This is a genomic window from Flagellimonas sp. L-11 (assembly GCF_056857735.1).
In genome coordinates, this window is sequence record NZ_JBSXNR010000041.1 from 1 (window position 1) to 57,671 (window position 57,671).

General features: G+C 41.8%; 41 protein-coding genes and 2 pseudogenes (1 of these 43 running past the window's edge). 22 read left to right on the plus strand and 21 right to left on the minus strand.

Features of this window, described 5'->3' with window-relative positions; all coding sequences use genetic code 11:
- Positions 1-297, minus strand: a pseudogene (locus AC13CC_RS06195) (hypothetical protein); the annotation flags it as partial.
- Positions 298-509: 212 nt separating this feature from the next.
- Here AC13CC_RS06195 and AC13CC_RS06200 point away from each other — a divergent pair.
- Entirely contained in the window at positions 510-1,196 is a 687-nt protein-coding gene (locus AC13CC_RS06200; protein ID WP_326277505.1) for a response regulator transcription factor, read from the plus strand.
- On the plus strand, positions 1,196-2,299 hold the full coding sequence (locus AC13CC_RS06205; RefSeq protein ID WP_482877319.1) for a sensor histidine kinase: 1,104 nt from the start codon (positions 1,196-1,198) through the stop codon (positions 2,297-2,299). Before AC13CC_RS06200 ends, AC13CC_RS06205 begins: the two co-directional genes overlap by 1 nt.
- Positions 2,300-2,382: 83 nt before the next feature.
- Here the strand turns inward: AC13CC_RS06205 and AC13CC_RS06210 are convergent.
- Positions 2,383-3,315: pseudogene (locus AC13CC_RS06210) on the minus strand (glycosyltransferase); the annotation flags it as partial.
- An 85-nt stretch (positions 3,316-3,400) separates the two neighbouring features.
- Between AC13CC_RS06210 and trmB the strand changes: the two are divergent.
- Genes trmB through AC13CC_RS06225 form a run of 3 tightly spaced genes read left to right on the plus strand, consistent with a single transcriptional unit; the run spans position 3,401 to position 5,033 of the window.
- Complete coding sequence (gene trmB / locus AC13CC_RS06215; RefSeq protein ID WP_326277506.1) at positions 3,401-4,069, plus strand: tRNA (guanosine(46)-N7)-methyltransferase TrmB; 669 nt, start codon at positions 3,401-3,403, stop codon at positions 4,067-4,069.
- Positions 4,070-4,072: 3 nt separating this feature from the next.
- Positions 4,073-4,708, plus strand: a complete 636-nt coding sequence (locus AC13CC_RS06220; protein WP_293165656.1) for a LysE family transporter — start codon at positions 4,073-4,075, stop codon at positions 4,706-4,708.
- A gap of 1 nt (position 4,709) precedes the next feature.
- Positions 4,710-5,033 carry an MGMT family protein gene (locus AC13CC_RS06225; RefSeq protein WP_326277507.1) on the plus strand — a complete coding sequence of 108 codons (324 nt, stop codon included), beginning with the start codon at positions 4,710-4,712 and terminating at the stop codon, positions 5,031-5,033.
- Here the strand turns inward: AC13CC_RS06225 and AC13CC_RS06230 are convergent.
- Complete coding sequence (locus tag AC13CC_RS06230; protein WP_326277508.1) at positions 5,030-6,598, minus strand: amidase; 1,569 nt, start codon at positions 6,596-6,598, stop codon at positions 5,030-5,032. The two genes, AC13CC_RS06225 and AC13CC_RS06230, sit on opposite strands and share 4 nt — an antisense overlap.
- A gap of 323 nt (positions 6,599-6,921) precedes the next feature.
- On the opposite strand from AC13CC_RS06230, the gene AC13CC_RS06235 reads away from it, so the two are divergent.
- The 4 genes from AC13CC_RS06235 (at position 6,922) to AC13CC_RS06250 (ending at position 9,817) form a co-directional block, all read left to right on the plus strand.
- On the plus strand, positions 6,922-8,061 hold the full coding sequence (locus tag AC13CC_RS06235) for an Mrp/NBP35 family ATP-binding protein (RefSeq protein ID WP_326277509.1): 1,140 nt from the start codon (positions 6,922-6,924) through the stop codon (positions 8,059-8,061).
- A gap of 11 nt (positions 8,062-8,072) precedes the next feature.
- A complete protein-coding gene (locus tag AC13CC_RS06240; protein WP_041801799.1) occupies positions 8,073-8,309 on the plus strand; it encodes a NifU family protein in 237 nt (78 codons plus the stop codon).
- Positions 8,310-8,371: 62 nt separating this feature from the next.
- Positions 8,372-9,430, plus strand: a complete 1,059-nt coding sequence (locus tag AC13CC_RS06245) for an NAD(P)/FAD-dependent oxidoreductase (RefSeq protein ID WP_482877322.1) — start codon at positions 8,372-8,374, stop codon at positions 9,428-9,430.
- Between the two features lie 54 nt (positions 9,431-9,484).
- On the plus strand, positions 9,485-9,817 hold the full coding sequence (locus AC13CC_RS06250; protein ID WP_293165646.1) for a 2Fe-2S iron-sulfur cluster-binding family protein: 333 nt from the start codon (positions 9,485-9,487) through the stop codon (positions 9,815-9,817).
- Here AC13CC_RS06250 and AC13CC_RS06255 read toward each other — a convergent pair.
- On the minus strand, positions 9,814-11,550 hold the full coding sequence (locus AC13CC_RS06255) for an ABC transporter ATP-binding protein (protein WP_482877324.1): 1,737 nt from the start codon (positions 11,548-11,550) through the stop codon (positions 9,814-9,816). The two genes, AC13CC_RS06250 and AC13CC_RS06255, sit on opposite strands and share 4 nt — an antisense overlap.
- Before the next feature lie 119 nt (positions 11,551-11,669).
- Here AC13CC_RS06255 and AC13CC_RS06260 point away from each other — a divergent pair, with 119 nt between their 5' ends.
- Both AC13CC_RS06260 and AC13CC_RS06265 read left to right on the plus strand, forming a co-directional pair.
- Positions 11,670-12,707 (plus strand): TPM domain-containing protein, encoded by a 1,038-nt coding sequence (locus AC13CC_RS06260; RefSeq protein WP_482877326.1) that lies wholly within the window; start codon positions 11,670-11,672, stop codon positions 12,705-12,707.
- 51 nt (positions 12,708-12,758) lie between these two features.
- Positions 12,759-14,927: an acylase gene (locus AC13CC_RS06265; RefSeq protein WP_482877328.1), complete on the plus strand. Its 2,169-nt coding sequence runs from the start codon at positions 12,759-12,761 to the stop codon at positions 14,925-14,927.
- Between the two features lie 7 nt (positions 14,928-14,934).
- Here AC13CC_RS06265 and AC13CC_RS06270 read toward each other — a convergent pair whose 3' ends face one another.
- The 4 genes from AC13CC_RS06270 to AC13CC_RS06285 all read right to left on the minus strand — a co-directional run bounded on the left by AC13CC_RS06270 (position 14,935) and on the right by AC13CC_RS06285 (position 18,967).
- Entirely contained in the window at positions 14,935-15,597 is a 663-nt protein-coding gene (locus tag AC13CC_RS06270; RefSeq protein ID WP_326277515.1) for a hypothetical protein, read from the minus strand.
- Between the two features lie 75 nt (positions 15,598-15,672).
- Positions 15,673-16,815, minus strand: coding sequence for an acyltransferase family protein (locus AC13CC_RS06275; protein WP_482877330.1), 1,143 nt, complete (start codon positions 16,813-16,815; stop codon positions 15,673-15,675).
- Positions 16,816-16,904: 89 nt separating this feature from the next.
- Complete coding sequence (locus tag AC13CC_RS06280; protein ID WP_482877331.1) at positions 16,905-18,068, minus strand: helix-turn-helix domain-containing protein; 1,164 nt, start codon at positions 18,066-18,068, stop codon at positions 16,905-16,907.
- Between the two features lie 2 nt (positions 18,069-18,070).
- A complete protein-coding gene (locus tag AC13CC_RS06285) occupies positions 18,071-18,967 on the minus strand; it encodes a metallophosphoesterase (protein WP_326277519.1) in 897 nt (298 codons plus the stop codon).
- Between the two features lie 117 nt (positions 18,968-19,084).
- Here AC13CC_RS06285 and AC13CC_RS06290 point away from each other — a divergent pair, with 117 nt between their 5' ends.
- Positions 19,085-21,460, plus strand: a complete 2,376-nt coding sequence (locus AC13CC_RS06290) for a GAF domain-containing protein (protein WP_482877333.1) — start codon at positions 19,085-19,087, stop codon at positions 21,458-21,460.
- Between the two features lie 3 nt (positions 21,461-21,463).
- Here AC13CC_RS06290 and AC13CC_RS06295 read toward each other — a convergent pair whose 3' ends face one another.
- Complete coding sequence (locus tag AC13CC_RS06295) at positions 21,464-22,657, minus strand: Pycsar system effector family protein (protein ID WP_326277522.1); 1,194 nt, start codon at positions 22,655-22,657, stop codon at positions 21,464-21,466.
- A gap of 54 nt (positions 22,658-22,711) precedes the next feature.
- Between AC13CC_RS06295 and AC13CC_RS06300 the strand changes: the two genes are divergently transcribed.
- Complete coding sequence (locus AC13CC_RS06300) at positions 22,712-26,425, plus strand: metallophosphoesterase (RefSeq protein WP_482877335.1); 3,714 nt, start codon at positions 22,712-22,714, stop codon at positions 26,423-26,425.
- On the opposite strand, the gene AC13CC_RS06305 is transcribed toward AC13CC_RS06300, so the two are convergent.
- From AC13CC_RS06305 to AC13CC_RS06340, 8 genes are all read right to left on the minus strand, one after another.
- Positions 26,422-27,216 carry a hypothetical protein gene (locus AC13CC_RS06305; RefSeq protein ID WP_326277524.1) on the minus strand — a complete coding sequence of 265 codons (795 nt, stop codon included), beginning with the start codon at positions 27,214-27,216 and terminating at the stop codon, positions 26,422-26,424. The genes AC13CC_RS06300 and AC13CC_RS06305 overlap by 4 nt on opposite strands.
- Positions 27,217-27,271: 55 nt before the next feature.
- Positions 27,272-28,171, minus strand: coding sequence for a GyrI-like domain-containing protein (locus AC13CC_RS06310; RefSeq protein WP_482877337.1), 900 nt, complete (start codon positions 28,169-28,171; stop codon positions 27,272-27,274).
- Between the two features lie 22 nt (positions 28,172-28,193).
- Entirely contained in the window at positions 28,194-29,525 is a 1,332-nt protein-coding gene (locus tag AC13CC_RS06315) for a vanadium-dependent haloperoxidase (protein ID WP_482877338.1), read from the minus strand.
- A 10-nt stretch (positions 29,526-29,535) separates the two neighbouring features.
- Positions 29,536-32,775: an FG-GAP-like repeat-containing protein gene (locus tag AC13CC_RS06320; protein WP_482877340.1), complete on the minus strand. Its 3,240-nt coding sequence runs from the start codon at positions 32,773-32,775 to the stop codon at positions 29,536-29,538.
- On the minus strand, positions 32,768-36,115 hold the full coding sequence (locus AC13CC_RS06325; protein WP_482877342.1) for a VCBS repeat-containing protein: 3,348 nt from the start codon (positions 36,113-36,115) through the stop codon (positions 32,768-32,770). Before AC13CC_RS06325 ends, AC13CC_RS06320 begins: the two co-directional genes overlap by 8 nt.
- Entirely contained in the window at positions 36,112-39,417 is a 3,306-nt protein-coding gene (locus AC13CC_RS06330; RefSeq protein ID WP_482877343.1) for a VCBS repeat-containing protein, read from the minus strand. The genes AC13CC_RS06325 and AC13CC_RS06330 overlap by 4 nt, the downstream gene beginning before the upstream one ends.
- Before the next feature lie 166 nt (positions 39,418-39,583).
- Positions 39,584-41,104: a RagB/SusD family nutrient uptake outer membrane protein gene (locus AC13CC_RS06335; RefSeq protein ID WP_482877345.1), complete on the minus strand. Its 1,521-nt coding sequence runs from the start codon at positions 41,102-41,104 to the stop codon at positions 39,584-39,586.
- Positions 41,105-41,116: 12 nt separating this feature from the next.
- Complete coding sequence (locus AC13CC_RS06340; protein WP_326277533.1) at positions 41,117-44,203, minus strand: SusC/RagA family TonB-linked outer membrane protein; 3,087 nt, start codon at positions 44,201-44,203, stop codon at positions 41,117-41,119.
- A gap of 357 nt (positions 44,204-44,560) precedes the next feature.
- On the opposite strand from AC13CC_RS06340, the gene AC13CC_RS06345 reads away from it, so the two are divergent.
- The 4 genes from AC13CC_RS06345 to AC13CC_RS06360 are packed head-to-tail and all read left to right on the plus strand — an operon-like array spanning position 44,561 to position 49,541.
- Positions 44,561-45,580, plus strand: a complete 1,020-nt coding sequence (locus AC13CC_RS06345) for a LacI family DNA-binding transcriptional regulator (RefSeq protein ID WP_326277534.1) — start codon at positions 44,561-44,563, stop codon at positions 45,578-45,580.
- A gap of 23 nt (positions 45,581-45,603) precedes the next feature.
- A complete protein-coding gene (locus AC13CC_RS06350) occupies positions 45,604-47,475 on the plus strand; it encodes an alpha-amylase family glycosyl hydrolase (protein ID WP_482877346.1) in 1,872 nt (623 codons plus the stop codon).
- Between the two features lie 48 nt (positions 47,476-47,523).
- On the plus strand, positions 47,524-48,276 hold the full coding sequence (locus AC13CC_RS06355) for a glycerophosphodiester phosphodiesterase (protein ID WP_482877348.1): 753 nt from the start codon (positions 47,524-47,526) through the stop codon (positions 48,274-48,276).
- The gene (locus AC13CC_RS06360) at positions 48,276-49,541 is read left to right on the plus strand and encodes a BaiN/RdsA family NAD(P)/FAD-dependent oxidoreductase (RefSeq protein ID WP_482877350.1); all 1,266 of its coding nucleotides are present in this window, start codon (positions 48,276-48,278) and stop codon (positions 49,539-49,541) included. The genes AC13CC_RS06355 and AC13CC_RS06360 overlap by 1 nt, the downstream gene beginning before the upstream one ends.
- 5 nt (positions 49,542-49,546) lie before the next feature.
- Here the strand turns inward: AC13CC_RS06360 and AC13CC_RS06365 are convergent, their stop codons facing one another.
- Both AC13CC_RS06365 and glpK read right to left on the minus strand, forming a co-directional pair.
- Complete coding sequence (locus AC13CC_RS06365) at positions 49,547-50,275, minus strand: MIP/aquaporin family protein (RefSeq protein ID WP_326277539.1); 729 nt, start codon at positions 50,273-50,275, stop codon at positions 49,547-49,549.
- 35 nt (positions 50,276-50,310) lie between these two features.
- Positions 50,311-51,807, minus strand: coding sequence for a glycerol kinase GlpK (glpK, locus tag AC13CC_RS06370; protein WP_326277541.1), 1,497 nt, complete (start codon positions 51,805-51,807; stop codon positions 50,311-50,313).
- Between the two features lie 60 nt (positions 51,808-51,867).
- Here glpK and AC13CC_RS06375 point away from each other — a divergent pair, with 60 nt between their 5' ends.
- Positions 51,868-52,407: a DUF1697 domain-containing protein gene (locus tag AC13CC_RS06375; protein ID WP_482877352.1), complete on the plus strand. Its 540-nt coding sequence runs from the start codon at positions 51,868-51,870 to the stop codon at positions 52,405-52,407.
- Here AC13CC_RS06375 and AC13CC_RS06380 read toward each other — a convergent pair.
- On the minus strand, positions 52,404-52,880 hold the full coding sequence (locus AC13CC_RS06380; protein WP_482877354.1) for a TspO/MBR family protein: 477 nt from the start codon (positions 52,878-52,880) through the stop codon (positions 52,404-52,406). The two genes, AC13CC_RS06375 and AC13CC_RS06380, sit on opposite strands and share 4 nt — an antisense overlap.
- 94 nt (positions 52,881-52,974) lie before the next feature.
- Between AC13CC_RS06380 and AC13CC_RS06385 the strand changes: the two genes are divergently transcribed.
- The 4 genes from AC13CC_RS06385 (at position 52,975) to AC13CC_RS06400 (ending at position 56,958) form a co-directional block, all read left to right on the plus strand.
- Entirely contained in the window at positions 52,975-54,060 is a 1,086-nt protein-coding gene (locus tag AC13CC_RS06385) for a diphosphomevalonate decarboxylase (RefSeq protein WP_482877357.1), read from the plus strand.
- A 140-nt stretch (positions 54,061-54,200) separates the two neighbouring features.
- Entirely contained in the window at positions 54,201-55,139 is a 939-nt protein-coding gene (locus AC13CC_RS06390; RefSeq protein WP_482877359.1) for a mevalonate kinase family protein, read from the plus strand.
- Between the two features lie 10 nt (positions 55,140-55,149).
- Positions 55,150-56,055 (plus strand): geranylgeranylglycerol-phosphate geranylgeranyltransferase, encoded by a 906-nt coding sequence (locus AC13CC_RS06395; RefSeq protein ID WP_482877361.1) that lies wholly within the window; start codon positions 55,150-55,152, stop codon positions 56,053-56,055.
- 60 nt (positions 56,056-56,115) lie between these two features.
- The gene (locus AC13CC_RS06400; RefSeq protein ID WP_326277550.1) at positions 56,116-56,958 is read left to right on the plus strand and encodes a pseudouridine synthase; all 843 of its coding nucleotides are present in this window, start codon (positions 56,116-56,118) and stop codon (positions 56,956-56,958) included.
- 78 nt (positions 56,959-57,036) lie between these two features.
- Here AC13CC_RS06400 and AC13CC_RS06405 read toward each other — a convergent pair whose 3' ends face one another.
- Positions 57,037-57,671, minus strand: the 3' portion of a protein-coding gene (locus AC13CC_RS06405) for a DUF5916 domain-containing protein (protein ID WP_326277551.1). Its footprint extends 1,555 nt past the window's final position; only the last 635 of its 2,190 coding nucleotides appear in the window; the start codon falls outside the window, past its right edge — the gene reads right to left on this strand; its stop codon occupies positions 57,037-57,039.

Below are 57,671 nucleotides of genomic sequence, written 5' to 3' on the forward strand. Positions count from 1 at the left end.
GCCTTGGTCCACTACAAGGGCCGAAGCAAGTGTTTCCTGTCCTTGCTCACCTTTTACGATGGTACCTGCCTCAATGGTAAGGGTGACACCCTCGCCCACCACTACTTTACCGTCCAATATGTATACGTTTTCGGCTGTCCATGTTTCATCCTCAGTAAGAACACCTGTTTTGGTTATCTCCTCACCAGATGGTTCTGGCTCCGGTTCCGGCTCTGGTATAGCACCGTTATCATCGCCACTGCACGCTGCTATAAAAAGCAGGGCAATCGCTATTAAAGGGGAAATAAATTTTTTCATAATTCTTTGTTTTGTCATTTAATAAGTAGAATGTGATCCTTATGTTGAACGATGCAAAGAAAGGCTGGGGTTGTAAAAGCCGTGTTAGTTGTGTGTTAAGTGTTTTTGTTGTTAGTGTTACAATAATGTTACTAGATTAAATGAACGTTAAGCGTTTATCCCGTAAGTGTATTATCTTTACATTTGGGCGATTAATACAGAAATACCATCCCATGAAAAACAAGGACATTAAGATTCTACTGGTTGACGATGAACCTGATATTCTGGAAATTATAAGCTATAACCTTTCAGCGGAGGGGTATGAGGTCTATACCGCCAAAAATGGTGTGGAAGGCGTTGCCAAGGCAAAAAAGAAGAGCCCCCACCTGATTATTATGGATGTGATGATGCCAGAAATGGACGGTATTGAAGCATGCGAGGTTATCCGTAACACACCCGGACTGGATCACACGATAATTACTTTCTTAACCGCACGTGGAGAAGATTACTCCCAAGTAGCAGGTTTTGATGCTGGAGCGGACGATTACATCACAAAACCGATAAAACCAAAGGTTTTGGTAAGCAAGGTTAAAGCCTTGCTGAGAAGGTTGAAAGATGATAAAAAAGAAGTAGAGGATATTGTCAAGGTTGGTGACATCGTAATTAACAGGGAAGAATATAAAATTGTGAACGATGGAGAAGAAATGGTGCTTCCCAGAAAGGAATTTGAACTTTTGTCTTTGCTGACATCCAAACCGAACAAAGTATTTAAACGCGAAGTAATTTTGGACAAAGTTTGGGGCAATGAAGTTGTTGTTGGCGGTCGAACCATCGATGTTCACATTAGAAAACTGCGCGAAAAAATCGGTGACCACCACTTTAAAACCGTTAAGGGCGTGGGGTATAAGTTTGTGCTCTAATGGCCATTAAACTAAAGAAATCATACAAATTTGCCCTAAGATCTTCTTTGGTTATTACCGTTTTGATCTCTGCTGTCTTCGTAGGGTTTCATTTGGATGCGGATTACATGAACTGGCCGCATACCATTCTTTTTGCACTAATTTGTTTTGCAATTTGTTTTGCTATCATCCAGATTCGGGTGGAGCGTTTTATATACAGACGTATCAAGAGAATTTACGATGATGTGTCCCTTTTGGAATCCTCATCCTTCTCTTCCAAACCCGTAACCACGGATATGAGAACTTTGGTTCAGGAAATTGAAAGGTTCGCCGAAGGAAAGAAAATAGAAATAGACACCCTTAAAATTCGTGAGGAGTACCGAAAGGATTTTTTGGGCAACGTGTCCCACGAATTAAAAACACCGCTTTTTACCGTTCAAGGCTATATTTTAACGCTTTTGGACGGTGCCATGAAGGATAAGAAACTTCGAAAAAAATACCTGCAACGTGCCAATAAAGGCGTAGAACGCTTAATTTATATTGTAAAGGACCTCGATTTGATTACCAAGCTGGAAGCAGGTGAGTTAAAGTTGGAACGAGAGGATTTTGATATTATTGAGCTTATTGAAAACACCTTTGATCTATTGGAGATGAAAGCGGCCAAAAAAGAAATCTCCCTCACTTTTGATATGGAGTATACCGAGCCTATTTACGTGAATGGGGACAAGGAAAAAATACAACAGGTAATCAGCAATCTTCTGGTCAATTCCATCAAATACGGTCTGCCAAAAGGAACCACGGAAGTAAGTGTGGAAAATCTTATTAAAAACAAGGTAATCGTTCGAGTAACGGACAATGGAGGTGGAATCCCAAAACAGCACATTCCACGACTTTTTGAACGCTTTTACCGCGTGGATCAAAGTGGAAGCCGAAACGAAGGCGGTTCAGGTCTTGGACTCTCCATTGTAAAACATATTGTGGAGGCCCACGGCGAAAAAATCTATGTGGAAAGCGAAGTTGACGTAGGTTCAGAGTTCTCCTTTACCCTTGAAAAAGCTGCTGTTCCACCAGTTTCGGAGAAAATCTCGAACATGGAAGAAAAATCCACAACGGATTCAAATTGAGCCAATCCTTTAAAATCATCAATTCGGAATAAATCACCTAAGGAAAAACCCTCTTGTTTACTAAAAGGAACAAGCCCTTGTTTCTGCATTCTTTTGGCTAAATATTCTTGCTCGTATTGGCCAGGGGTTGGAATAAAAAAGGCCTTCTTCTCCAATTTTGCCAGGTCCATAACAGTGGTGTAACCCGATCTGCACAGCACTTTTTCACTTCGATTCAGGGCATTTTCCAGTTCATCGGACTTCATAAAATTGTAATGGAGGATCTTTCCTTTCGATGTCTGTATTTCTTCTTGAACCTGATTTTCTTCAATTTTGCCCTTAACAAAAAGAATGTTGCCTTCGAACCCCTGTAATTCATCCAGTAGTTTTTCTTCCAGCAAGGTGCGTTGCGGTTCAGGACCGGAGAGTAGAACCATCAAATCGTTCGTGATGGGGAGTTTCTTTTTCTCAAATCGGCTCAAAGGACCTAAATAGACAACGTTTAACTTGGATTTTTTTAGATGCCCCAACTTTCCCGTCAAGTTGGGTTTTTTCTCCACATCGGGAACCCAGCAGGCATCAAACTTTTTTATTATTTTTTGATGCGCTTTGGAGCTCATCCAAGTGGTGTTTCCGGAAAGCACGTTTAGTTGATGAGTTATGAACACGCAGGGAACCTTTTTGTAGTATGCTCCCAGTCGGTTATCGGAAATAATTCCTTCCAAACCATGTTCTTTAACCAAGCGTTTCACGGCTTTTTTTTCCTTGGCAATGGCTTTGAGCACTTTGGGCGAATCCCAAATCATTTTAATTTTGAAATTCTTCCCTTTCTCAGCATAGGAAATTTTATAGGAAGGTAATTCAAAAGCGGGTAATTCTGGAAACTCCTTTTTTAGCAAGGATAAGGCCACGCCGTCCGAGGCAATGTAAGGTAGGTAACCGTGATCTAATAATTCGCGAATAATGGGTATGCACCTAGTAGCATGTCCCAGTCCCCAATTCAACGGGGCGACCAGAATACGTTTGGAAGAATTCATATCAACAAAAAAACAAAATGCGAATTGCTTTTAGATTTCCTTAGTTTTGCCAAATCATTAACTTTTTGCTCAATTTAATACGAACGTGGGAAGTAAGAACAAACTCAAAAGGTTCAAGGAAAACGAAACATTTGCCAATGTGGTACAGCCCACGCGGGAGGAAGTTTTGGCCGGATTCAAGTACAAGGGCAATTGGGCATCCTTTTTTGGCAACAACAATCCAATTGTGTTGGAACTGGGCTGTGGCAAGGGTGAATATACCGTTGGCCTCGCTCAAATGAACGCGGACAGAAACCATATTGGCATAGATATCAAAGGAGCACGATTTTGGAGAGGGGCCAAGACCGCCTTGGAGCAAGAATTGAACAATGTGGCCTTTTTACGGACACAAATTGAATTGGTGGACCATCTTTTTGACGAAGGGGAGGTCAGTGAGATCTGGATTACATTTCCCGACCCGCAGATCAAGTACAAACGCACCAAACATCGCATGACGAATCCCGTTTTTTTGGAGCGTTACAAAAAAATCCTGGAGCCCAAGGGAATAATCAATCTAAAGACCGATAGCGAGTACATGCATGGGTACACCCTTGGGCTTTTGCAAGGCTTGGGACACGAAATTATATATGCCAATCACGATGTATATAAAAACGAAGGAGCGCCTCCCGAAGTATTCAAAATCCAAACTTTCTACGAAAATCAGTATCTTGAAAAAGGAAAACCAATTACATATATCCAATTTAGGATCAACTAACCAATGACCCACGTACTCATACTTTTTTTTGCCACATTTTCGGCAGCCTTTATGGCTACTGTGCCACCGGGATTGCTCAATATGAATGCCGCCAAGGTTAGTGTGGAAAAAGGAAAATTGAACGGCGTTATTTTTAGTTTGGGTGTTTCCAGTACTATCATGGTGCAGGCTTATATTGCTGTGTATATCTCTAAATTTTTGTACCGTAATCCAGCGGTGATAGATGTACTGTTTAAGATTGCTGTGGCCGTATTCGCCTTTTTTGCTGTTTACTTTTTTGTGATTGCAAAGCGTAACAGAGCAAAGACACAAGCCATTAAAGAGGTCAACCTGAGTAAAAAGAACAGTTTTTTCAAGGGAGTTTTGTTGGCTGCCCTTAATTTGTTGACCATTCCGTATTACAGTGGTTTAAATGCCATGTGGAACGAAGCGGGTTGGATAAAGTTTGAAGCCAAGGACATTACCACTTTTGTGGTCGCCGCAGGAGCTGGTACTTTTTCTGTTCTGTACCTCTACACCTTTTATTTTGATAAGATGGAGACCAAGACCAATCGTTTTTCCAAGAACTCCAACTATATTTTAAGCGCTTTGATGCTTTTGCTGCTCGTGATTACCTTGATTCGTATAATGTACCGCTAACATGGAAGAAAAAAACTTCTTTGACAAAGTCTACGAAGTGGCCAAACAGATTCCCTACGGCAGGGTAACCTCTTACGGAGCCATTGCAAAATATTTAGGAGCAGCCCGAAGCGCCCGAATGGTCGGTTGGGCCATGAACAATTCCTTGACAAAAGATGTACCTGCGCATCGCGTGGTAAATCGCGTAGGGGTGTTAACGGGCAAACATCATTTTGACGGAAGCAACATTATGCAGCAACTTCTCGAAAACGAGGGAATCCCGGTAAAGGAAAATCAAATCGTAGACTTTCAAAAATACTTCTGGGATCCAGCCTTGGAGCTTTAATCAATATAACCCGGGGGATGCAATTCGTCAAACGATGTGGCATCCTGAAATGCTTTTGCCAGCAATAAAATACTCGCTTCATCGTACAAATTGCCCACAAAAGTCATGCTCGTAGGGTGGTTCTCGTCATCCAGACCCGTTGGAACAGCAATTACGGGATGCCCTGTTAGGTTTGTGGCCAAAAGTTGGTCGTTTCCAAATGTGGGTGAAATCAACACATCGTAATCCTTCATCAAATCTTGCACTTTTTGGATAAGCACCTGTCGTTGTCGATTCGCTTGAATATATTCCACGGCGGGAATAAATCTGCTTTGCCGCAAGGAATTCGCACGGGAACGCTGGTCTTGCTCCACCATCACATCAACCCCGCCCGAACGGACAAGTTCATCAAAGAAAGCACCTGCTTCAGCTCTTAAAATAATATCAAATCCACGATAAGGAACATCTTCGGGCATTTCCACAGCTGTAGGCTCAATACCCATTTCCTTAAGGGATTTGAGCGCATTCCTCAGATTGTCTCCAGACTCCGTGGTATCTTTCTCAATGTCTTCTTTAAGATAAGCAACCCTCAAGCTTTTGATATCCTTGTTCCAATCAACCCCAAAAGGAAGGTCAACGGTGGTCAGATCATTTTTATCTTTCCCTTGAATGGCATCAAACACAATGGCGCAATCCTCGGCATTTCTTCCCAAGGGCCCCACTTTGTCCATGGACCAGCTTAAGCTCATAATTCCGTGGCGACTAACTCTACCGTAGGTTGGTCGTAGACCGGTAACTCCGTTTCGGGTACTTGGAGAAGTAATGGAACCCAAAGTTTCAGTCCCCAAAGCAAAAGGAACGAGGCCTGCCGATGTTGCAGAACCCGATCCAGCCGAAGAACCACCGGCACCTTGGGTAGTGTCCCAGGGATTTTTGGTTTTACCATCGAACCAAACATCGCCACGGGCCAAGGCCCCCGATACCAGTTTAGTCACTAAAATGGCCCCGGCATCCTCCAGTTTCTTCACTACGGTTGCCGTTTCATTTATGATTTGGTCTTTGTACGGAGCAGCTCCCCAGGTGGTGGGGTATCCGGGGACCGCCATCAAATCTTTGGTGCCGTATGGGATTCCATGTAAAATACCACGATACTTTCCGTTTTTGATTTCCTCGTCGGCTCGCTTGGCCTGTGCCAAGGCTAAACTATCCGTAATGGTAATGCTGCATTGAAGGGCAGGTTGATATTTTTTCAATCGATCCAAGAAAAATTTTGTCAGCTCTGTGGCCGTTATTTTTTGATTTTTGATCAACGAAGCCAATTGCGGAATGGTGTAAAAGGCCAATAAATTGTATGGTTCAGGGATTTCTACATTATCCGGTATGCTCCACTCGGTTCCATTTTGTTGCTCTGGCATGGTAAAGCCAAAAGGAGTGGGGTCAAAACGGATAGCAGGGAAAACATCATTGCCCAAAGGGTATTTTCTTAACGAATCAAACCCACTTCGGTTTCTTTTCAAATAAGGGTAGAGGGTGTCACGATATTTAGTTTCAAAATGAAGCCCGATCAATTTTTCCGACTTTTTCACATCCCGTTTGGTAAAGGAGCCTTTATTAGTGGAACAAGAGAGCCATATTAGGGTAAAAAACAATAAAATTAGTTGGGGGATTCTGGTTTTTGGCAGCATGTTGGTCGATAGTTTCAAATAGCAGCTTCTAAACTACAGTTTTTCAAAAAAACCAACACGATAATCCATCGGTTTTGTGTCTGTCGGGGCTATTTATTCAGATCCCCATAACTCCAAGATGTGATTTTTTTGAAATTCAGCAATACAACTTCTTAATCTAACACCAACACCGTATCTTTGTAGTTTAGAATCAGTTCAAACAGCTGATGACAAAATTTTGATAGATGAAGTTGAAAAAAACAGACATTCTCAAAGCGTTGGAAAAGATATCTGCACCAGGTGAAGGCCAAAATTTGGTCGAGAGCGGTTCGGTAACCAATGTCCAAGTATTCGGTGATGAGGTTGAAGTGGATGTTACGATCAAAAATCCAAGTCTTCAAGCAAAAAAGAAGACAGAGGTTGAAATATTGAAGTGTATTCACAGAGAAGTATACGAGAAAGCAAAAATAAAAATCAACCTAAAAGTTGATGCTCCGGCAAAACCCAAGGTAAATCAAATAAAAGGAAAACCGATTCCCGGAATTCAAAATATTATAGCCGTTGCATCTGGTAAAGGGGGCGTAGGCAAATCCACCGTAACCGCAAACCTAGCGGTAACCTTGGCCAAAATGGGCTTTAAAGTTGGCCTATTGGATACGGATATCTATGGGCCGTCCATGCCCATTATGTTCGATGTAGCCACGGAAAAACCATTGTCCATTAATGTGAATGGAAAAGCCAAAATGAAGCCCATCGAAAACTACGGCGTAAAATTGCTTTCCATTGGATTTTTCACCCAGCCCAACCAAGCGGTCATTTGGAGGGGCCCCATGGCTGCAAAAGCATTGAATCAAATGATTTTTGATGCGCATTGGGGTGAGCTGGACTTTCTTTTGCTGGATTTGCCACCAGGAACAGGTGATATTCATTTAAGCATTATGCAATCCTTGCCCGTAACGGGCGCCGTAGTGGTAAGTACGCCACAAGAGATAGCCTTGGCCGACGCTAGAAAAGGGGTGGCCATGTTCCAACAGGAGGCGATTAATGTCCCTGTTTTGGGAATCGTGGAGAATATGGCGTATTTTACACCTGCGGAGCTACCCGATAACAAGTATTATATTTTTGGTGAGAACGGGGCAAAAAATCTATCGGAAGACCTTGAGGTTCCATTTTTAGGACAAATTCCATTGGTACAGAGCATCAGGGAAGCAGGTGATGTTGGAAGACCAGCCGCCTTGCAGACAGCTACTCCAACAGAAGAAGCTTTTGAAGAGCTTACGAAAAATGTGGTTCAGGAGTTGGTGAGAAGGAATACAGACCTTCCCCCGACAGAAGCAATAAAAATTACAACAATGGCAGGTTGTTCCGCTGTTAAAAAGAAGTGACCATGACAACAATGACATCAGAAGAAACAAGGAGTAATGTAGAAAAGGCATTGGAGGAGATACGTCCGTTTTTACAGAGCGATGGTGGAGATATTACGTTGATTTCCATTGAAGACAATACCGTAAAAGTGCGTTTGGAAGGCAACTGTATTGGTTGCACCGTGAACCAAATGACACTAAAGAGTGGCGTGGAAATGACCATTAAAAAGTACGCGCCACAAATTGAAGAGGTAATCAATATTTCCTAACTGATTAAAATCATAAATCATTTTTTGGGTAAGCGTTAAGTTGCGTGCCAAATTTTTAGTCTATGATCAAAACCGATATTTTGATAATTGGAGCGGGACCTACGGGTCTTTTTGCTGTTTTTGAAGCAGGTCTTTTACAACTCAAATGTCATTTAATAGATGCATTGCCACAAGCTGGTGGACAATGTTCCGAGATATATCCTAAAAAACCCATTTACGACATTCCTGGATTCCCCGAAGTACTGGCGGGCGATTTGGTGGATAATCTAATGGAACAAATCAAACCGTTCCAGCCGGGCTTTACCTTGGGAGAGCGGGCAGAGACCATTGAAAAACTGGATGACGGCTCCTTTATAGTAACAACAAACAAAGGAACCAAGCATCATGCACCAATTGTTGCCATAGCTGGTGGGCTTGGCAGTTTTGAGCCAAGAAAACCGTTGTTGGAAAACTTGGAGAAATATGAGGACAATGGGGTGGCCTACATGATCAAAGAGCCTGAAATATACCGAGGCAAAAAAGTGTTGATTGCTGGTGGAGGCGATTCCGCTTTAGATTGGTCCATCTTTTTGGCGGATGTTGCCAAAGAAGTAACCTTGGTACACCGTAGAAATGAATTTAGAGGGGCTTTGGATTCTGTTGAAAAAGTACAACAACTCAAAAATGAGGGAAAAATCAATTTGATGACCCCCGCCGAGGTAGTTGCCCTAAAAGGGAAAGATTACCTGGAGAAAGTGACCGTAAAAAACACATCTACCTCCGAAGAAACCGATGTGGAGATTGATAATTTTATCCCGTTGTTCGGATTGTCTCCGAAGTTGGGTCCAATTTCCAACTGGGGATTGGAGATAGAAAAAAATGCCATCAAGGTGAATAATTCTTTGGATTACCAGACCAACATTCCCGGTATTTATGCCATTGGTGATGTCAACACCTATCCAGGCAAACTAAAACTGATCCTGTGCGGTTTCCATGAAGCTACATTGATGTGCCAAAGTGCCTATCAAAAGATATATCCAGATAAGAAATACGTAATGAAATATACCACCGTTGGCGGCGTTACAGGATTTGACGGAAGTAAAAAAGAAGCACCAAAAGCAGTAGTTAAGGCAATAGATTGATTATTAAGTGAAACTGTCCCCTTGAGGACTTTAGGAAGTATCTCTAGAAAGATTATGAGCGATATCAAGTTAAAGATTATAGACCGAGACGGCGAACTACATGAGGTAGACGCCCCGACCGATATGAATATGAACCTGATGGAGGTAGTGCGTTCCTATGAACTTGCCCCGGAGGGAACCATTGGGATTTGTGGTGGTATGGCCATGTGCGCTTCTTGCCAATGCTACGTAAAATCCGATCATCAATTACCCGAAAAGTCGGATGATGAAGAAGCCATGCTGGCCGAAGCCTTTTTTGTAAAGGACAACAGCCGTTTGGGTTGCCAAATCCATATTACCGAGGATTTGGATGGCCTTGAGGTGGAGTTGGCACCGGAAGAGGCTTAAATTCTCGCTTGGTAAGTAAACAGGTTGTAATACCTTCCTTCGGAAGCAATCAGCTTTTCGTGGGTACCCTGCTCCAGAATATGGCCGTTTTCAATCACTAAAATCTGGTCAGCCTTGCGAATGGTGCTCAATCGGTGGGCTATCACAAAAGTGGTTCTGCCCTTGGTAAGTTCTCCCAAACTTTTTTGGATAAGCGCCTCGGATTCCGTGTCCAAACTTGAGGTGGCCTCGTCCAAAATCAAAATCTTCGGATTTGCCAAAATAGCTCTTGCAATGGCAATACGCTGACGCTGACCTCCCGAAAGTTTAACGCCGCGTTCCCCTATCAAGGTATCCAAACCTTTGTCAAAACGGTCGGTAAATTCATTTACGTAGGCTGCCTTTACGGCTTCGAGCAATTTCTCCTCACTGGCATCGGGTCGTGGAAAAAGTATGTTTTCGCGAATGGTACCCTCAAACAAGAAGTCATCTTGCAGCACCACGCCTAAATGTTGTCTAAAACTGTTCAAATTCACTTTGGAAAGGTCGTGCCCATCAATGGTAATGGTTCCAGAATCAGGGTTTAAAAAACTGGCGGCCAAGCCTGCTATGGTTGACTTTCCCGAACCTGAACTCCCCACCAGAGCGATAACCTGTCCAGGCGCCACATCAAAACTAATGTTGTGCAGTACTTGCTTGTCTTCCTCATAGGAAAAAGAAACATCGGAGAAAGACATGCTCCCAACTACTTCGTCCAATAAAATGGTACGGTTTTCCTCGTCCGATTCTTCGTTTAAATTCATTAATTCTTCGGTACGGTCCAGACCGGCCAAAGCTTCCGTTAATTGACTGCCCACGCTGCTCATTTGCACAATCGGGGCAATCATAAGGCCCAACAACACGGTAAACTCCACAAACTCCCCCACAGTTAGGGTGCCTTGAATAATTTTGTATCCGCCAAAACCCATAACGCTTGTGGTCGCAACCCCTAGCAAAAAGGTGGAAGAACTCGTCATAAAAGCGGTAGTGGTGAGGCTCTTTTTTACATTTTCATATAAGCGTTCTACACCAACTTCAAAGACTTCTTCTTCCTGCTTTTCGGCATTAAACCCTTTTATAACACGTATGCCTCCCAAAGTCTCCGTCAATCTACCTTTTACCTCGGCATTTATTTTGCCCCGATTCCTAAAAATGGGTCGAATTATCTTAAAGGCCTTTAATGCAATTATGGCGAATATGGTAAGGGGTATAAAGGTGAAAAGTGTCATAAAAACGCTGATATCCATAAGCAAAGTCAAGGAAACTACGGCTGTGATGATACCGCCTACCAATTGCACCAAACCTGTACCGATTAAATTCCGGACTCCCTCAACATCCGACATAATTCGGGAAACCAAGGCTCCCGACTTGGCATTGTCGAAAAAGCGCACGGGAAGGGCAAGCACTTTTTTTTGGACCTGTGCCCTAAGTTCAGAAATTAAATATTGGGCCTGTACGCTTAAAATCTTGGTCAATAAGTAGGAAGTGACCGACTGTACAAGGATGGCCAGCATTACTCCAGCGACCAAATATTTGAGCATATCCAGGTCTTTGTTTACGATGACATCATCAATAAGGTATTTGGAAGCAATAGGTGCAGCAAAACTGGCAGCTTTGCTAATGGCAATCAGAAATAGGCCCAAAAAAACGAGTTTACGTTTTGGCCAAATAATGGTTTTAAAAGCGGTGAGGATGCTTACTTTTTTTTCTGACATAACAATTTTTCAAAAGAAGTTGCAAGTTACGGCAATTTAAGAGGACACCTAATTGAAGTGCTTCTGTACTTGGCAAGATTACAAATGCTATATTTAAATGCTCAAATTTTGAAAGGATTATGCTAAAAGCGAAATTGTTCGGTCTTTTGTTTTTGATTTTCTCCATGTGCTTTGCTCAAAAGGAGTACCCAAAATTGACTGAAATTGTTACGGACAATGCCAGGATATTTTCCCAGCCGCAACTTGAGGCGCTTCGAACCAAACTTTATCAATTTGAGTCGGAGACTACCAATCAATTGGTGGTTTTGACGATAGATGAGTTGGGTAACGAAACCATTGAACAATACGCCCTTGAGGTCTTTAACCAAAATAAATTGGGGCAGGAGGGGAAGGACAATGGTATTCTGATTCTTTTCTCAAAACTGGATAGGGAAGTCCGCATTGAGGTCGGGTACGGTTTGGAGCCTTATATAACAGATGCTGTCGCTTCTCGGATTATCCGAAATACCATGATTCCCAGATTTAAGGAAGAAAATTACTTCAGCGGATTGGATGGTGCCACGGACCAAATCATTGAATTTTTGAACAATCCAGGAGCCTTGGAAGAGTTTAAAAAGGAGATTGAGGAAGAAAACGAAATGCCATGGTGGATGTTGGTGGTAATAGGCTTGTTTTTATTGATGTTTATTGCAGCGGGAGGATTTGTTCTTTATAAGGGCTATTCCACTCTTATTGAGATCATACGTGGGATGTTTATAGGAAAGTTAGCGGTAGTTAAAGGTATATTAATGGCCGCTTTTATGATGCTTCCCCTAATTTTTGGATTGGTTTTTATAGGAATGCCACTATTTTTTATGGCACTATTGCTTGGTTTTGATGACTTGTTTAGCGGATTGGTCAAAGATTTTTCTTGGGTGCTCTTTATTTTTGCCGCTTTTGTTTGTCTAACCATCATATTGGTCGCAATAAAAATCAGAAAAAAAGGCAATGAGGATTTTAAACTATCATTTTTTAAATCCGACAAAGACTATATGAGCAAGACCTTTTCGTCCTCAGGGAGCCATTCCTTCGGTTCCAGATCCGGTGGTAGTTCGTCCAGCAGTTTTTCCGGTGGCGGGGGAAGTTCTGGTGGTGGCGGAGCCAGCGGAAGTTGGTAATTGTTTTGTAATTAACGTATTTTCACAAAACTAACTAAACCAATCCCCGTGATGAGAATTACAATCCTTGCCCTACTTTTATTGTTTTTATCCTGTTCCGAACAACCTCAATCCGAAGTTGAAGAATGGGAAGCACAAGCTGAAAACATAACGATTATCCGAGATGATTTCGGAGTGCCGCACATTTATGGAAAAACCGATGCCGATGCTGTTTTTGGATTGTTGTATGCTCAATGTGAAGATGATTTTAACCGGGTTGAGCAAAATTATATCTGGGCCACAGGTCGTTTGGCCGAAGTTGAAGGAGAAGATGCCTTGTACAGTGATTTACGTGCAAAACTGTTTATGACAGAAGAAGAGGCCAAGGCCAATTATGAAAAAAGCCCCGAATGGTTAAAGGAGCTTTGTAATGCCTTTGCGGATGGCATCAATTATTACCTACATACTCACCCCGAGGTTAAACCCAAACTGCTGACCCGTTTTGAACCTTGGATGCCAATGTATTTTAGCGAAGGTTCCATAGGAGGGGATATTGAGCGTATTTCCACGCGAAAAATCAAGAGTTTTTACGAAAGCGGGATGGAATTGCCCGAAAAGGAAGCCCTTCAACTCAAGAAAGAAGAGGAAATGGCCGAACCACAAGGCTCCAATGGAATTGCCATTTCAGGGGATTTGACCGAATCGGGCAATGCCATGCTTTTGATCAATCCGCATACCTCATTTTATTTTAGGGGCGAGGTGCATGTGGTGAGCGAAGAAGGGTTGAATGCCTACGGCGCTGTCACCTGGGGTCAGTTTTTTGTGTACCAAGGCTTCAACGAAAAAACGGGGTGGATGCACACATCAACCTATACCGATGTAATGGACGAGTTCAAAGAGACCATTGTAAAAAATGATGGGAAGCTGTTTTATCAATATGGAGAGGAATTACGCCCCGTGGATTCCAGCAAAGTAACCTTGAAGTACAAAGATGGCGAAAGTATAAAAGAAAAGACATTCCCCATGTACCGAACGCATCATGGTCCGATAACGCATCAAGTGGGCGATCAATGGACCGCATCGGCGATGATGTGGGAACCCGTAAAGGCATTGGAGCAATCCTACATCCGAACCAAGCAGGATGATTATGATGGTTTTAGGGAGATGATGGATATCCGAACCAACTCCTCCAACAATACCGTGTATGCCGATGCTGAAGGAAATATTGCCTATTTCCACGGAAATTTTGTACCAAAACGAGACACTATATTTGATTATACCCAACCGGTGGATGGGAGCAACCCCACAACGGATTGGCAAGGATTGCATACCGTAGATGAAAATATTTTGGTGCTGAACCCAGCAAATGGTTGGATTCAAAATTGTAACTCCACTCCTTTTACTTCGGCCCTTGAGTTCAGTCCAAAGCGAGAAGACTATCCAAAATACATGTCCAGAGACCAAGAAAACTTTAGAGGTATCCACGCCGTTAAATTGTTGACCGGAAGTAGGGGTTACACCTTGGACAGCCTTATTGAAATGGCCCATGACCCCTATTTACCCGCTTTTGAGGCATTGATTCCCGGGTTAGTGAGAGCGTATGATGCAAATCCAACCCCAGAATTAGAAGAAGCCATTGAAGCTTTACGGAACTGGGATTATACAACATCCAAAGATTCCATCGCCATGACTTTGGCCCATTATTATGGAACCTTATGTTATTCAAAAGCAGAAAGGCCGGAAGGTATGTATTCCATGCAATGGGTGGCATATTGGGGTGATGAATGGGACAATCAGAAAAAAATAAATTTTCTAAAGGAAACATTGGATAGATTGGAAACCGATTTCGGAACATGGAAAATGCCTTGGGGCGAAGTAAACCGATACCAACGTTTAAATGGGGATATTCGCCAAGCTTTTGATGATGCCAAACCAAGTATTCCAATCGGTTTTGCCAGTGGCCGTTGGGGTGCACTCGCGGCTTACGGTGCACGATACGATAACAATACCAAAAAGATTTACGGTACCCGTGGCAACAGTTTTGTGGCCGTGGTGGAATTTGGTGATAAAGTAAAGGCAAAGACCATGCTGGCAGGTGGACAAAGCGGAGACCCTGAATCACCACACTTTAATGATCAGGCACAACGCTACGCCGATATGGAATTTAAAGATGCTGCGTATTACAAAGCGGATGTGCTAAAACGTGCGAAAGTGGCGTATTCACCTGGCGAGGACTATTGAGGGAGTTTTAGTTGTTCTTTTCTATGTCGCTATCTTCTTCCTTAACAATAACTAGGCTGGCCTTTGAGCCTGTGGAAAGGTTCCAGCGGTTGTTGTGGATAACCACGCCTTTATCATCTGTCACCACTACTTGTGCAGTGTTTGGACCTGAAGAACCTTGGTTGAGGGCTTCAAACTCTACGCGGTTGAATCCTTCCACTAAATCAAGGTTAATTCCTTTAAAGGAACCTGATAAAAGCATATTGTATTCTACCGCTTCTCCGTTTACATAAATTTTGATACGGTCGCCATCCACGTACTCGTGGTCCCTGGCAACGATGCCCACAAATTTTGCGGTGGTTTTGAAGTCTCCCAAATATTGATCGCCAAAATGTTCGTTGGCACCTTTTTCCCTTTTTTCCATCACTTTGGGGTCGATTACCATATCGTGACCCGCTTGTAAAAGTTCCCTGTCCGGCAACATTTTAACACCGGGCTTTTCGTTTTTGGAGGTTAGGTTTTCATCCAGTACCGAAGGCATACGAAGTAAAGTACCTTGGTTGCTTGCTTTTACATCTAGTTTGTTATTGTCGCCAATCTTCAATGGTCGCGTGGTGGGCAAGTCACCCTGTGCGAACATGGGCAAGGTGAAAAGAATGATTCCCAATAAAACAAAAACTCTCTTTTTCATGGTAACAAAGGCAATAATCCAAATATAAATTTAGCAAATACCTTGCCATCAGCATTATAAATTGAAGTTAAATCGTTAATCTGCAGGCTTTCTTTTGCTCCTTCCTTTTAAACCAAATAGCGGATGCAACAAAGGAACCCTTAAAATAACGAGATCGTAGATGAGCCAACTGATGCCAAATGTCCCAACCACCAATACACATGTTTTAGGTACCAATCCCCAATCCAAATTCCTCAAATAATAGGCAATGCCAACAGTAATGGTCTGGTGCAAAATATAGAAGGGATAAACGGCCCTGTTTGCATAGGCGATTCCTTTGCTGGGCTTGTTCAGGTATTTGGCAGCATAGGCGAAAAGCACCAGTATCCAAGACCATATATTCACCACTTTTAAAAGGGCTTCCGTAAAATGGATTACGTAACCATCTTCAAAAAACAACCAGATAATTACCTGACTAGAAAACCCGATTACCCCCAAAGTCAGCGCTTTTTTCTTTACTTTGGCCAATATTTGCCAAAAAACATCACCTGTGCCTATTAGAACAAAGCCATAAAAGAACAGGATTATACTAAATATGAAGTTGAACCAATCATCTACCAGGGCATGAGTAATCGGGAAAAAGGGTTCCACCAAGGATTCAACAAGATAAAGTGGTATAACAAATAGATAAATGCCCCATGGTTTTTGAATCAAATGTTTGACCCATTCAATAAAACGGGTTTTATGTTTTCTTAGATAAACGAAAAGGGGTGTCAAAACCCACGAAAAGACCAAGAGGTAAGGCAAAAACCATAGGTGGTGCCAGCTCAAATTACCTTCGGGGTAGACGCCATCAAAAGCAACGGTGGTAAAATATTCCCAGTAAGAGCCTGAAAACGTCCCCTCCACCAGCCGTTCAAAATATACTTGTGGCGGCACAATCAAAATCATACCTACAACTAAGGGAATTCCCAAACGGAGAAAACGTTCCCACACAAATTTGCCCATGCTTCTTTTACCCAAAGCGTAGTAGGTTCCCATGCCGGATATCACAAAAAGTATGGGCAAGCGCCATTGGTTCAAGAACAACATGGGCCAGCGAAGCCAATCGTATATTTCGTTGTTTTTTATATGCCAGCCCCACGGTACAAAAAACATTCCTACGTGGTAAAAAATAAGAAGCCCGAATACAATGACCCGCAGCCAATCCAAATCGTAACGCCTAATGGTAGTTTTCATCCTAAAATTTTTTCCAAAGATGAAAAGTGCCGATAAAACAAAGTAGTTTTTTGGTTCGGGAAACGTCCAGAATTGCAATTATGGAGAAATTACACTCCTTTTTGCTTCATAAATGCGGAAGGCGATTGTCCAGCATGCTTTTTAAAAGCATTGTAAAAGGCGGATTTGGATTTGAACCCTACGGATTGCCCAATGGCCTCCACCGTAAGCTGTTTAAATGCATCATCCAATAATCTTTGTTGGGCCAATGCAATTCTTTTTTGGTTGATGTAGTCGTTGAAGTTGCTTCCTGTTTCGGAATTGATCAATTTGGAAACGATATTGCTGTTGGTGTCCAGTTCCTCAGCTACTTTTTTTAAACTTATATTTTGATGGGCATAGTAGTGGGCTTCGGATATAAAACTTTCAATGGTTTCAAATTTGATGGAATTGTTGGCGAGGGTCTCATATTTATCGGCAATCCAAGATTTTTCAAAAAAGCGGGATTCCGACAGCATAAAAAAGGAAGTGATAAAAATGGTGACCGTCTGCACGATACCAATAAAATGATCACCGCCATCGTCCTCGTAGTTTAGAAAAATGAAAAGGAAGGTCAGCATCAGCACCATAAAAAAAGCAACTGTGTTCCTGGAAAAAATATACTTGTCCACTTTTATGTTTTTGGGTGACGTCCACCCCCGTTTTCTAGTTTTTATCACCAATAAAAGGGACAGCACCAAGTAAAATGCAAAACTGAAAAGCACCAACCACCTAAACTGGTCTTTGATGAAGTGGTAGGAATAATTCATGTTTCCAGGAATGTCCACAAAGCCCAGATCTCGGTGGTAAGCGCCCAAATAGGCGTTAAGCTTTACCTGAATGGGACCCAAATAATAGTTGACCTGTGAAACGGCATACAGTACGGGCAAAACAAAATGGGGCCAATGCTTTTTTAGGGTGATGGGCTTTCGTTCCAATAAAGTATACAGGAAAAAATAAAGGGTCGGAGTAATAAGGAGCACCAAAAATTCGGTGGAATCATTCAGGTGGATTATATGTTTGATGAGGCCGGTGTAACAGAGGTAGACATCCAAAAAGACCAGACATTGTATCAAAAGCGACCAACCAAACGAATTGATGGCCGATTTCCATTTAGACCTCAAAAAAATAACTAGGGCCAAGAAAAAGCCTTGAACAATGCCCAAAAGCATAATGTGCGACGCAAGGTCGTGCCTAATGGGAATTTGATCAAGTATGGTGTTAAGGTTTTCCATGTTCAATGGAAGATGTAGTCCGATAGTTTTTCCGGTCCTTCCAATAAAACCCGTACAATTTGAAGAGTTCCATCGGGTTTGGTGTCAATGTGCCATTTAATCAGGGAGATTTCACCCTTTTCAATCTCTAAGCCCGTGATGCTCCTCGGGTGAACACAGCTACCATCGTTAAAAAAGGGAATTTGGCCCGGTTCCGGAAACCGTGGCCTATGCGTATGTCCCGCAAGGGTGATGAGCAGGTTTTTCTTCAAAATCCATCGTTTTATGCGCTTTTCAATACGAATTAGCTCTTTGTAGTTTTTGGCAGGGCTGGTAGGGTCTGCAATGCCCACGACTTGGAGCGGCTTCCATAAAACCCGAACCAAAAATCGACCAATACGCCAGCACACATAGTTCCACCAATCTGCTTGGTGGCCATGGACGCAAAAAATTTCTTGACCGGTATCCGAATGCTTTAAAATAAGGGCTTCATGGTATGTAATGTCTTCAAAAAGCTCTTTGTCCGAGCCATCAATAGGCTCAAAATAATGCGAAAGATGTTCGGCCACATAATCAGGGTCCCGATACACCATATCGTGGTTGCCCCATAGCATGTGGAGTCGTTTCTCCAAATGGAATCTTCGCAAAAGTTGGTACACATTTTTGTGCGCTTCAATGATCGAGTCAAAACTTATATTTTCCCAAAGTTCGTCACCATCGCCCAGTTCAATGTAATGAAAGCCTTCACGGTAGTAATGGTTCAGTGCGTGGAAGTAAATGTTCCGGTTATTGGCAAAATCGTCTGCAAAACTGTTGTCCCCGCGATGACAATCACTAAAGAAAATGAATTTGGAACCCTCATCGAACGAAACGGTCTTCGCGTTTTTATAGGCTCGGTCTAATCGGGTAGAAGAGGACATGAAAAAGTTTTTGTTAAATATCCTTAAAAATGACGATTTGTCCATAAAGATATCCATTAATGGCCCCGCATTTTTACTTTTTGTAACTTTGATGTCTAAACCTCGACTAACAAGGGTATGAAGCACAACCTCAATTCGGAAAGCCCTCTGGTTCAACTTGTAAGTTTCAATAAGTTGTTGGAACATTACGATGAGCAATTGGAAAGCTCCAATCCGCATATTGCCGAAAGGGCAAAATATGTGCTGGATACTCAGGCGCCCTTCCCAGAGTTGAGGGATGGTTTTACCGATTTGTCCTTATTGGATAAATACAAGGATGTTATCCGAATTATTTTGGAAGATTCTTTTTCTCCGATTTTGACAAAAAATGAAATTAAAACCGCATCTACTCCTTTTGAGAACTTGGTGTTCAATTCATCCGAGCGTTTTCGCCAAATATTGAAGGATGCCGGGGAGGATTTTGACCTTGAAATAACCAATATTCCCAGGGAGTTCGATTACATTATGAGATGTGCTGTAATCCTCCAGTTTTATTACGGTTTTAAATTGGACTTTAAACGTCCTTTCTTTTACGACATACCGGATACCAATGGGGTGATGCGCAGGTACAGGATTTTGTACAATGCGGATTTTATGGAAATCATTCCAACCGAAAAGGCAAAGGAGCTTTCTCAAGATGATGTGGATGAGTTGTTGGACAATTTTTACAATCTGGATATTTGGAAAGAGAAAATTCCGCCAAATAGCTTTATTGCCAAAGGTTTTGTTATTTCCAATATGTTCGATGTAACTACCGAACATTCTGTTTCGGAGATAAAGTCAACTTTGATAGGTCGCGCCCAAAGGGGAAATACGACTTTTATGGAGAGCTTTGAAGATACCTTTAGGTCCTTTTTTAATCTTAGCGATATAAAAGTGGGTTTTTCTGGGTACGATTCCAGCGCCAATCGCTTTTTTAAGATATATGGCAAGGGAATGGAAAGTTACATCCTCAATGGCAAGGATATGGAAGATTGTGATTCCATGTTCTGCAATTATACCCATGATAAGCTGTTCAAAGAAAACAAATACTTCGCCATATCCAATGTCGAAAAATATTTTGAAGGATCAAAAGGAGAGACCCAGCCCTATAAAAGCCTGATGGAGCAAGGCATTAAAAGTGCTATTTTGGCCCCGATTGCCGTAAATGGAAACTTATTGGGGGTACTGGAGCTGGTATCCGGCAAAGTGAACGAGCTCAACAGTGTTAATGCAAACAAGCTGGATGATGTAATGCCATACATTGTTGCGGCCGTAATGCGAACCATTGAGGAAGAGGAGAACTTGATCGATGCCGTGATCCAGCACGAATGTACTTCCGTGCACCCATCCGTGTATTGGAAGTTCCAAGAAGAGACCAAACGGTTTATGGCAGATGAGTTGACCGGCAACGAACCTGTGTTCAAGGAAATTGTTTTCAAGGATGTGTATCCTTTATATGGACAGATTGACATCAAAGACTCTGCGCAAGAGCGCAATCTAGCCATACAAAGAGATCTTATGATCCAACTGTCAGAAATCAATGATGTACTGGAGATTGCTTTTAAAAAATACAAGCTGCCCATCTATGAGGAATTGATGTTTCGGGTAAACAATTATTTGAATGAGGTAAAAGAAGCCTTGTTTACGCACACCGAACAGGCCGTTTTTGATTTTGTGAAAGAAGAAGTGGACCCCGTTTTTGACCATCTTCAAAAAGAAGATGCCGAAATTGCCGGTTTACTGGAAAAATACAACGAGAAGATTGACAAGGCCACCGAAAGCTATTATGATCATCGTAGAAACTACGACAACAGTGTGATGGAGGCCAACATGAAACTCGCAGCTCTTCTGGACAAAAGACAGGAAGAAGCCCAAGAGATGTTCCCGCACTATTTTGAGCGTTACAAAACCGATGGTGTGGAACACAATATGTACATTGGAAAATCCATAACCAAGGATAAGGAGTTCAACGAACTTTTTTTGAGCAACCTAAGGTTGTGGCAGCTCCAGGTAATGTGCGAAATGGAGAACAAATACTACAGCCTAAAACCGCACCTGCCAGTTAAGTTGGATGTGGCATCATTGGTTTTGGTATATAGTACCTCGTTGGCTATCCGCTTTAGAATGGATGAAAAGCGTTTTGATGTTGATGGCACCTACAATGCCAGATACGAAGTCATTAAAAAACGTATAGACAAGTCCTTTATAAAAGGCACCAATGAACGTCTTACGCAAAAAGGCAAACTTGCCATTGTATACTCACAGCGCAAGGATGAAAAGGAGTATATGCGCTACATCAGCTTTTTAAAGGCAAAAGGGTATTTTACCAACAATATCGAAATTGTAGAGTTGGAGGGTGTACAAGGTGTATCTGGGTTAAAGGCCATCAGGGCAGAGATTTTATATCAAAAAGATAAAAAATCCGAGCGCACCTATACCTACGATGACCTTATGGAGGAACTGAGCTCCTAAGACTTAGAACAAAAGCCTATCGGGGCCAAAAAACCGAAAGGCAATCCCAAAGGAAATTACGGAGATAATCATGCCTATCATAAAAATATTGTAGGTAATCCGAAGTATCTTGTATTTTCTGTTCAGGACAATACCCAAATAATAAAGGTCCTTGGTAAGTGAGGAATACACGTAATCTTTGTCCTTGACAAGCTCTTGCAAGGCCCATTCATATTCTTCAAGCTCCATTTTATGGAAGTTGCCAAAAAACAGCAGGTTTACCCTCTTATTTTCCACATCCTCTTTAGTAAACTTACCACTTGTAATATTTGGTCGTGTGGCCAAAACGGATAGGACCATGGAAACAACACTGAACATGATCAATATAAATGTGGGGTAGATCATATATGTGTTTGATGGGTTGTCCAGTTTGGTGAGCAAGTTGGCCAGCACCAACGAAATTATAATGGCATTGACGGACAATAAAATATTCGCTTTTGTATCGGCAATATCACTCAGTTTAAGGTGGTTTCTTAAAGTGACCCTGTACAAAGTCTGCACACTTCTGTCCGGACTCTCACTTTTGTATTTTGCCTTTAGAGCTTCTTTTTTGGCAATCTTTTTTTCTTCCTTCTTTTCTTTTAGGAGCTTCTTTAGATTCTGTTGCTTTCCTTCCTCCCAATTCTCCTTGGCATAATCGGTAAAAAAATTATGCTTTGTTCGGAACATTTTAATGTTTTTGTCCCGCCATTCTTTAGCGGAATAATCAGCAATGCCCAATTCTCTGAGTTCTTCCTTTAAAAAATCCGTGGTTTCCCAGTAGCTTTTTTTTGCAAAATGGGATATATCGGCATCACGGATAATACCTTCCATAAGGTTGGTGGGTTCGTTGCACATTTTTGTAACCATGATCAAGGAGCAGACTTGCTCAATGCCTTCGGGATCGTAGTCATTTTTGCCAAGAAAATTCCTGGCAATTTCACAGCTATTTTCCTCATGGTCTTTCCAGCCTTTTACATGGCCAACATCGTGGAACCAAGCAGCCAACAATAACCTTTCGTTTTCAACCCTCTCCAGTTTGTAGTAATTGAGTAATTCTTTAGTACTTTTGACCACTCGTTGGGTATGTCGCAAGTTGTGGTACAAGAACCTGGGGTCAAGCTCTTCCGTTAACAGTTTAGAAACGAAGTGTTTGGTGTTTTCAACAATTTCCGACATGGCTGTATGTTTGAATTATCCAAATTACAAAATTTTGGAATCAACCTCGTGGATATGAAGAAACATTACTTGCTGGTTTTTTTGATTGTTTTGGCGTCCGGTTGTGCGACCTACGAAACAAAATATGCAGCGCCTTTTTATGCGAATGCCGCCCTAGTTGAAAAAGAGGTTGAACATACCTTTTATTTGATTGGAGATGCGGGTAAATCCCCAATGGGTGAATTGAACCCTACCTTAAAAAAGTTTAAAAAAGTTCTTGATGCTGCCGATAGAAACAGTACGGCCATTTTTTTGGGAGATAACATATATCCTGCCGGATTTGTGGACAAGGACGATGACCCTGTAGGCCATGAACGCTCCAAACACTATTTGGATGCACAGTTGGCCACTTTGGAATCCTTTAAAGGGAATACCATTTTTATTCCTGGGAACCACGACTGGTACAGCGATGGGTTGGATGGGCTCAAACGGGAAGAAAAATATGTTGAAGATGTATTGGACAACAACGACGCTTTTCAACCGGAGAATGGATGCCCCATTGAAAAAATAGAAATCAATGATAAAGTTATGGTCATTGCCATTGATACGGAATGGTACCTTGTCGATTGGGACAAGCATCCGAGCATCAACGATGAATGTGAAATAAAGGACAGGGGGCGTTTTTTTGAAGAACTGGAAAGCCTGATCAAAAAGAACAGGGATAAAACAGTGGTCATAGCAATGCATCACCCTATGTTTTCCTATGGTTCGCATGGTGGTCAATTTTCATTCGAGCAAGGCATGTATCCCAGCGGGGGCAAAGTACCCATGCCCATTTTGGGAACCGCAATCAACCTTCTGAGAAAAACTTCGGGCGCCACAATAGAAGATCTTTCCAATAAAAAGTACAATGAGTTAAAGAATAGGATCGTAACTCTTTCACAATATTCGGACAAGATTATCTTTGCTTCTGGGCACGAGCACACACTACAGTATATTGAGGAGTACGGAAAACCACAAATTGTAAGTGGTTCTGGTGCAAAAACCGGGTCAACCCGATTATTGAACGGAAGCAAGTTTTCAACAGGAAAAAATGGATACGCCATTTTGAAGGTGTACAAAGACGGTTCGTCTCAGGTGGGGTTTTATGGGGCAGATACCAATTCAACTACCTTATTGTATCAAACCGAAGTACTTCCAGCAGATAGGTCTACAAAACCAGTGGAATTGCCCAGTGATTTTCCAGCGTACAAAATGGCATCCGTTTATGCTCCCGAAGAGATTAAAAAAAGTGGTTTTCATAAATGGTTGTGGGGAGAGCGGTACAGAAAATACTACGCCACCAAGGTAAAGGCGCCTACCGTACGTTTGGATACCCTTTTTGGAGGTTTGACCGTTGTAAGAAAGGGAGGGGGCAATCAATCCAATTCTTTGAGATTAGCTGATAAGGAGGGTAGGGAATATGTGATGCGGGGATTGCGGAAAAGTGCCGAAAGGTACCTTCAGGCCATTGCCTTCCAAGATCAGTACATTATTGGCCAGTTTTCGGGTACCTATACGGAAAAATTATTGCTGGACCTATATACGGGGGCGCATCCGTACGCTCCTTTTACCATAGGTAAACTTTCTGATGCGCTGGGCATGTACCATACCAATCCTAAGCTGTATTATGTGCCCAAGCAATCCGTTTTGGGAGACTTTAACAAGGAGTTTGGGGATATGCTTTATATGATCGAGGAGCATGTTTCGGATGGCCATGACAATTTGGAAAGCTTTGGCTACACAAAAAAAATTGAAAGTACGTATGACCTCATGGATAAGTTGAGGGAGGATGAGGAGTATAGCATCGACCAGAAAGAATACGTAAAGGCCCGCTTGTTCGATATTCTCGTTGGGGATTGGGATAGGCATGTGGATCAATGGAGATGGGCCGAATTTGAAACTGAAGAGGGCAATAAAGTATATAAACCAATTCCAAGAGATAGAGATCAGGTATTTTCTCGTTGGGGAGACGGCCTTATCATGAATTTTGGCTCCAGAGCTGTGCCTGCACTACGTATTTTCGAAGGGTTTCACAAAAAAATAAGAAGCGTAAAAGGATTTACATCATCACCTAGAACATTCGCTTTGGATATGGCACTATTGTCTGAAACGGATCTGGATGTGTGGATAGATCAAGCCAAGTTTATTCAACAAAACTTGGACGCCGACATTATTGACGATGCGTTTTTGGCCTTTCCCGAAGAGGTTAGGGACGAAACCTTGACCGAGATCAAGAATATTCTTCTGGCCAGAAAAAACACACTTGTCCAAACGGCAATGGACTATTATGCCGTATTAAACAAATATAGCGTGGTTAGGGGAACGGATAAAGATGATTATTTCAACATAGTTTCCTTGCCCAATGGTGATGTTGAGGTGAAAGCTTACCGAATAAAAGGAGGCGAATACACGGATTTGTTCTTTAATAAAGTGTATAGTCCCAATTACACAAAAGAAATTTGGATCTATGGTTTGGATGATGATGATGTGTTCGATGCCGATACGGAAACATCAAAAATAAAGGTGCGTATAGCTGGGGGGCAAAACAATGATGTGTACAAAATCTCGGAAAACCCCAAAAAATTGTTCGTTTACGACTTTAAGAGCAAGAAAAATACTTTTGATGGTGCCTATGGAGGGAACATAAACCTAATTGATGATTACGATACCAATACCTACGAATTTTTAAATGTAAAAGGCAGCAATAACCAACTATTGCCCACTATTGGTTACAATCCCGATGATGGTGTCAGAATAGGATTGACCGATACCTATACCTTTAATGGATTCAGGAAAAACCCCTTTACAGAACAACATACATTCAACGCAGCCTATTATTTTGCTACCGATGGATTTGATTTAGGGTACAGGGGTGAGTTTGCCCATATATTTAATAAGGTCAACCTTGAGGTCCATGCTCGGTTTACCAGTCCCAACTTTACCCGTAATTTTTTCGGATTTGGGAATGAAACGGTAAACAATGACGATGATGAACCCTTGGGGCTGGACTACAATAGGGTACGGGTTCGGACCTTGAAGTTTGCGCCTTCCCTGGTTTGGCGCGGATTTTTAGGGTCTAAAGTTAGGTTGGGCCTAGCTTATGAAAATATTGAGATTGAAGAGACGGAGAATAGGTTCGTCAATGAATTTTATATTGAAAATGGGGAAGAAAACCATTTGAGTTTCTTTGGGGTCGATGCAGTGTATAGTTACTCCAATACTGATAACGAGGCGTTTCCCACTTTGGGAATGGGATTTTCGCTGGAAGGTGGTTTTAAAACTAATCTGGATGATTCATCAAGATCGTTTGGGTATATAATCCCTTCATTTTCTATGGACCACAGGTTAACTGCTGATGGGCGTTTGGTTTTGGCGACTAAGTTCAAAGGGCATTTTACCATTGGGGATGGCTACGAGTTTTACCAAGCTGCCAGTATAGGGGGCAATAATGGTCTACGTGGATTTCGCTTTCAACGATTTACGGGTAAAACGGCATATTTTCAAAACACGGACCTTCGATACAGTTTTAGAAGCGTGAAAACTGGGCTGTTACCTGTAAATCCTGGGGTTTATGGAGGTTTTGATTACGGCCGTGTGTGGTTTCCCGGGGAGGAATCAGACAAATGGCACAATTCTTACGGAGGAGGATTTTTCTTGAACGGTGCCGATGTAGTATCTGCGAATCTTGGACTTTTCAACAGTACAGATGGCCTGCGCTTTGCCTTTGGTCTTGGATTTGGGTTTTAATCGAGCTTTAATTCATAAAGACTTCTACCTCCGTGGTTGTTCTCTTCATCGGCGATAAGAAGTGTTTTGTTATCCACAAAGCAAACCGATTCAACCTGAGTGGGGGTGTTTAAATCAATGATTTTGATAGATGACTTGCTGAAATCGGGAGCACTAAAATCGGTGAGCAAAAACACGAAGCCATAGCTCAACAGAGCAATGGTGTTTCCGTTAGGGGAAATATCGGCGCTGGTCACCGAGCAATGGTCTTGGTCTGCACATAAAAAGAGGGTTCCCAAAAATTCAGCTTCGTATTCACCTTTTCTATCCGGAACCCTATAAACCAAGGTTTCTCCACTATACGGCCTCGTACGGTTTTTAGTAAAAATGTAGAGGTAATCATTAAGATGAAAAAAGCCCTCGGTATCAAAATATAAACTGTCTCTTTTAGGTGGAAAATCTTTCTGCAGTGGATATTTGAACCCAATCTTGTCGGCATTGGGCTCCTTTTTGCCCATTTCATCCTTGGGAATCTTGTAAATGAGCAAATCCTTACGTTCATTATCATTGTTGCCAAAATCACCAATGTAAAGGTTGCCATTAACATCTTTTGCCAAATCTTCCCAATCCCTGTTTTTGGCGTGGTCTATCTTTAAGGATTCTTTGATGTCACCATCCCTGCCAACCTTATATATTTTGTCTTTGTTCCCGCTATCTTCAATGACCCAAATATTCCCATCAGCAGCAATTTCCACCCCAGAGACTTCTTTGAGCTCGGAGGGGAATTTGGATAAGGGATCCAATTCACTCAAATAAGTCTTTTGGTCACAAGTTTGGACCACCATCAGAAAAAAACCAAAGACAAGTTTATTCATCGGATTCTTTTATGGGCATATATACCTCTGTAGTCCATTGTAACTCATTACCACCCATGTTAGGGTTATTATGGAAAACCTCTATAGGTTTTTTCTCTACAGGGATATTATTTTCATTGGCATGATCCAATAGTGCGTACCATGCGCGGTCGGAAGTGATATAGTTTCCATGGTAAACCGCTTTAATGGCATTTTTACTAAAGATGCGCTTGTATTCAATATCAGGGTGGTTTGGAAGTTTTTCCGAACGGATGATGGGATTGCAAAAATTATAGGAAAGACTATTGTTTTCCAAATCCCAGTCCAACACCTCTACAAATGGAGGGCCATTTAGTTGAACTTCATTTTGGGCAAGGATGCCATCTAAGAAGCTATAGTTGGCCATCATGCCTTTGGCCTTGTTTTCGGGCGTGGTCTTTAGCTTGACGCAAGCACAAAATGAGGAAAATATCTCAGCTTCCCCTTCTATGGAATAGTTGAATCCTTCAAGATGTTCGTTCAGAAAACTGTTGAAGTCCAAAAGCAATTTTCTGGAGCCTTTTTCAAAATCCGTATCGGAAAATGGTATATCAAGCCTGTTGCCAATGGAATTATAGGTATCCTTGATATTTACCTGAACTTCACTCAGCGAATCGTGTACCCGGTCTATCTTCCATTCGTACTCATGAAGAGAATCGTTCACTACAATGGTCTGCTTAAAATGGCTTGGGCTTATGTACTCCACCGGGACCACGGAATCAAAACCATGGTTCCAAGCCTTTACGGTTTCGAATAGGGTTCCCGGAATGGCTTTTGCCTCAAAATTGACCTGATAATCCTGGGGCTTTAAAAATAGATACCACAAAACTGCTCCCACCACAAGGGCTAGGATTATTGAAATAATCTTCTTCATAACTAAGGAGCAAAAATACGGATTAGCCTTTTGTCATATCCAATTTGTCCACTATAAATTTCCCAAGATCCCTTCCTTGCTTAATCCCTACCTCAATGGCCGCTCGGTAATGGATACCGCCATACATTCGGCTCAATGCTGCCTCATCGGATGCTTGGTTAAAAGAGGTGAAGGAACGTACGGGCAAACCGTAGGCTACTTCGGTGTCGTCGTCAAAGGCAAAGTTATCACCGAAGATATCGGTTAGGGCAATGGCCGCTGCCCCCGATACTACACTGTGCCCACTTGTATATTCTGGGAACGGAGGTGTTTGTAGCACAGGTTCCCAACTGTCATCAATATATTCGTTGATTACCGTTTCCGGGCGTATAAGATTACTTCTGTATTTTTCATCCCAACAGCTTATAAAGGCGTCTGCAATGGCAATGGAGGTTTTGGTGTAAGCGTAAACCGTTTTGGCAAAATCGGCATTTGTTTTTCTCGAAGCTATTTTGGCAATGCCTATCCAGTGAGCTCCCGGGGTAATTTTCTTTGTGGCGAACATTAAATGTCCGCGGGTTACGGAAACATAAGGATTACAATCCCAAAACTGGGCAATGGCTATTTCTTCCGATTTATCTCCTTTGCCTACCATGCTTTTTCTCACTTCGTAGACCTCCATCACCTCTTTGTAAAAATCAGAGTCTTCTTCCATGGAGAATTCCGGTGGCGGTATGGGTTTGAACTGCTGCGCCGAGTCGATTGCGAATGGGCGGATTTTATCCCAATGCGGTTCAATACCGTTCATGTAGGCCGGGGGAGTGGGTTGCCAGCGCGATGGATCATCAGAGTCCACGGAAAACTTAGGCATGGTGCGTGTTTCCTTGTAGTTGTCCTTGTTCATCCAGTCCCCGACAAAGTCAGCAACTTCCAATCCGTATTCCTTGCTGGCATTAAAAACCGTTTCGTTTTTATCCATCCAAATGGTATAGAGACTGTCCCTAAAGCTTTCCATTCTTTCTTCGGAAAAAATCAGTCTTTTGCTAATATCCATGTGAGCGATCAAGGCTGCCATTTCGTAATTGATGTTCTCACTGTTTTTTGGCTCTGGAATACTTTTCAAATCGGTAACCTGACCCGCCAAGGACTTGTATTTTTCGTTTTTCTTGGCTATAATTTCGTATGCCGCAATATTGGAGTACGCAAATATTCTACTGGCCACAGGAGGTGAGAATATATCATGGATCATTATTTCGATCACTTTGTCCACGGATGCATGGAGTTCTTCCGGGGAGACTTCAACGGGCTCCTGTTTTTTTTGACATGATGCCAAAACCAACACTAGTGCTGCGATTAAACTTATTCTTTTTTTCATGGCCTTGCGATTAATCATTGATTTTATAGACTTGTGCTTTATCGTTATTGAATACAGCTAACAAATATTTTTGTTTGTTAAGTGTTATTGTTTTTAAATGTCGAATTGATTTTTTGGTAAAATCCAATCCCAATAGGTTGCCCAAAACAATGTTGCTTTCACTTTGGATGAGTGCCCCTGGAAACGAATCCAATCTACCGTGATAGGGTTTTACTCCAAAGTAATTGCCGCCAACGAGCACCTCGGTATTGCCGTCACCATCAAAATCATGTATTAAAAATGACATGATTGGAGCTACTTGAAGCTCATTTTTAAAGGGGACAAAAACAAAGTTGCCGTCATCATTTCGCAAATATCCCGATTTTAATGTATTGACCTCCAATAAGGTTGATGAATTCAATACATCCCCTCCGAATATTTCTTCCATGGTGTCACCGGCAAAAGATTTGTATGTAGTGTATTTCTTTTTCAAATACACCATTTGTGATGCCAAGCCATCCAATGTCTCCAAAGGATAATAGTTGCCATTTTTCTCCATGGCCGTTACCGTTTCGGTTTGACCGTTATCATCAAAATCGTTGAAATATAATTTCATCGGATGTTCTTCTGAAGCCTTGAACTTGGAGTTGGTGCCCCAGTTGCCAAGCAGATAATCCATATCTCCGTCATCATCTATATCAAAAGCCTCGATGGCTTGCCATAGTCCAGAAATGTTAACCTGCTCTACTTGGGTAAAAGAACCGTTTTGTTGCTTTAAAAACTTGGGGGACATCCATTCTCCCACCAAAATAAGGTCGGTGCTGCCATCCCCATCAAAATCGCTCCAAATGGCATCGGTTACCATTCCTTTGGAAAACCCATCAAAATTTGTGTTGACTTTAAATTTTCCATTCTCATTTTCGAGTAGATAAGAATTAGCTGGCGCTCCAAACTTGGCGGTAATTGTGTGTCCGCCAATAAAAACATCCAAATCACCATCATTGTCAAAATCAAAAGGTTTTACAACGGATGAATTTTGATAGAATTCTGGCAGTTTTGTATGTTCAAAAACAGTATCCTTTTGAACATAATGGGCATCCAATAATGGTTCGGATTTTCCATAAAAATCACCGCCCCCCGAAGTTGTGATCAAATCATTTTTTCCATCACCGTTAAAGTCAGCAATGGTGGCCGAAACATTTTCTTGAATGGAATCCTTTTGGAGACTGTCGAACTCTTGCTTTATAAAGATTGAATCTTGTTTCACAAAAATTTGCGAAGGCTCGTATTTGGAACCTCCAAAGAAAATGTCGCCCATTCCATCCCCATTTAAGTCACCTATGGCCAATGCTGGACCCCTATCGGATATTTGGTAGGGTATCAGTTTTTCACGGTTAAAGTCGGTGTAGTTGTCCTCCGTATGCGTAAAATCCAAACCTAGGTTGCCGTCGACTGGACTGAATAACTGTTTTTTAGTTTCTCGAAGGGAATAGTAATCAAAAGGTCTAGTGTTTTTTGGTGCTACCGTAAGCGTTTGGTTTACGGCTACATTTTTTAATACCTGATTGGTCTTGTTGGGCCAAATGATTTTAATCGAATCTATTTCTGATACATTCTTATAACCAAAATGTATCATTGGTTCAGAAGATGCTTGAAAACCTCGGGTAGGGAACAATTCTTTGAATTGTAGGTTACCATTTTGATAGGAATAAACCTTGGTTCCAATCCCGAAAATATTTTTTTCGGTGTAATTGAACTTTAGTTTCAGGTAATTGCCTTTGTCGTTTGTTTTATTGATATAAAAGGTGGCAGGCTGATTGATATTGTTCGTTACCAAATCCAAATCCCCATCATTATCCAAATCGCCTATGGCCGTTGCCCCAGAAACAAGTGTGTCTTTGGTAATCCATTTATTGGACATGTCCTCAAAATGAAGGTCTTTACCTCCTTTAAAGACATAATTATGGACATTGCCCGAGGGCATTAAATCCAAAGCCTGTTGATCCACAAGTTTGGTGTTGTCCATTTTTTGCTGGATTTGGTCGTTGGAAACAAATTTGATGAAATCCAAATCGTTGGGCCTTTTCGGAATCCCATTGGAAATAAACACATCTTGTTGTCCATCAAGGTCGTAGTCGCCAAAAAGGGCACTCCAACTCCAATCAGTTGCTGCAATACCGCTCATTAAGGCCGTTTCCATAAAGTTTCCATCGGGCTGGTTTACGAACAACATATTACGTGTAAACTGATAATGATACCCAAAACGATCGATCCGCATTTTTTGGGTCTGGATATTATCATCTCCTTCAGAAGATTTTAGGGCAACTTCATCTTCAGGAAGCATATCCAAGGACAGCAAATCAGGTCGCCCATCATTGTTGATGTCGGCCACATCGTTGCCCATGGAAAAGCGGGAGGTGTGCCCAAAATATTTTTTCAAGCTTTCGGTAAAGGTGCCATCACCATTGTTGAGGTAATAATAATCGTCTTCATGAAAATCGTTGCCCACATAAATATCCGGGTATCCATCTTGATTGAAATCAGCAATGGCCAAACCAAGACCATAACCGTTGATACCCCCGTAAATGCCTGCCTCTTCACTAACATCCTTAAACTTGCCATTATCGTTGCGAAGCAATTTGTCCCCTGTTTCATAACGGCGCTCGTACCTCAGGTCAAAACGTCCAAAGGAATTTTGGGTATGTACGGCATGGTTGAGCAAGTACAGGTCAAGGTCGCCATCCAGATCATAATCAAAAAAAGCGGCATTGGAACTGTACGAATCAAAGTCAAGCCCATATTTTGCAGCACTTTCGGTAAACGTATTGTCCCCGTTATTAATGTAAAGTTCGTTGAAACCGTTAAACCCGTTGATACCCACCACCGCACAAACGTAAATGTCCAAGAGGCCATCACCATTTACATCGGCCATGGTAACGCCCGTGTTCCAATCGCTGTTTCCTTCGATTCCGGCTGCACTTGAAATATCTTCAAATTTCAGATTGCCTTTGTTGAGGTACAATTTGTTCTTGACTTGATTTCCTGTGAAGAAAATATCTGGCATACCATCGTTGTTGATGTCGCCTACGGACACCCCCCCTCCGTTGTAAAAATAGAGATAATCCAAAATGCTCAAGTCTTTGGAAGAGGTAAGCGTATTGGTAAAATCCACTCCCGTTTTTTGAGGCTCAGGATTTTCAAACAGACTTCCTCCCTTTTTGCATGAAGCAACAAGGATTATTACAAGTAATATGATTAGAAATCTATTCATTTAAGGCGAAAATCTTTGGTTTGTTGTTGTTGATGGCCGCAATTACGTAAGTTTTACCATTTTTATCCTTGAACTGCTTTAAATATTTCACTTCGTCCCTGACCTTGAACCCACTGGTCTCATAATCTTGCCAGGTAAACCCTAGCTTGCCATCGCCCAAAAGGAGGTTTCCGTGGCTGGCATCCAATCGGGAAAACTGGGGTTTGAACTCATAATTGTTGCCCGCCATGATCAAATCCAAGTTACCGTCCTTGTTCACATCGGTACAAGTGATGTCACAGACGCAGGAAAGTTGCACTCTTGGCGGTAAATTTTTGATGGTAAACTTGCCGCCCCCCTCATTAATTGCTATTACAGAAGCTGAGGTTTCTGCTTTTTTTACAATGGATTTATCCATTACCTCTTTTGGGAAAAGTTGCTGGATGGTCCTGTGGGCATAGTCCGATGCCTTAAGGTTTTGCTTTTTAAGTGATGGCAATTGTTCTGTAAGCTCCCTTTTTTGATGAATGGGATAATCACCACCATTTTCTTGTATGGTCATGATTTGCTCAATGGTACCGTTGTTGTCGTAATCGTTGATGTACAATTTCATCGGGGCATATTCCGTTGGTTTGTAGTGGAGATTCAGCCCTTGGTTGCCCAGAATCAAATCTTGGTCGCCATCACCATCCAAATCAGCGGTTTCCACGGTGTTCCACCATCCATGAAGACTATCCAAGGAACTGGACATTTTAGATAACCTTCTGCCTGTGTTCTTATAAATTTTGGGGGTATCCCATTCCGCGGTTACGATCAAGTCCTTTTTACCGTCTCCGTCCATATCTTCCCACTTTGAGTCGGTTACCATTCCAGCGTCTTTGAGGTCGTAGCCCAACCTTTCGGTCACATTGTTAAAGGTACCGTATCCTGCATTTTCCAACAATAGATGGTCAGGAGATATGCCATAAACGCCCACTACACTTCGAGAACCTATAAAAAGATCCATATCGCCATCATTGTCGTAATCTTGAGGAGCTATTGTGGATATGTTTTTGAATGTTGAAGGTAGTTCGTTTTCTGATTTTGAAAAGTTTGCGTTCCCATCATTCAAGTACAAGCGTGCCCTATAATTTCTTTCCAGACCAACGTTGTTTCCGCCAGAGCCTACAACCAAATCGAGGTCTCCATCACCATCGGCATCAAAAAATGCTGCGGCAACATCTTCAAATGCTTTGTCTTCATCAAAAACTGTTGTTTTTTTTGGGGTTACTTTGCCATTCCCTGTATGTAGGTAGAGGGTTCCGGATTGCCCTTTTGCCCCTCCAATGAAGAGATCCTCGTTTCCATCGCCATTTATATCACCAACGGTCAACGATGGGCCTTCTTGTGAAAGCTTATGGGAAATCAGTCCTTCGTAGTCAAAATCGTTGTAATTATCTTCTTTGTGCTCTGCAACTAGATTGTTGTCCAGTTCTGACAAAAAAGATTTTTTTATTGTTTTTTTGGGAATTGTATAAGTTTCTGTGGCATTGGCATGGTCTAATGTCAATACTTGATTGACCTCTACATTTTCCAGTTTTTGGGTTTGTTCATCGGGCCAAACAATGCGAATGGAATCCAGTTTTTCAGATTTGCCCAAACCAAATGTCATATCGTACTGAACGGATGATTGAAAACCTCTTGAAGGAATCAGTTCTTGGTTTACAATGTTGCCATCAAAATAGAGTTTGGCCAATGTGCCCACGGCAAATGGGTTGTTTTCCGGACCTTTGAACTTTAATTGGATGTAATTGTTGTCCAATTGTGATTCTGTGTTGTTTTTATAGATAAAGGCCGGTGTGTTTACATTATTGATCACCAAATCCAAATCTCCGTCGTTGTCCAAATCGGCATAAGCGGCACCATTGGAGCGGGAGGGCAGCTCAAAGCCCCATTCCTTATTGGCATTTTTAAAGGTAATATCGCCGTTGTTCTTGTAAGCATAGTTTGGTTGGGGTTTTATCGGCATTTTGTTGATGATGGAATCTATGGATTGCTTTTTGCCGGTCAGGGCCATTTTTTGAACAATCTCGTTGGCAAAAAAGTCTACAAAGTCCAAATCGGTAAGGTCGTGGTTGATACCGTTGGTAATAAATATGTCCTTGAGGCCATCATTGTCCATATCGAACATGAGTCCGGCCCAGCTCCAGTCGGTAGCATCTACGCCACTGTAATAGGCCACTTCGGAGAATGTACCGTTTCCGTTATTGAGTTGTAAGGTGTTTTGGATGTATTGTTGACCAAAATCTTTACTTTGTTTTAAATCAAAAACATTGTATCCTTCAAACTCCATCACGGATTTTACCCTGGATTCTTCTTCGGGCAACATATCGGTGATGAAAATATCGTTATGCCCATCGTTATTAATGTCCGCAATATCGATTCCCATGGCGGAAAGGCTCAGATGGGAGGTCCAATCTTTGATTTCTTCGGAAAATGTACCGTCTTTTTGATTGATGTAGAGATAATCTCTCTCATAAAAATCGTTGGAAACATAAATATCTGGATAGAGGTCGCCGTTAAAGTCCGTGACCAGTACACCAAGTCCAAAACCAATCAAACTGCCGTAGATTCCTGCTTTTTCACTTACATCCACGAATTTACCGTTGTCGTTGCGCAAAAGCATATCGCCAACACCCTTGAAAATGTCGGGGACGCCTTCCCAATCCTGTGCCCTCACTTCGCGCTGCTCCGCATACCCAAGGCTGCTTACGGGAATATTGCTGTTGTTTAGAATGTATGCATCGAGGTCACCGTCTTTGTCGTAATCAAAAAAGGAAGCGTGTGTTGAAAATCCCGTTTTGGCCAAATTGTACTCTTTGGCTTTTTCTGTAAAGGTTAGGTCGCCGTTGTTGATGTATAGGTCGTTATCGTGGTTGTTTCCCTCCATGTTTCCGGCATTGGAGACATAGATGTCCAACAGGCCGTCGTGGTTGATATCCACCATGACCACCCCTGTTGACCAAGGTTTGTTCCCCAGAACACCTGCACTTTTGGAGATGTCCTCGAACTTCATGTTTCCTTTGTTCAAATAAAGTCTGTTGGGCTCCATGTTCCCGGTCAGGTAAATATCCTGGAGACCATCATTGTTGATATCGCCAATGGCCACACCGCCACCATTGTAAAAGTTACGGTATTTAAAAATGTTGAAATTTTTCTTGTTCTCTACATTGTTGATAAAATCCACACCTGTTTGCTCTGGTTTCAACAGAGTAAAAAGGGTTTTTGTTGTTTCCTCTTCTTTTGATTGGGCAGTTTCTTGGTTGTTACATGCTGCCAGAGCTATCAAAATAAGGTTTACGGCTATATATTTCAGTTTCATTTATCGTTCTGTTTTTTGACCAAAAAAGTGGGGGCATCATTGTTCATTGTAATAATGAAGGCTTCTTTCCCATCGATAACTATTTTTTCAATTTTTCTGGCTGCACCGGAAATTCCCAGGTTTTGCTTCCAACTCACATTTCCCTGATCGTCATTTTTCAATAAAAATCCGTGTGAAGCATCCAATCTACCAAGTTGGGTGCTTATCTCAAAATTATTGCCGACCATTAATATTTCATTAATCTTTTCTTTATTGTTTTTTGCCAAGTAAATATCGTTCACGGTTGAAGATTGCACTAAATGCGGCAATTGCTTTTCTGTAAAATTATTACTGCCATCATTTTTAAAATAGGAAGTATTGAGCGTATATACTTTTCTTTTGATGGCTTCTTCCAGTTTATTTTTTCCAAAAAGCTCTTCCAAAGAGGCTTTTGCAAAATCTTTATAGAAGAGGAATTTTTTGTTTAAAAAGGGCATTTGTTTGGCCAGCTCATCTTTGGAGGCGAAAGCGGTTTCGCGATCCCCGTGAAAATGGGTGACTACAGTCTCAATGGAGCCGTTATTGTCAAAATCGTTAATGTAGAGCGTTAGGGGTTTTTCCAGAGATGCACTGAATTTTGTGTTGAGCCCCCAATTGCCGGCAAGGATATCCAAATCTCCATCATTGTCCAAATCGGCCAATTCAATGGTGTTCCACCAGCCGTTGGTGTTGCTAAGTCCGTTGTTTTTTTGTGAAGAAAGTTGTTTTCCGTTGTTCAGGAAGATTGTCACTGGTGTCCAATGCCCGGCTACAATAAGGTCTAGGAATCCGTTGCCATCAATATCTTTCCAAACAAAGTCTTTTATGTTTCCAACATCTTGAAGTTCCGGTGCAAAGGAGTTGGTCACTTCTTTAAAGCTTCCTGTACCATCATTCTCTAAAAGATATTGCTTGGCTTTTGCCCCAAATTGTGTCGGTACTGCGTTGGAAGCAATACATAAATCCAAATCCCCATCATTGTCAAAATCAACGGCATCTATTTTGGATGCGTTGACTTCAATCTGTGTTAAGGTATTCTCTTTTAAAAGCCGACCACCATTGTTACGATACAGCCTGGGTTGTAGCGGTTTGCCAGTGGTAAATTCGTTGCCTCCACTGACCACTACCAAATCAAGGTCGCCGTCCTTATCAATATCCGCAAATACATGGCTGGTATCTTCATTGATGGCATCTTCTTCAAAAATGTCATTTTGATGTTCTTTGAAATTGCCTTCAGCATCTTGTAAATAAAGTTTTGAAGCCTGTTTTTTGCCCCCACTGATAAAGATATCATCCAATCCATCGTTGTTGATATCCCCAACGGAAATTGATGGGCCCTCGTTGGAATAGGCAAAGGGAATGAGAGGATTACGGTCAAAATCGAGTGTTGTATATTCTTTATGGACAAAGTTCAAATTACCTGATGAGGTATAAAAGTTGGGTGTTGACTCTCTGTCTTTTTCTGCAAAATAGTTTCCAGATGCATCTGAATAAGACAGTTGTAACACTTGGTTGGCCTTTACGTTTTTAATGGTTTGATACTTTCCTTGAGGCCAAATAACTTGAATGGAATCAATTATGGAATCTTTGCCAACACCAAAGTTTAGACTATTGTCCTTGGCCGACATAAATCCACGGGTAGGGATGTTTTCTTGAACCGATTTTCCGGTTTTACCGAATACAATTGCTTTTGCACCAAGGCCGAATTTATTTTTAGGGCTCCCATCAAATTGGATTTTAAGATAATTGTTGCCCTTTAGGGTATTTTCCATGATAAAGGCATCTTGGTTCACATTGTTTACCACCAAATCCAAATCGCCATCATTGTCCAAATCGGCATATACACAGCCGTTGCTGTAAGAATCTATTTGTGGCCCCCAAGTAGTTGTAACATTTTTGAACTGCGTTCCTCCTTTATTTTTGTAGAAATAGTTCTGTACTTTTTTCTTGGGCAAACGGTCAATAAGTTCCATATCCTTGTCGGACAAGCCTTGTTCTATGTTTTTTTGAATTTCCTCATTGGATATATAGTTGATGTAATCCATATCGTTGGTGACGCCTTGAATTCCGTTGGAAATAAAAAGGTCTTTGAAACCGTCGTTGTCATAATCGGCAAAAAGTGCTCCCCAAGACCATTCCGTAGCATCAATGCCACTTAGGTTGGCAATTTCCCCAAAGTTTTCGCCATCCAAATTTAAATGCAGTGCGTTTGACATGTATTGAGGTGCAAAACCATTATTTAGATATTGTTGATACACAGGGTAGGGGTGTTCCAGCCCAGATGTTTTATAGGCTTCCAAATCTTCTGGAAGCATGTCCAATGATAAAATATCGGAAAGGCCATCGTTGTTAATGTCCGCTATATCGTTACCCATGGAAAAGTGGGTGGTGTGACCGAGCTTTGTATCATCTTCAGAAATGGTTTCTTTAAATGTGCCATCTTTTTGGTTGATGTAGAGGTAATCGTTTTCAAAAAAGTCGTTGCCTATGTAAATATCTGGGTATCCATCGTTGTTGACATCGCTTATGGCAAGTCCCAATCCATAGCCAATGGTGCCTTGGAATATTCCGGCTTCTTTGGAGGCATCAATGTATTGGCCATTTTCATTTTTAAACAGTATATCGCCAGACATGGAATCCACTATTTTTCGTTTGGAGCCTTTCCCATAAGAGCGGTTTGGATTTACGGAATGGTTCATTAAGTACATATCCAGATCTCCATCCAGGTCATAATCAAAAAAGGCTGCTTGGGTGGAATATCCTATAAAGTCCAATCCATATTTAGCCGCTTCCTCCTTAAATGTTGGGATAGCTTGTTCGTTATTTCCTTGATTGATGAAGAGTAGATTTTGACCTCGGATGGATTCATGATCTCCGACTTTGCATACGTATATGTCGAGAAGACCATCGTTGTTGACATCGGCCTGGGTGACTCCGGTGGTCCAACCTGTTTTGTTGATTATTTGCGATGGAGCGGTAACATCTACGAATTTGAAATCACCTTGGTTTAAGTATAATCTGTCCGATTCTTGGTTAGAGGTAAAGTAGAGGTCCACAAGGCCATCTCCATTGAAGTCCCCTGCTGCAACACCTGCTCCGTTATAAAAATAAAGGTAGTTTAGGATATTGAGGTCTGGGGTTTGTTTGAGTTGATTTTTGAATTTTATCCCGGTATCCTTGGAGTTTTTTAGAACAAATAGTTTGTTCTGCTTGTTTGTATTGCAACTTACCAAGGTTAACAGTAATAAAAAAATAATACGGAACTGTCCTCTCATTTCTTTCATCGATAGCTGGGATAATATAACTATTTACTCAGTATATTATCAGGTGCAAATGATTAATATTAACCTAAGAAAAGACTAATATTTGATTAATATATGTTGAGTTAAAAAGAAAAGACCACCGATCGGTGGTCTTTTCATATATAAAAACAGCTTAAACTTTGAATTATTAGTAGCCTGGGTTCTGAACCAAATTAGGGTTAGAAATAATTGCCGTAGCAGGAATAGGGAACAAGTTTTTAGTGTCATCCCCAGAAACCTCTTTGTAAGACCATGGAGCGGTAAACTGTCCAAAACGGATCAAGTCATTTCTTCTCCATTGCTCACCATATAATTCCCTTCCTCTCTCATCAATAAGGTCTTGCTCGGTAACACTTCCTAATGGAGAGGCTCCTCTTAGCGCTCTAAGTTCGTTAACCATTGCTGTGGGGTCTCCTCCACTTCTCAACATAGCCTCGGCTTTCATTAGGTATGCATCGGCATATCTAAATACAATCTTGTGGTTGGCAAAAGCACCATTGGCTGGGTTGTATTTAATTACTCGAATACCAGTTCTTTCGTTGTTGCCCAACAAACCAGGTAATTCTTTGGTAAATGCCAAGGGAGCCCCAGTTCTATCCTTGTATGGATTGCCGTTGGCATCGTACTGTTGTCCAATTAGGAAACCGTTACCAATACCAAAGTTGGTTCCATCAGTTGGGACAAAACCTCTTCTTTCTTCCTGACCTGATCCTGGGGTGTTCACATTTGGATCACCTTCGAACAAATCGTAAAATTCTGCAATCGTAGTAAATCCGTTCCATCCACCAGCTTGGTCTGGAACAATTTGGTTATAGTGCAAACCGTTCCAAATAACATTACCAACACTTGAAGTGGTAAAGAATATGGTTTCAGTATCCACATCATCGGTAAACAACTCAAAATAGCCTTCTTGCAAGGCAAAACCTTCAGCTGCGATATCATCTACCAAGTTAATTACTTGTTGCATATCGGAGGTTTCTGGGGTTCCGGTACCTGTAAAAATATGCTTGTTCAGGTAGAACTTGGCCAATAGCAGCATTCCAGCAGCTTTTGAAGCTCTGACCAAATCTTCACTTGGCCCTACAGATGGTAGGTCCGGAATGGCTTCGGTCAAATCTTTTACAGCAAAGTCGAAAGCTTCTGCCCGGGTCATAACCGTTGGGTTAACATCTGGGCCTTCATCCGGTGTTCTAAACGGCACCTGACCAAAAAGGTCTATCAGCCAAAACATGCTGTAAGCTCTTAAAAACTTGGCTTCTGCAGCTTGTTGAGGTGTTGGGTTACTTCTACTGTCAATAATGGTGGTAGCGTTATACACATTACTGTTTTGATCGTTCCAAGTATTTTTTACCCTTTGGTGTGTTGGACTCCAGGTATGGGAATGCAAAGTTCTCCAAACCCCGTTATCTCCCCAATCTGTACCACGGGTAGGGACTACAAACTCATCTGTACTTACTTCTGCAAGAGCATATAAATTTTCTTGGCTTTCGGTTTGTCCCCTCACTGCATTGTAAAGTGCAGTAAGGCTGGCACCAGCTTGGACTCCAGTAAATTCTCCACTCAAGTCGGTGAAGATGGAATCTGTCTGTTCAATTTCCAGATCTGTACAACCAAACATCGCCAATGCGATTGTCCAGATATAAATTTTATTTAGTTTGATAGCTTTCATAGAATAATTTTTTTAAAAAGTTGCACTAATACCTAATGTAACTGTTCTAGATCTTGGGAAAGCGGTATAATCGATTCCCAAAGATGGTATGTTGTTCAAAGATTTTGGTACGTTAACCTCTGGATCAAGACCTGAATAATCTGTAATGATAAACAAGTTTTGGCCAATCAAGGATAAACGCAAACTTTGTAAGGTTCCATCTCCGCTTAGTGGCACGTTGTAGCTTAACGAGGCATTTTGCAATCTTAAGAAGTCACCTTTTTCCAAAAACCTTGTTGAGACATCTGCAGCATTGGCGTTGGACTCACCGTTGGTAAGTACATCTTGCGTTACATTTTTACCTACACCGATAATACCGGCTGTAAAGTAAGCGTTTTGTGTGTTGTTGTACACATAGAAGCCGTACTGTCCGGCAAGGAATGCGTTGAAGTCCCAATTTTTATAGGAAGCACTTGTGCTGATACCCAAGTTAACTTTTGGCAACGCGCTTTTCCCAACAAACTCCTGTACATCCCCATTTGGATATATAGAGATTCCGTTTTCATCAAATCCACCAAACTCTCTTAAGTAATAAGAGAATAATGGTTGTCCACCGGCCAACAATTGAGCGAAAGCTCCGGTAAGTCCGTTACCGTTGATTTCACCTGTTTGAATTTGTCCGTCGAAATCCTCTACCATGTTATCGTTGTAGGCTACGTTGAACCCAAGGTTCCAATTGGCATCCTCCATTTGGATGATATCGTAGTTCATGGAAAGTTCAACACCTTGGTTTATTACTTTGGCATCTAAATTACCAAAGTAAAATGGTTGAGGTGAAGGCTGTGCCGCCTCTTGCTGAAGTAGCAAATCGTTTGTGGTTTTATGGTAAAAATCCAGTGTACCGGAAAACCTATTGTTGTTTATACCAAAATCAAGACCGATGTTGGCTTGTGCCGTCTCTTCCCATTTCAAATCATCATTTGTAAAGGATTGTATCGCAAGTCCCGGTGCATTGATATTCTGATTTTGATCGATGCCAATACCTGCAAATCGTTGCCTTACGGTAAAGTTACCATATCCCAAACCTTCTTGGTTACCTGTGATACCATAACCTAGACGAAGCTTAAGAGTAGAGAAAGTATCTCCAATAAAATCCTCTTCATTCAATTTCCACGCAAATGCACCTGAAGGGAAGTAACCATATTGATTATTTGGTCCAAATCTAGAAGAACCATCAACTCTCAATGTACCAGTAACAATATATTTGTTGGCAATGGAATATTCGGCTCTTCCAAAGAAAGACTGTAGCTCGTCGGTAGAATCAAAATAGTCTCCAGCAACGGCGCTAATAGGAACACCTGTGGGACTGGCCACATCAAAAGTTCCGGGTTCGTCAACAAACAAACGATTTACAAACGTTCCAGTGTTGTTGTAACCGAATTGTTGGTATCTGCCATCAAGTTGGCTTTCTATGGTCGAAGTGGCAGTCCCTAAATCGGAAATCATCGAGTTCAAATCAGATGATCCGAATCCCAATGCTGTTATATTTTTACCTGCTCTTTGGTAGCTCTGGAAAGAGTAACCAAGTAAGGCGGTCAACTTAGAATTGTCGAACTCCTTATTGTAACTAAGGGTAATATCTAAAAGTTTACCGGTTACCTCCACAGTACTTAGAGCACCTTGCCCTTGTCCAGGAGCGTTGCCAATACCGGTTGATAAAGCGGATTGAACCTGGTACTTTTCTGAACTTGAATCATCGTAGCCAACAGCAACTTTGGCCTTCAACTCATCGGTAAGACTGTATTCTGCGGAAACGTTCCCCAAAAATCTATCGGTGTGGGTCACATCATCGTAATAGTTCAGTAGTTGGAGTGGGTTGATTTCACTACCCCCGGTAGAAAAGCTTGTTCTTGCCGGCCAAGTAGGATTGGCAAAATAAGCAGCACCGAGCAAATCCCCTGTAGAACCTGAGTTGTTACTAATCGCTCCGCCATCATCGTTGATTCTTGAAGCGGTAAGGTTGGCATCAATCTTCAATTTGTTGTCAAAGAATCTTTGAGATGCATTGATCCTACCTGTTAACCTTTCTTGTGCATAGCCTTCTACTACACCAAACTGTTTTCCGTACCCAAAAGAAGCACGAATGTTTCCGCTCCCGTAATTTTTGGCATAGGAAAGGTTTTGGTTTTGTGAAGCCACGCTTCTAAGGATGAGGTTCTGCCAATCGGTGTTAGATCCAAAATCCAAAGCATTGGGATCCCCTCCATATTCTGGCAGTGCAGTCAAGAACTCGTTTCTGTCTAGAAGGTCAAAAGTTTTTGCGGGAGTTGAGTAGCTTAGGTTTGATGTAAACTCAAACCTTCCCTGTCCTGTTTTACCGCTTTTGGTGGTAATGATCACAACACCGTTCGCACCACGGGAACCATATATGGCCGTAGCCGATGCATCTTTTAGGATACTGATACTCTCAATGTCATTAGGGTTAAGGAAACTCAAAGGGTTTTTGGAGGAACTTGTTCCAGTACCTACATCAGCTCCACCTGCGGAAGTATCCTGCCCGGTAAGAGGCATGCCGTCCACAACAAAAAGGGGGTTGTTATTGGAACGAACAGAACTTGTACCTCGAATCCTAACATTGATACCTGCACCTGGCTCACCACTACTTTGGGTAATTTGTACACCGGCTGTTTTACCTTGGATCAACTGTTCCGGAGATGAAATAACCCCTTGGTTAAAATCTTCCGAGTTAACAACGGCAACTGCCCCTGTAGCATCATCTACGGTGGTTTGCCCGTAACCGATAATTACAACTTCATCCAAAGCTTGTGCGTCTTCTTCCAAGGTTACATTAATAGAGGATTGTCCATTAACTGCAATTTCTTGGGTCTTGTAACCAATGTAACTAAAAACCAATGTTGCGGCATCTTCAACATTGTTAAGGGTATAGTTGCCATCAAAATCGGTCTGCGTACCATTGGTAGTACCTTTTACCAATACGCTTGCCCCTGGCAACGGCCCATTCGCATCCGAAACAGTACCTGATACTGTCTGAGCTTTCGCCATCCCAAAGCATAAAAATGCCCCAAGCAACAAAAAGCTTCTTAGTAGCGTAATTTTCATAAATAATTAATTTAAGTTTAGTTAATTTTAATTCAAGTGTTAAACATATATAAAAAAAAGGTTAATCTAAATTTAACTATATTGCAAAACACGGCGAAAACGGTTTCGTGTTGATAACTTTAAGAAGTGTATTTTTTACAAAACTTAAACAGCTTACTTGCTTAAATCCTAAAAAGTGTGTTTATAATTACGGATTCCGCAATATTGCTACTAATATAACATTTTTATTCTTTGATTGGGGCAACTAATTCAAGAAGTGGTTTTTTAAGTGGTTGTTTTGTTTTTGTTAAAAAGTGTAATTTGGTCAGTTACTTGTTTTTATTTGAGTGTATCCCAAAAGCATAAATTATCTATCCCTTGAAATCAAAGATTACCTTAAAAGATATAGCCAGAGAACTCGAAGTATCCATATCAACGGTTTCCAAAGCACTTAAGAACAGTGAGGAAATAGGAAGGGATACCAAAGAAAAAATACAGGCCTTTGCAAAACTGTACAACTATAAGCCCAACAACATTGCAATAAGTTTAAAAAATAAGCGCACCAAAAATATTGGGGTTGTAATCCCTGATATTGTACATCATTTTTTTACAACGGTCATTCGGGGTATCGAGAAATATGCAAATGCCAGGGGATATAACGTTATTGTATGTCTTTCCGAAGAATCTTTCGATAAGGAGGTCATCAACATGGAAATGCTCGCCAATGGCAGTATTGATGGCTTTATAATGTCACTCTCTTCCGAAACACAAGAAAAAGGCGATTACAATCATTTAAAAGAAGTTACCGAGCAGGGCATCCCCGTAGTGCTTTTTGATAGGATTACCCAAGAGGTGGAATGTGATAAAGTAGTTATTGATGATGAGCTGGGTGCTTACCAAGCAACTAAAAAATTTATCGACCAAGGTAAAAAACGAATAGCCCTTATCACTACGGATGATTATTTGAGCGTTAGTAAAGCCCGCACCAAAGGGTATCTCAAAGCACTGAAGGAGAGTCCCCTTGGAATCGACGAATCCATGATATTGAAAATGCCCTCAATGGAAATGGACGAAGGGGCCATAAAAACCTTTTTGGACAATAAGGAACCGGATGCCGTTTTGTGCGTAAATGAAATCTTTGCAGTTTGTGGTATGCGATTTGTGCAGAAAAAGGGACTAAAGATACCAGAAGATATATCTTTTATAGGATTTACCGATGGGGTGCTGTCCAAATATGCCAACCCAAGCCTTACTGTTGTGGCACAACATGGGGAAAAAATGGGCGAAGAGGCCGCAAAAATGTTGATAGATAAAGTAGAGAGCGAAGCGGAGGAGGAAACCTATCAAACCAAAATCTTGGAACCCACCTTGGTGATCAGGGATTCCATTGCACATTGATTTAAGAATCCCTTCTTTGTGATATGAAAACAAACGGGATACTGACTTTTTTTATTGTATTCACCGTGTTATCTTCATGTAAGCAACAAACCAAACTAAAGTCGACCCCTCCACCAATGAAGAAGAAACAAGTAGTCTATCAGGTATTTACCCGTCTCTTCGGAAACACCAATGCTACCAACAAGCCTTGGGGTACCATCGAAGAAAATGGGGTGGGCAAGTTCGCCGATTTCTCGGACAAGGCTCTCCGCGAGATTAAAAATCTTGGCGTTACGCACATTTGGTACACAGGAGTGCCCCACCATGCCGTAATCAACGACTATACCGCCTACGGAATTTCGAATGACGACCCCGATATTGTCAAAGGAAGGGCGGGCTCTCCCTATGCCGTTAAGGATTACTACAATGTAAATCCCGACCTCGCCACAGACCCATCAAAACGATTGGAAGAATTCAAGGATTTGATTCAACGAACGCACCAAGCTGACCTAAAAGTAATCATCGACATTGTTCCCAATCACGTTGCCAGAAATTACAAAGGAATTACCAACCCCGAAGGAGTGGAGGATTTTGGAGCCTCCGATGATACATCCAAAGAATATGATGTAAACAACAATTTTTACTACATCCCCAATGAAGCATTTGGAGTGCCTCAATGGCAAGATGGATATTTGCCTTTGGGAGGAGATGAAAATAGGTTAGTGGACTCCAAGTTTGAAGAAGTTCCTGCAAAATGGACGGGCAACGGCTCCCGACTGGCACAACCTCATTTTAACGACTGGTACGAAACCGTAAAGATCAACTACGGAGTTCGTCCAGATGGAACCAAAGACTATGAAGAATTGCCCGAAGCATACCATCAAAAAAATTATAAAGCACATTACGAATTTTGGAAAGACAAGACCCTGCCGGATTCTTGGTACAAGTTTAAGAACATAGCCCAGTATTGGTTGGATTTTGGTGTGGATGGTTTCCGTTTTGATATGGCCGAAATGGTTCCGGTGGAGTTTTGGAGTTACCTCAATTCCAACATCAAAATGAAAAATCCAGATGCATTTTTATTGGCCGAAGTTTATAACACAAGTTTGTACCGCGATTATATTCACCAAGGTAAAATGGATTACCTCTACGATAAGGTAGAATTTTACGATAGCATCAAACATATAATGAAGGGCTACGGATGGACAGACCACATTCCTGTAGTGCAAAAAGGAATGGCCGATATAGAGCACCATATGCTACACTTTCTGGAAAACCACGATGAGCAGCGCATAGCCAGTCCCGATTTTGTGGGAAATGCCCAATTGGGAAAGCCGGCAATGGTAGTTTCCACTACCATAAGTACCTCGCCCACCATGATCTATTTTGGGCAAGAAGTTGGTGAGCCCGCAGAAGCAGATGCAGGCTTTGGCAGCCCAACACGAACTTCAATTTTCGATTATATCGGGGTGCCACACCATCAACGATGGGTCAACAACAAAAAATTCGATGGCGGTCAATTATCGGAAGAGGAGAAAAGTTTAAGGGATTTCTATAAACGACTTTTGAATTTCACTATAAATAGTGAAGCTTTGATGGGTGGGTATCAAGAGATTCATTTTTACAATAAGGACAACACGGAAGGATACGATCACAGAGTGCTTTCCTATGTGAGATGGTCCGCCGGGGAGAAGCTAATTATCCTATCCAATTTTGATGGACACAAACACTATTCCTTCGACTTTAAAGTTCCCGAAGATGTTATTGACAAATGGCAATTATCGGATGGGGAGTATCCATTGACGGAGGAGTTGTACGGAAAGGTTAAAAAGAAGATGTACGTTAACAATGGACAAGGCCAGATACACTTGGAATTAGAACCGCTTCAATCCTATATCTTTAAGGTGGTAAATTGATGTTTTTCGTTTGCAAATCGTATTTTTAACCATCAAAACCAACCCAAAATGAAGAAAAACTTACTTGTAGCTCTTACAGCTGCCCTGCTTTTAACCAGTTGCGAAATGACAAAATCAAAACCATTGGTGATAGGCCACCGAGGAGCCATGGGCCACGAGACCGAAAATACTTTGGCATCGGTTCAAAAAGCGATGGATCTTGGCGTTGATATGATAGAAATTGACGTGTTTAAAATTGATAGCGGAGAAATCGTTGTTTTTCATGATGAAACGGTGGATAGACTGGCCAATTCCGGCGGAAATATTGAAGAATACAATATTGTTCAACTAAGGCAACTCACTTTGGATGGTGGACACAAAATCCCAATGCTCCAGGATGTGTTAAAGCTTATGAACAACCAGGTTGCTCTAAATATCGAGCTTAAAGGTGCCGGAACAGCCGATAGGGTCAATCATATTGTCAACTATTATATCGAAAAGGAAGGGTGGAGCCCCGAAAACTTTGTAATTTCAAGTTTCAAATGGGATGAGCTCAAAGCCATGAGAGCGAAAAACAAGGATATAAAAATTGCGGTTTTAACTTCCGAAGATCCACTCGAAGCAATTGAAGTGGCCAAAGAACTAAAAGCAGTTGCAATAAACCCAAACTATAAAACGCTTACCCAAGAAAACACGGCAAAAATCCAAGCTGAGGGATTAAAAGTCTATACATGGACGGTAAACGAACCCGAGGATATTCAAAAAATGACCGAGTTCGGGGTCGATGGCATCATTACCAATTATCCGGAACGTGTGAATTAATGTTCGACGTTATAATAGTAGGAGGTGGTGCAGCTGGATTTTATGCAGCTATTCAAATAGCGGAATTGTCGCCTCAACTTAATATTGCCATTTTTGAAAGGGGCAAAACCGTACTTTCCAAAGTAAAGGTTTCGGGTGGCGGACGTTGTAATGTAACCCATGGTGAATTTTCACCTAAAGAGTTGACAACGAACTATCCAAGAGGGGAAAAGGAACTTTTGGGCCCTTTCCACAAATATGCCCCAATGGACGTCATGGCTTTTTTTGAGGAAAGAGGCGTACCGCTTAAAATTGAAGATGATGGTCGCGTGTTCCCAAAAAGCGATTCTTCTCAAAGTATAATAGACTGTCTGGTCGGCGAGGCAGACCGATTGGGTGTACAGGTTTTGAAAAACAGCGCCGTAAGGGCAATAAGCAAAACCGGGGAAGGCTGGCAAGTAACTACCATGAACAAATATTATCAAACCAAAAAACTAATGCTTGCCACGGGCAGTAACCCCAAAATTTGGAAACAACTGGAAAATTTGGGGCATCATATTGTTTCGCCCGTGCCCTCTCTCTTCACATTTAATATCAACGATGAAAGGCTTAAGGGCATCCAAGGAATAAGCACCTATGCCACTGTTGAGGTAATGTCAAAGAAAACCTTTAATACGGACAAAAAAACGTTGAACCTAAAAAGTAAGATTAAGGAAGATGCCCTGCTTTATGCCGATGGCCAACTTTTGATAACCCATTGGGGTTTGAGCGGCCCCGCCATTTTGAAGCTCTCAGCCTGGGGCGCCAACCTTCTGCACGATTACAATTATTCTTTTAGAATAAAGGTAAACTGGTTGTCCGATTATAGCACAGATTCCATGGAGGCCTACCTTAAGGAATTGAAAGGCGTTGAAGCTAAAAAAACCGTGATGCGTACCAATGTAACTGAACTTCCAAAACGGTTGTGGAAACGTTTGGTGGATGCAGCGAACATAGCGCCCGAGGAACGCTGGGCAGACATCACTAAAGAACAATTGCAAGCATTGGCGGAGCAATTAACAGCTTCGTCATTTAAAGTAGGAGGCAAAAGCACCTTTAAAGAAGAGTTTGTTACCGCTGGTGGGGTGGATTTAAAGGAAATCAATTTTAAGACATTTGAAAGCAAATTACATCCCAACCTGTATTTTGCAGGCGAAATCATTAATGTGGATGCCATCACGGGCGGATTTAATTTTCAAAATGCATGGACAGGGGCGTTCATTGCCGCCCAAGCCATTGTTTCCTAAAGGAACTATTGTAAGGCAATAGCAATCCAAGCCGCTATGGCAGCTCCCAAAATAGGTCCAATTACAGGAACCCAAGCATAGTTCCATCCATTATGCCCCTTATTTTTTAAAGGCAATAGTGCATGAACAATACGAGGCCCCAAATCCCTGGCAGGATTTATGGCATAGCCTGTGGTACCGCCCAAGGATAAACCTATGCCCCAAACAATTAAAGCCACGGGTAAGGCTCCCAATGAACCCAGGCCAATAATTACATTGTCCGTGGATAGCACCGCATCGGTAAAATAAAGCACGGAGAAAACCAATACAAAAGTGCCCAAAACCTCCGAAAAAAGGTTTGTAAATGTATTGGGTATGGCGGGAGCTGTACAAAAGACACCTCGTTTGGTGCCCCCATCCTCGGTGGCATCAAAATGATCTTTGTTTACCAGCCATACGCAAAACGCTGCGAACATCGCACCTATAAACTGGGCCAAAACATAGCTTGGGACTTCGCTCCAAGGAAATTCACCAGCCACAGCCAACCCAATACTTACTGCGGGATTGATATGCGCACCGCTGTGCGGCCCAGCGACCACAACGCCGGTATAAACTGCAAAAGCCCATCCAGTTGAGATTACAATCCAGCCAGAACCATTACCGTAGGTTTTTTGCAGGGATACGTTGGCATTTACGCCACATCCGAGTACCATCAACAAAAAAGTACCTACAATTTCAGAAACAAATGGAGTCATATAAGGGAATGTTAGTGTTTGTGTTATTTGAAAAATTAAAGGTTCTCCGTCCAAAATTTCAGTGCCTTAATGGCCTTGTACCACCGTTTTATGCCTTCTTCAATGGTGTTGCGTTCTTTGGTTGGGTTAAAATGCACATCGGTCTGCCAAATATCTTGGATTTCCTCTGGACTTTCCCAATAACCTACGGCCAAACCAGCTAAATATGCGGCACCCATCACTGTGGTTTCCACAATCTTGGGCCTTACGGTAACGGTGTTCAATACATCGGCCTGAAACTGCATCAGCATATCATTTACGGTTGCTCCGCCATCAACCCGCAATTCTTTTATGGAAATTCCCGAATCGGCTTCCATGGCTTTTAGAATATCCATGGTTTGATAAGCAATGGATTCCAGAGCGGCACGCGCAATATGTGCATCGGTACTTCCACGAGTGAGTCCAAAAATGGTTCCTTGGGCCTTTTGGTTCCAATGTGGGGCGCCCAGACCGGCAAAAGCGGGAACAAAAACCACTCCGTCCGAACTATCCACCGAACTGGCCAGTTTTTCCACTTCCGAAGATGTTTTTATAATATGTAAGCTATCACGAAGCCATTGCACCACCGCACCAGCAATAAAAATGCTTCCTTCGAGTGCGTAATGAGTTTTTCCGTTGATTTTCCAAGCTACCGTGGTAAGGAGGTTATTTTCGGAAACTATCGGTTTTTCGCCAATGTTCATCAACATAAAACACCCTGTGCCGTAAGTGTTTTTTACCATGCCCTTTTTGGTACACATTTGACCGAACAAAGCAGCCTGCTGGTCACCGGCAATTCCTGCAATCGGGATTGGGGTGGCGAATAAATTGGGAGTGGTGTGTCCATAGACTTCACTGGACTGTTTCACTTCGGGAAGCATGCTCTTGGGAATGGTCAACAGTTCCAAAAGCTCATCATCCCAATCCATGGTATTGATATTGAACAGCATGGAGCGGCAGGCGTTGGTCACATCGGTAACATGAAGCCCTCCATCCGTCATTTTCCAAATAAGCCATGAATCAATGGTTCCGAGCACCAAATCACCGGCCTCTGCTTTTTCCCTGGCACCTTCCACATTATCCAGAATCCATTTCACCTTGGTGCCCGAAAAATAAGCATCAATCACCAATCCGGTTTTTTTACGGATCATATCGGATTTTCCTTCTTTCTTTAGTAGGTCGCAATAATCCGCTGTACGCTTGTCTTGCCAAACAATGGCATTGTAAATGGGCTCGCTAGTGTTTTTGTCCCAAACCACAACGGTTTCCCGCTGATTGGTAATGCCAATGGCTGCCATTTGGGATGCTTTGAGTCCTTTTTTGCTTACAGCTTCTGCGGCCATTCCCGCTTGGGTGGACCAAATTTCATCGGGATCGTGCTCTACCCAGCCTGGTTTAGGGAATATTTGTGTGAATTCTTTCTGTGCTATGGAAATAATGGTTCCCTTTTTGTCGAAGACCACGGCACGGGAACTAGTGGTGCCTTGGTCCAAAGCAAGGATATATTGATTCATTTTGTTAATTTATGTGCGTTTCAATTTACTAAAATAAATTTGAGTTCTGAATCGATTATTATGGGCAATACATTTATAGGGCTACTTAGGGGAATCAATGTTAGCGGCCAAAAGAAGATTAAAATGACGGAGTTGTTTAGTATTTTGGAAGCTACTGGGCTAAAAAACGTAAAAACATACATCCAAAGTGGGAACATTGTTTTTGAAAGTGACGAAGCTGACCGAGAAAAACTTCAGGAGGTCGTAACCCATGCAATCCATCAGCGTTTTGGGTTTGATGTACCAACCTTGGTGATTAAAAAAGAAGATGTGAAAGCCATTTTGGAGGCCAATCCTTTTGCAAAGGAAAGTGAAGAAAATAAACTGTACTACGTTTTGCTCAAAACTCCTTCAAAAGAGGAATTGGTCAATCAGTTCAATCAACTTCATTTTGAACATGAGGGATACCAAATTACGAACCAATGTGTGTATTTACTATGTAAAAATGGGTACGGTAGGGCAAAACTCAATAACAACCTTATTGAAAATAAGTTAAAAGTAGAGGCTACTACCCGTAACCATAAAACCATGTTGAAGCTTTTGGAAATGGCTTCGGGTTAAGGGTTAAGCTCCCAAATTTTATAGTTCAGAGCAGCGGCAAAGGCCACCCACAGCACATAGGGAATCATTAAAAGTGCGGCAGGTTTGCTAATGACCTTGAACCATTTTATGGTGAGTATGATCACTGTTAGCAAAGCCAAAATAACCACCATGCCCGCAAGCGGATTTTTTAATCCGAAGAAAACAATGCTCCACAGCGCATTGAGCAACAACTGAAAAGCAAAGTGGTACAGGGCGGTCTTTACCCAAATATGGTGGTAGCCTTTGGACCAAACAATACCTGCGGCAATTCCCATCATAATGTATAGGGCAGTCCAAACAGGAGCAAAAAGCCAGTTTGGAGGTGTATAGAATGGCTTGTTGAGGCTAAGATACCAGTCGTTTACCGAACTTTGGGTGGCTATGCTGGAAAGGAATCCTATGGCAAGGCAAATCAAAACACAGATGGTTATGTAAACAATTCTTTTTTTCATGGTCGGTGCAACTCCAACGAAAATAAGAATTTATTTCAATCCGATGCCCAGTACGCTTCCCCCTGCTTATATTTGTCCAAAATACCCATTCCAAATGACGGAAAAAGATTTTTTGCCAGGGGTCTATCAAAAATTACCTGATAACGGCAAAGTAACTTGGAAAGCGCCCAGCAATATTGCTTTGGTAAAATATTGGGGAAAAAAACCCGTTCAGATTCCCGCAAACCCATCCATCAGCTTCACGTTGGACACCTGTGCCACAACAACTTCCGTTTTGTTTGAGAAGAAGGATAACAATGAAACGCTTTCTTTTGATTTACTGTTCGAAGGAAAGCCCAAGGACGATTTTAAACCAAAGATTCAGGCTTTTTTGGAGCGTGTTGAGACGTATCTACCTTTTTTGAAGGAATACCATTTTACGATTGAAACCTCAAATTCTTTTCCACATAGCAGTGGGATTGCATCATCGGCCAGTGGAATGGCGGCCCTTTCCCTTTGTTTGATGGATATTGAAAAAGAACTGGATCCGTCTTTGGATGAGGATTTGTTCAATTCAAAAGCATCGTATTTGGCACGATTGGGTTCGGGAAGTGCCTGTCGCAGCGTAAAAGGCAGCTTGGTACAATGGGGAAGGCATGCAAACATACCTCAAAGCTCCGATTTGTACGGCATTGAATATCCCTTTGAGGTCGCCCCGGTTTTTAAGAGCTATTGCGATACAATTTTGCTGGTGCACAAAGGACAAAAACAAGTCAGCAGTACCGTTGGGCACCAATTAATGCATGGACACCCATATGCCGAAGACCGATTTGAACAGGCATTTTCCAATTTAGACAAGCTAAAGCCTATTTTGGCCAATGGTGATTTGGAAGAATTCATTAAAATGGTGGAAAGTGAGGCATTGACCTTGCACGCCATGATGATGACGAGTATGCCCTATTTTATGCTGATGAAACCCGATACGCTGAAAATCATCAACAAAATTTGGCAGTACCGCGAAGCAACCAAAACACCGGTTTGCTTTACGCTGGATGCTGGGGCCAATGTGCATTTGTTGTATCCATCTTCCGACAAGGAGAAAGTACTGATTTTTATCAAACATGAATTGGTGGGACATTGTGAGAATGGTCAATACATTCACGATCAAGTAGGGTCGGGAGCCATCAAAATAAACGACTAAAAATGAACAGCTAAGCTGTTTTTTTACGTTATTTGCCATGATTTTTGACCGTGGAAGCAGTTTTTTATAGATAAAACCAACTTGTTTACCGAATTTTATCAAACATTGAACAAAATTTGTTTGTATCTTAGTAGTATAATATGAAAGGTCCATTATTTTATTCGAAGATTTTATTGTTCGGGGAGTACGGCATTATTAAAGACTCCAAAGGACTGTCAATACCCTATAATTTTTTCAAAGGGGCATTGAAAAGTGACAAGAACGATTCCGAAATGGCCCTAAAATCCAATAAAAGCCTAATGGCTTTTGCCGAATATTTAAAAAATATTGAGACTGAAGAGCCTGGCTTGGTTTCTTTTGATATCGAAGCTTTGGAAAAAGATGTGGCCGATGGAATGTACTTTGACAGCTCTATTCCGCAAGGCTATGGAATTGGTAGTAGTGGTGCTTTGGTCGCTGCTATTTATGACCGCTATGCCACAAACAAAATTACGGTTTTGGAGAACTTGACCCGTGAAAAATTACTTCAGCTGAAGAAGATTTTCGGGAAAATGGAATCTTTCTTCCACGGTAAATCTTCCGGATTGGACCCATTGAACAGTTATTTGAGTCTTCCCATATTGATTAATTCCAAGGACAATATCGAATCCACCAGTATTCCTTCACAAAATACCGAAGGAAAAGGAGCAGTATTTTTATTGGATAGCGGAATGACTGGGGAAACGGCACCTATGGTGCAATTGTTCATGGAAAACATGAAGCAGGAAGGTTTCCGTAACATGATAAAAAATCAATTTGTAAAACACACCGATGCCTGTGTGGAAGATTTTTTAAACGGCAACGTAAAATCGTTGTTCGGAAATCTAAAACAATTGTCGCACGTTGTTTTTGACCATTTTAAACCGATGATTCCATCCAAATTTCACCAACTTTGGCAAAAGGGGATCGAAACCAACGATTACTACCTTAAACTTTGTGGATCGGGTGGCGGCGGTTATATTTTAGGCTTTACCCAAGACTTGGAAAAAGCCAAAAAAGCACTCAAAGGCCATGATTTGGAAGTAGTGTACAACTTCTAAAAGCAAATACATGCTCAGTAGAAAAAACAAACTCTTGCTTTTTAAGCTGTTGAGTCTGTTTTCAGTGGTCAGGGGTTATAACATCCTGATCATTACCTTGGCGCAATACTTGGCCTCCATTTACATTTTGGCTCCCAATATACCTCTGCGCAAAGTGGTTTTGGACTTAAATCTGTTTTTGATCGTTACCGCTTCGGCACTTACGATTGCCAGCGGATATATCATCAATAACTTTTACGATGCCGAAAAGGATCTCATCAACAAGCCCACCAAAAGTATGTTGGATCGTTTAGTGAGCCAGCGTTTTAAATTGACCACCTATTTTATCCTTAACTTTTTGGCCGTTTTTGCAGCGAGCTATATCTCGTTTAAGGCAGTCCTGTTTTTTTCTGCCTATATTTTTGGTATTTGGATCTATTCGCACAAACTAAAGCGTATCCCTTTTTTGGGGAATTTAGTGTCCTCTACCTTGGCCATTGCCCCTTTTTTTGTGGTATTTGTGTACTATCACAACTTTCAAACGGTGATTTTTGTGCACGCCGTTTTCTTGTTTCTGTTGATTTTGGCCCGCGAAATGATCAAAGATTTGGAGAATATGGCCGGGGATATGGCCCAGAACTACAAGACCATCCCCATTATTTATGGTCAAAACGTATCAAAAACCATCATATCCTTGCTCATTGTCCTTACCCTGTTTCCTGCCCTTTTGCTTATCAAGGCCTTTGATGTAGGGTATATGTACTTATACTTTATGGCCTGCATCGCTTTTTTGATTTTGTTTTTGTTCTTGCTGTGGAGGGCCAATGGGAAAAAGCACTACGTTTGGCTGCACAATATCATCAAATTTATCATTGTTGTTGGCGTTTTCAGTATCCTTTTAATTGATGTGGATGTAGTGCTGAACCGAATTTTGTAATTCTTTGTTCTTTAGGATTTTTGGAACTTAAAAAGAGTACATTTGCAAAAAATTAGACTGATGGCGAAATCAGACAACAACAAAGGCAGAAGACCTTCCAAAAACTTCAAGGGCGGGGACAGAAAGAAGCCGTTTGATAAAAAATTTTCCTCAAAACCAAGGCAGAGCGCCCCAAGAAAACCATCCAATCCCGATGAAATTCGCTTGAACCGCTACATTGCCAATGCCGGCATTTGTTCCCGAAGGGAAGCTGACACCTACATTGCCGCAGGGAATGTTACGGTAAATGGAAAAACCGTGACCGAAATGGGTTTTAAGGTAAAACGTTCCGATGATGTGCGTTTTGATGGTAAACGGCTCAGCTTGGAAAAGAAGGAGTACATTTTGCTGAACAAACCCAAGAACTTTATCACCACTACAAGTGATGAAAAGGGACGTCGTACCGTAATGGAGTTGATTTCGAGTGCCTCAAACAATCGTTTGTTGCCCGTGGGCCGTTTGGATAGAAATACTACTGGACTTTTACTGTTCACCAATGACGGTGACCTCACCAAAAAATTGACCCATCCCAAGCATAACGTGCGCAAAATCTACCATGTGCATTTGGACAATAATCTAAGTTTGGCCGATCTCCACAAAATTGAAGCTGGTCTTGAACTGGAAGATGGCCCAATTACTGTGGATAGTGTAAGTTACATTCAAGGAGCACCAAAACGGGAGGTAGGGATAGAGATTCACAGTGGGCGTAACCGCATTGTGCGCCGTATTTTTGAGCATTTGGGGTACAATGTTACCAAATTGGACCGCGTCATTTTTGCTGGACTTACCAAAAAGGATTTACCACGAGGCCATTGGCGACACTTGACCGAGCAGGAGGTGATCAATTTGAGGAATATAAAGTGATCCCTTTAGGGATTGTTTATTGGATGTCAGAGGGCACGAGTGTGACACTCGCCAACAAGGGGAATTGACGGATTGAAATCATCGATTAAACCAATACGTAAACTTGAGCGTCAACGACCATAAATTACCTTCCAGTGGGGATAGTTGTTCGTTGTTGTTAAATACCAAGAACAGGTCGGAGGCTGGGGCGTAGCGCCATTGCAATCTGGAGTTGATGCCGAAATTTTTGTTTTGTTCATTGTACTGGAACAGCGTATTCCAAAACAGTTTATTGGTAAAGGTAATGTCGGCCTCGGTGCCCACTAGCCAAAAATCGGTAGTGTACCAAGGCTCGGGCAAATCCAAATTATTGTAGCTAAGTCTAGCACCCAAGCTCACATACGGTTGAAAACGATAGCCCAATTCCGCGTTTATATTGGTGCGGTAACCTCCCGAAAAATAGCGGCCCAATCGCGTGGTCATATTGTAGGTAAACAAGCTTTTAGGTCGTGAATTATATGAAATATAAACCCCGTTCCAGTGGTGTTGCGTACCGGCTGCCAACTCCTCTTTGTCGGTATTGGTGGGGTCAAAAGGAGCCAAAAGCTGTACGTATTCGTTAAACACATCTACCCCTAAAGAGCTACGGTCCAAAAAGTTTACTGCGTACCCTAGAATGGATACATAATCCGTAGACTTCATGCTTGGGTTGAAATAATAAAACCCTGTGTACT

Excerpts from the sequence above, each read along its gene's own strand:
- AC13CC_RS06200 (WP_326277505.1), top strand. The coding sequence starts at position 510 with ATGAAAAACAAGGACATTAAGATTCTACTGGTTGACGATGAACCTGAT.
- AC13CC_RS06205 (WP_482877319.1), top strand. The coding sequence starts at position 1,196 with ATGGCCATTAAACTAAAGAAATCATACAAATTTGCCCTAAGATCTTCT.
- AC13CC_RS06220 (WP_293165656.1), top strand. The coding sequence starts at position 4,073 with ATGACCCACGTACTCATACTTTTTTTTGCCACATTTTCGGCAGCCTTT.
- AC13CC_RS06225 (WP_326277507.1), top strand. The coding sequence starts at position 4,710 with ATGGAAGAAAAAAACTTCTTTGACAAAGTCTACGAAGTGGCCAAACAG.
- AC13CC_RS06235 (WP_326277509.1), top strand. The coding sequence starts at position 6,922 with ATGAAGTTGAAAAAAACAGACATTCTCAAAGCGTTGGAAAAGATATCT.
- AC13CC_RS06240 (WP_041801799.1), top strand. The coding sequence starts at position 8,073 with ATGACATCAGAAGAAACAAGGAGTAATGTAGAAAAGGCATTGGAGGAG.
- AC13CC_RS06245 (WP_482877322.1), top strand. The coding sequence starts at position 8,372 with ATGATCAAAACCGATATTTTGATAATTGGAGCGGGACCTACGGGTCTT.
- AC13CC_RS06250 (WP_293165646.1), top strand. The coding sequence starts at position 9,485 with ATGAGCGATATCAAGTTAAAGATTATAGACCGAGACGGCGAACTACAT.
- AC13CC_RS06255 (WP_482877324.1), bottom strand. The coding sequence starts at position 11,550 with ATGTCAGAAAAAAAAGTAAGCATCCTCACCGCTTTTAAAACCATTATT.
- AC13CC_RS06260 (WP_482877326.1), top strand. The coding sequence starts at position 11,670 with ATGCTAAAAGCGAAATTGTTCGGTCTTTTGTTTTTGATTTTCTCCATG.
- AC13CC_RS06265 (WP_482877328.1), top strand. The coding sequence starts at position 12,759 with ATGAGAATTACAATCCTTGCCCTACTTTTATTGTTTTTATCCTGTTCC.
- AC13CC_RS06270 (WP_326277515.1), bottom strand. The coding sequence starts at position 15,597 with ATGAAAAAGAGAGTTTTTGTTTTATTGGGAATCATTCTTTTCACCTTG.
- AC13CC_RS06275 (WP_482877330.1), bottom strand. The coding sequence starts at position 16,815 with ATGAAAACTACCATTAGGCGTTACGATTTGGATTGGCTGCGGGTCATT.
- AC13CC_RS06280 (WP_482877331.1), bottom strand. The coding sequence starts at position 18,068 with ATGGAAAACCTTAACACCATACTTGATCAAATTCCCATTAGGCACGAC.
- AC13CC_RS06285 (WP_326277519.1), bottom strand. The coding sequence starts at position 18,967 with ATGTCCTCTTCTACCCGATTAGACCGAGCCTATAAAAACGCGAAGACC.
- AC13CC_RS06290 (WP_482877333.1), top strand. The coding sequence starts at position 19,085 with ATGAAGCACAACCTCAATTCGGAAAGCCCTCTGGTTCAACTTGTAAGT.
- AC13CC_RS06295 (WP_326277522.1), bottom strand. The coding sequence starts at position 22,657 with ATGTCGGAAATTGTTGAAAACACCAAACACTTCGTTTCTAAACTGTTA.
- AC13CC_RS06300 (WP_482877335.1), top strand. The coding sequence starts at position 22,712 with ATGAAGAAACATTACTTGCTGGTTTTTTTGATTGTTTTGGCGTCCGGT.
- AC13CC_RS06310 (WP_482877337.1), bottom strand. The coding sequence starts at position 28,171 with ATGAAGAAGATTATTTCAATAATCCTAGCCCTTGTGGTGGGAGCAGTT.
- AC13CC_RS06315 (WP_482877338.1), bottom strand. The coding sequence starts at position 29,525 with ATGAAAAAAAGAATAAGTTTAATCGCAGCACTAGTGTTGGTTTTGGCA.
- AC13CC_RS06320 (WP_482877340.1), bottom strand. The coding sequence starts at position 32,775 with ATGAATAGATTTCTAATCATATTACTTGTAATAATCCTTGTTGCTTCA.
- AC13CC_RS06325 (WP_482877342.1), bottom strand. The coding sequence starts at position 36,115 with ATGAAACTGAAATATATAGCCGTAAACCTTATTTTGATAGCTCTGGCA.
- AC13CC_RS06330 (WP_482877343.1), bottom strand. The coding sequence starts at position 39,417 with ATGAAAGAAATGAGAGGACAGTTCCGTATTATTTTTTTATTACTGTTA.
- AC13CC_RS06335 (WP_482877345.1), bottom strand. The coding sequence starts at position 41,104 with ATGAAAGCTATCAAACTAAATAAAATTTATATCTGGACAATCGCATTG.
- AC13CC_RS06340 (WP_326277533.1), bottom strand. The coding sequence starts at position 44,203 with ATGAAAATTACGCTACTAAGAAGCTTTTTGTTGCTTGGGGCATTTTTA.
- AC13CC_RS06350 (WP_482877346.1), top strand. The coding sequence starts at position 45,604 with ATGAAAACAAACGGGATACTGACTTTTTTTATTGTATTCACCGTGTTA.
- AC13CC_RS06355 (WP_482877348.1), top strand. The coding sequence starts at position 47,524 with ATGAAGAAAAACTTACTTGTAGCTCTTACAGCTGCCCTGCTTTTAACC.
- AC13CC_RS06360 (WP_482877350.1), top strand. The coding sequence starts at position 48,276 with ATGTTCGACGTTATAATAGTAGGAGGTGGTGCAGCTGGATTTTATGCA.
- AC13CC_RS06365 (WP_326277539.1), bottom strand. The coding sequence starts at position 50,275 with ATGACTCCATTTGTTTCTGAAATTGTAGGTACTTTTTTGTTGATGGTA.
- glpK (WP_326277541.1), bottom strand. The coding sequence starts at position 51,807 with ATGAATCAATATATCCTTGCTTTGGACCAAGGCACCACTAGTTCCCGT.
- AC13CC_RS06375 (WP_482877352.1), top strand. The coding sequence starts at position 51,868 with ATGGGCAATACATTTATAGGGCTACTTAGGGGAATCAATGTTAGCGGC.
- AC13CC_RS06380 (WP_482877354.1), bottom strand. The coding sequence starts at position 52,880 with ATGAAAAAAAGAATTGTTTACATAACCATCTGTGTTTTGATTTGCCTT.
- AC13CC_RS06385 (WP_482877357.1), top strand. The coding sequence starts at position 52,975 with ATGACGGAAAAAGATTTTTTGCCAGGGGTCTATCAAAAATTACCTGAT.
- AC13CC_RS06390 (WP_482877359.1), top strand. The coding sequence starts at position 54,201 with ATGAAAGGTCCATTATTTTATTCGAAGATTTTATTGTTCGGGGAGTAC.
- AC13CC_RS06395 (WP_482877361.1), top strand. The coding sequence starts at position 55,150 with ATGCTCAGTAGAAAAAACAAACTCTTGCTTTTTAAGCTGTTGAGTCTG.
- AC13CC_RS06400 (WP_326277550.1), top strand. The coding sequence starts at position 56,116 with ATGGCGAAATCAGACAACAACAAAGGCAGAAGACCTTCCAAAAACTTC.